This window comes from Paenibacillus sp. LHD-38, from assembly GCF_031157315.1.
GTDB lineage: Bacteria > Bacillota > Bacilli > Paenibacillales > Paenibacillaceae > Pristimantibacillus.
In genome coordinates, this window is sequence record NZ_JAVIFU010000001.1 from 403701 (window position 1) to 448694 (window position 44994).

The following is a 44994-nucleotide window of genomic DNA, read 5'->3' on the forward strand; positions in this document are numbered from 1 at the left end:
TAGTCATTGCCCTAGCTCCCTCCAAAACTTTAATAGCGCTTACATTGATTGTTGTAAGCCCATTTTATACGAAAATAACGAAGATTTATGGTAAAATACATCGATAAATAGTATTTAATCTAAATCTTGCAGCAACGGTATGGATTGCGTTTGAAAGGAGTGCCTGACATGAGACAAGCTGTATCCGATGAGCAAATCACGGCGATATGCAGGCTAATGCACAATAATTTTCAAGTGCCCGCCTATTATGTAAACAAGGATTTGGAGCTTCTTGCAAGCTCGCATGGCGGCATCGCTTTAGAGGGTCCTTTGCATAAAAACTTTCGCGAATCGATTGAGCAGCTGCATATCGAAGAGGCTTCTGCGGAGTATCCGCTTATTCAGAGCCGGAACGGGCTGGAGAACTTTGTCATCACGCAGGTACGGCGGGGATCAGATGAGCAAGCCGGTTATGTTATAGTCGGGCCCTCGACCTATACGGATATCTCTGATGAAAACATTACAGGGTTAATCAATGATTACGGGGTGCCTGCGCATTTGAAGGAATCCGCGCGGAAATATTACCTTTCACTGCCGGTAATAAGCGGCTTAAAGCTGCTGCATGCGAGCGTATTGTTATATTTTTTGCTATATGGCGAAGAACTAAGCACCTTTGATATTCTCCAGCGCGGAGCGGCATTATCGGAGGAAGAGCATCCAGGGTTTGCGCAGCATATTGACCGGAACCTATCGAGCCAAAGAGAAATAACAGCATTGCATCATGATGTGGGGCTGGAGAAGCAGCTTTTTCAACTGATCAAGGAGGGCAGAACGGAGCAGCTGGGGGAGTATGCGCGGTTCGAGCCGAGTAACCTTGGCATTTTGTCCAAAAGCAGCTATTTGCGAAGCCAGAAAAACATAGCGGTGGCGGGCATCACTTTGGCGACGCGGGCAGCGATTGAGGGAGGGCTTCATTCTGAAATCGCGTTTACGATGAGCGATTTGTATATTCAGCATATGGAGGAGCTTACCGATATCGAGAGTGTCGTCAAGAGCAGGACGGAAGCTATGCTCGCATTTGCGGAGCGTGTCAAGCATAGCCGTACCGGCAAATACTCTAGGGTGGTTGCGGAGTGCCAGCAAGTTATTTACAGCCATATCTATGAGGAGGTAACCGTAACTAAGCTTGCGGAGAGAATGCGCTTAAATGCCAATTATTTATCCCAGCTGTTTAAGCAGGAAGTCGGAATGCCCATTCACAGCTATATCATTCAGGAGAAGATAGAGGAGGCGAAAAAGCTGCTAAGTGCTTCGGAGCTCACGCTGTCCGAGATTTGGGCGCGGCTTAACTTTTACGACCAGAGCCATTTTACGAAAACCTTTAAGAAGCTGACAGGCGTAACGCCTAAGCAATTTCGATCATATCCGAGGGAGTGAGCGGTATTCATCTACTATTTGTATGCAGCAGGAACAAGTGGCGAAGCCTGACGGCGGAGACGATTTTTCAAGGCGTCGGCGGTCATGAGGTAAGATCGGCAGGTACGGAAGAAAATGCCCGGATTAAGGTTACGGCAGGGCATATTGGCTGGGCGGATCTGATTTTTGCCATGGAGAAGAAGCATATCCGAAGGCTGCAGGATAAGTTCGGCTATGAGCTTGCGGGCAAGCGGCTTATATGCCTGCACATTCCGGATGAATTCGAATACATGAACGAAGATTTGATCGGCATGCTGCAATCGAGCGTATCCTTGCATATCGATCAAGACGATTAACGTTCTGCTTGGTTTCCGGACTCCTGCTTCTGCGCAATGACCTGCAGCAGCTCGTACAAATAATGCGCTCCGCGCAGCTGGTTTCTGTTGATTCGATTGAGAAACAGCATCGATTCACGCGCAATTTTAATCGCATTTTCGACTCGGTTGTCGTCGACCTCCTCTAGCACCTGCTGAATGATCTCAAGCGACCATACAGCGGCCTTGAACGTGCGAATAATTAAAATTTGGCGCAAATTTGCGGGACTGAAACGCCGATAGCCATTTTCATTGTCGCGTACAATCGTAAGGAGTCCCATTTTCTCCCAATGACGGATGGCAGAGCTCGGTATTGTCGTTTCTTTGGATATTTCTCCGATGGTCATCCATTTTCGTTTCCCTAAAGTGTGGAGAAGGTCGATCTCATCCGTCTCGAGTGCGCGTATCGTTTTCTCGGCAATGGTTTTGTCACGGTGCAGCGAAGCTTGAGCCTCATTCGCGAGCCATAAAGCTTCATCTATGCAGCCGTCGATAGTCTTCAGCATCACTTCCTTTGTAACGGTCATGCCGAAGCCGTCATTCATGGCCCTAATGCATTCAAAATAAGCGACATGCTCCTCCGTATATTGACGGTAACCGTTGCTGCCGCGTTCAACCGGAGGAATAATCCCCCAATCCTCATAGTGCCTCAAAGCAGATGTGCTTATCTTTAGCTTCCTTGCGATATCAATGGGCCGGACATTCACAAAAACACCTCCTGCGGCTTTCTCAAAACATTAAACAACCATAATAATGTTTTATCAATAATGAACTATAATATCAAGCATAGATTTACTGAACCTTCTCACTTGCATCAATGTAGTATGCTGAAGTAGAAATTGGAATCGATAGCAAGGAGGACAAGGATGAAGGATACGATAGTCATTAAAGGCGCCCGCGAAAATAATTTAAAAAACGTTACGCTTTCCATTCCCAAATATAAGCTGGTGGTTTTGACGGGACCTTCCGGATCGGGGAAATCTACGCTCGCTATGGATACGCTGCAAAGGGAATGCCAGCGGCAATATATGGAGTCAATGGGAATGGTATCGGATTCGATAAGCAAGCCAAAGGTCGATTCCATTGCCGGACTGTCGCCATCGATCAGCATTGGTCAGCATGTCACGAATCGCAATCCCCGCTCGACAGTCGGAACGGTAACCGATATTTACACCTATTTGCGTTTTGTTTACTCCAGGCTGAGCACGCGGATTTGCTCCTCATGCGGCGAAAGCATCCCGCCAACGTTTAATGAAGGAGTCGATATCGCGGAGGCGGAGGAAGAAGAGGAACGGCAAACGATCACCTGTCCAAGCTGCCATACCGTGCTGGAGAAGCTGGGCATGTCTCATTTTTCATTTAACAAGCCGGAGGGCGCCTGCGAATGCTGCAGCGGGCTTGGGCATGTGGCAACGATCGATTTAGATGCGGTGTTCGATCAAGAGAAGAGCTTCCGCGGGGGCTGCGTGACTTTCATGTATGATGCTTATGTCGAGTACTTAATCAATAATGTGATGGCTGCCGCCAAGCATTACGGATTTCCGTTCGATCCGGATATGCCGCTAAAAGAGTATTCCGAGGTTCAACGCGACCTGCTCTATTACGGCGTGGAAAGCGAAGCGTTCGCGAAGCATTTTCCGGATACGAAGCTGCCCAAAACCGTCGGGGGCGGCAAGTTTGAAGGCGTCGTCACCGGGATGTGGAGAAGATACAAGGAAAAGGACGGCGAGCAGGCCGGGATGGAGAAAGAGGGGGACTTCTTTAAGCAGCAGGTCTGCTCGGCTTGCCATGGCTTGCGCTTGAAGAAGGAAAGCAGATCGGCTATCGTAGCAGGCGCCTCTATCTCGGAAGTATCCTCCTGGTCCTTGGAGGATGTGCTGGGCTGGACAGCGCGGCTGCAGGAAGCTTTGCCGCCCGAGGGACTTCCTATGCTGACGCCGGTCTTAACGGATATGCCGGTTCGATTGGAGCGCATTATCGATGTCGGGCTTGGCTATTTGTCGCTTGACCGGCAGACCGTCTCGCTCTCCGGCGGCGAAGCGCAGCGATTAAGGCTGGCTTCGCTGCTCGGCTCCGGATTAACGGGCGTGCTCTATATTTTGGACGAGCCGACGACGGGTCTTCATCCGCGCGATACATCCGGCTTAATTCGCGTGCTGATGCAGCTTCGCGATCTTGGTAACACCGTGCTTGTCATCGAGCATGATATCGATGTGATGCGGGCAGCGGATCATATTATCGATATTGGTCCGGGAGCGGGCTACTTGGGCGGTACAGTTGTGGGAGAAGGCAGCTTGGAGGAGCTGATGGCAAGCGAGCATTCTGTCACGGGCGCCTATTTGCGTAAAGAAAGCTTGCCTGCGCCAGTTCGGACCAGAAGAGCGGGCAGCGGCAAACAGTTGTTTATTAAACATGCGAATGCCCGCAACTTAAAGGGGTTTGATGTTTCGTTCCCGCTCGGGACCTTGATTTCGGTAACCGGCGTGTCCGGGTCGGGCAAATCGACGCTGCTTTTCGATTTGCTTGCTAAGGGAGGACAGGGGGAGCAGTCTATACACGGCTGTGACAGCGTGACGGGCTTCGAGCACATCGGCAGCCAAATTACGGTTGACCAATCGCCGCTCGGCCGGATGCAGCGCTCAAACATTGCTACGTATACGGAAGTATTTACGCAGCTGCGCAATTTATTTGCCGGGCTTCCTGAAGCGAAGCGTTTAAAGCTCACCTCGAAGCATTTCTCATTCAATACGCCAGGCGGGCGCTGCGAGACTTGCCAGGGGCTTGGCGTTTTGTCGGTGGACATGAATTTCCTGCCTGATCTTGAAATCCGCTGCACGGCCTGTATGGGGAGACGTTTCAAGGATGAGGTGCTGCAGGTTACCTTCGATGGATATTCCATTTCTGATTTGCTCAACATGACCGTTCAAGAGAGCTTGCTTGTGTTTAGGGACAAGGAGAAGATATCAAGCATGATCGAGCTGCTGTGCGAGGTTGGACTCGGTTACCTGCAGTGGGGGCAGTCGGTGAAAACATTATCCGGCGGAGAAGGCCAGCGAATCAAGCTCGCCAGAGAGCTGAACAAAAAATCAAACACGCATACGCTGTATTTACTGGATGAGCCGACGACGGGTTTGCATCCTTCAGACGTAGGACAACTGCTTGCGCTATTGAATAAATTAGTGGATGCCGGCAACACGGTTATTGTGGTTGAGCACAGCCTGGAGCTCATTCGCGAATCCGACTGGATCATCGATATTGGTCCGGAGGGCGGTGCGGCAGGCGGCAATCTGGTTGCCTCCGGAACGCCGGAGCAGGTAGCGGCAGTCACTGCCTCCTACACCGGTCAGTTTTTGAAGCAAGCTTTAGCAGGCGGATTTTAAGGTAATCAAGAAAAACAAGGAAGGAGCTGTCTCTGCGGGCCATTTGCCCATGGAAACAGCTCCTTCTATTTGGATTGCCAGCGGTGAATGATCGGCTTCGGCCACCGTAGCGCCAACGTTGGATTTTTATCCGCAATACACGATGTACACTGTACAAAGTACACTAGAAAACTACAAAAAAGCAGAGTTGAAGAAGCTGCGTTGCAGAAAATACAATAAGAATAGCCAGCTGCGCAGAAAATGAACACTTTTTGGTTATGCGTGAATAGCGTCTTGCTCGTAGGCATTTACCATAAGCCGTTTATTCGGAAGCGAGCTCCAAAATCCGCTCATTCACGCGATCGGCGTATAACCCGCCATGGTAACAGATGACGGTCTCGATATCGTACGCGGTTAGCTTGTTGATCGATTGTTTAGCTAAGGCGGGATCCATGCAATAATTCGGCGTTGGTCCAAGCAAACAGTCGTTTTCGACGATTAAGGCATCCGCGGCAATTAAGGTTTTGCTTGCTTTATGGTATAAGCTTAGATGTCCGGGCGTATGCCCAGGTGTTCCGATGACGACAATGCCTCCGCATAGCGGGAGCTCCTGAGCGTCAGCAATAAAATAATCAACGCGGCCTCTAGGCGGGTTTTATCCCAAATCAAGGTAGGATAGATCGTTTCCATCCTTCCCATCATGACTGCCGAAATTGGCAGCATGTTCACTCCGGTTGCAATGTTCATATTTCCCCTCCGCCGTTTTAGAAGTTATCGTGCACATGGAATAGAAAAGGATGGATCGACTTACTATTCTTTCTTATTTATTTCCGTACCATTCATTGTAATTTCTTATTTTCGGAAAATGAATCGTCAATTTCGTAAATCGCCCCTCATCGGATTGAATGGATAAGTCATGGCCGAGCTTGAGCGCCAATTGTTTGGCCAGATACAGCCCCATTCCCGTAGATTTCGACTGGGTTCTGCCGTTAGTGCCCGTAAACCCTTTCTCGAACACGCGGCCCACATCCTCCGAAGCGATTCCGATGCCGGTATCCGCAATGATCATTCGCTTCTCCTTGCCGTCTTCCTCAAAAGAAACGGTAAGCTGTCCGCCATCTTTCGTATATTTTAAGCCGTTGGCCGTAATTTGATCGATGATGAACGCCAGCCACTTGCTGTCGCTTTGAACGTCGCATCGCGCCTGCTCCATCTCAAAACGAATATGCTTGTTAATGAACAGCTTCGCGTATTTTTTGACGCTGTCCTTCATCAACTGGCCTAGCTGTACCTCGGTTATAAAATAATCCCGCGAAAACGAGTCGATTCGCGAATAATAAAGAGCCTGCTCGACACAGTCGTCGATTCTACCGAGCTCATCCTCGAATTTATCGACGATGAAGTCTACGTCCTTGCCGCCGCTGTTGCTTATAAGCAGCCGGCTTGCCGCGATTGGAAGCTTTACCTCATGAATCCAAGACATAATGAAATCCTGATGATCGCGTTTTTCATTTACGAGCTGCTGCATTTGCTGTGAATGCTCGCGCTGCAGCTTGGCGATGAGCTGCAAATACAGCGCTTGCTCCGCATTTTGTGGTGCCGGCAGTGCCGCAGCCATCGTATCTCCGCCTTGGTCGATGACGGCGGTCAGCTCGCGCAAAAACATTTTCCGATAAAAGTATCCGGTAACAATATACAGCGCCGCCATGACGAAGCATACGGCGTTAACATATACGACATTGCTCGCCGAAGCATTGGCCGAACCGCTTATATAAAGGATGATCGATACAAAAAACATAAGCGCGGCGTAAAGCATGGCAAAGTTACGTTTATCCTTTAAATAGTGGGAGAAGCTCATTGGACGATATACCCTTGCCCTTTCTTGGTCGTTATAAAGCTGTCCTTGCCCAGCTCTGCTAGCTTCTTGCGAAGGCGAGTGATGTTGACGGTTAACGTATTGTCGTCGACAAAGCTTTCATCCTCCCAAAGACTGCGCATCATTTTCTGACGGGTCACGATCGAGCCCTTATGCTTCATGAGCATATGCAAAATGATAAACTCGGTTTTTGTTAGCTCGGCTTTCAGCTCGCCGCATCTCACGTCGCCGTTCTTGAGGCTGAGAACGATGCCGTCATGCTCGACGCTGCTCGCGCTTACCTCTACATAGGAATAGGTACGCCTGAGCAGCGCATTAATTTTTGCCAGCAGCACATCCGTAAAGAAAGGCTTCTGAATAAAGTCATCGCCGCCCATATTCATGGCCATGATCATATCAAGCGGCGTATCGCGCGATGATAGAAAGAGAATGGGGACATTGGAAACCTCTCTTATTTTTTGGCACCAGTGGAATCCGTCGAAGGACGGCAAATTGATGTCCATGAGCACGAGATGAGGATTTTCATTCAAAAAAAGCAGCAGAATACGGTCGAAATCCTCCGCGATTACGACCTCGAAGCCCCATTTGGCCAAGGTTTCGCCAAGCAGCTGAGCAATCGTGCGATCATCCTCGACAAGCAATATTTTCATAGCTAAGTCCTCCGTTAGGCTGTTAACAGCTTCGTCTCTATACTACGAAAGGATGCATGCTCCGTAAACCTATTTCGTTCATCCTGACAAAATTGTAAGGTTGGCGGCAGCCTTGTAAGCCACAACGAATAATAGCTAAGGTAGAATAAAGGCAAGCGAAAGAGTCAAAACTTGATTGGCTGGAGGAGAACGAGATGAGAACGATTGTAGAAGCTAGGCAAATAAAGAAGATATACGGCTCTAAAGGAAGCGTTTCGACGGCACTGCATGAAATTGATCTGACGGTGCTTGAAGGAGAATTTGTCGGCATTATGGGCCCGTCCGGATCTGGGAAGTCTACGCTGCTGCACTTGATTGCGGCGATTGATGAACCGACTGCGGGTTCCATTCATATCGATGGGAGCAACCTGCACACGATGAACGAGGAGCAGGTATCGATGTTCCGCCGCGATAAGCTTGGTTTCTTATTTCAGGACTATAATTTGCTGGATACACTGACCGTGAAGGAGAATATCCTGCTCCCGCTTGCGCTCGCCAAGGTCCAAGTCTCAGAGCTTGAACGCCGCGTAGAGGAAATCTCGGACAAGTTCGGGATAAGGGAGCTGCTCGATAAATATCCTTATCAGCTCTCGGGCGGACAGAAGCAGCGCACGGCAGCGTCACGTGCCATTATCGCAAAGCCCAGCCTGCTTCTTGCCGATGAGCCGACCGGGGCGCTCGATTCCAAATCGGCAACCGATTTGCTTGAAAGCTTAAAGGCGCTGAACGAACAGGATCAGGCTACGCTGTTAATGGTGACGCATGACGCGTTCGCTGCGAGCTATTGCAGCCGTGTGCTGTTCATAAAGGATGGAACGATCTTCACCGAATTAGTGAAGGGGCAAACGCCGCGTAAAGCCTTTTTTCGGAAAATACTGGATGTGCTTTCAGTGCTTGGAGGTGGAGCGGGTGACGTTATTTAGTACCGCCGTCAAAAACATGAAGGGCAATTTCCGCAACTATTTGATCTACTTTGTATCCATGATGTTCAGCGTCGTTATTTATCATACCTTCGTTTCGCTTCAATACAGCGCCGACATTCAAGCCAGTATTGCGTTATCCAAAAATATAGATATGACTTTTAAAGCGGCCTCGGCCATCCTTATTTTGTTCGTCGCTATATTCATTTGGTACTCTAACTCGTTTTTTACGCGAAAAAGGAAGAAGGAGGTTGCTCTTTATGCCTTGCTCGGCGTACGCAAACGGTCGATTGGCAAGATGCTGTTTTACGAAAATTTAGTTATCAGCATCATCGTGCTCGCCGCCGGGATTTTCGTCGGAACGCTGCTCTCCAAAATGTTCGCGATGCTCCTGCTCAAGCTGCTCGGCTCAACCGCAGAGATCGGCTTTTCCATTTCGGGGAGCGCGATCTTGAATACGACGCTGGTGTTCGCCGTTATTATATTGATCACGTCGATACAAGGCTATCGGCTGATTTATCGCTTTAAGCTCATTGAGCTGTTTCAAGCGGAAAAACAAGCAGAGACCGTTCCAAAAGCGTCTCCTGTGTTAGCCATTCTTGCGGTCGTGCTGCTGGCTGCCGGGTATGGGTTTATCTCCTTGTCATTCAAGTCCGAATCCGAAATATTGCGTAATTATAGCGTAGCATTCGTTGGCATAACTTTAGGCACTTATTTGCTGTTCCGCTGCTTAACGGTATTTCTCCTGCGGCTTGCCCAAAAAAACAAAGCCCGTTATTATCGGGGCTTAAATGTTGTCGGGACCTCGCAGCTGTTATTTCGCATGCGCGGCAATGTGGGAACGCTGACGATTATTGCTTTGCTCAGCGCGTTCACGCTGTTGGCGACGAACATCGCATTTAGCCAATATTACACGAATACGAAGCATGCCGATCAATCCTCGCCGTTCAGCTATATGCATCTCTCGCAAGGGCAAACCTTTGATGAGCAGGTTAAACAAATCATTGGAGGGGATAAAGAGCATCCTGTTACGGCAGAGCTGGATATTCCGGTCATCAAATCGAGCGGACATACATCAAGCTCGGAGGTGCTGCCGGCACGTTATTCGGAAGAGGATGAACAGCCGGTCAAAATCATTTCCGTCAGCACCTATAAAGCAATAGCAAAAGCTTTAAATCGAAATATTACCGTTAATCCGATGATCGACGAGGCCGTTGCGGTCAAGACCATGTATACCGACTACAGCTTGTCCGATTATGAGAAGGAGAAATTGAAGCTGGAGACGGCTCGGCATAACGTGGAGCTTTCTTTTACCCAACTGCTGGAAGATCGGTTTTTAAACTGGACTTTTCCCGATTTCGTAATTGTAGTTAACGATGAACGGTATAATGATTTAGAAAAGCTGCATGATCCAATTCTCTACAAGGCCTATAAAGTGAAGGATGAGTCATCGGCCGCGGAGGCCTCTAATAAGCTGATGCGGCTTGCAGGGGCAGAGCAAGCGGGCTTATCTTCATACTACAATGTGTACAAAATGGGACTAGAGGACACTGGCATCGGTACGTTCGCAGCTGTGTTTTTGGGTTTAGTATTTTTGGCGGCCACAGGGAGCGTGCTGTATTTCAAGCAGTTGACGGAGGCACATTCGGATAAAGAAAGGTATGCGATTTTGCGTAAAATCGGTGTAACTAGAAAAGAAATCCGCGTGACGATTTTGAAACAGACGCTATTTATTTTCGGATTGCCGCTCATTCTTGGCATCACGCACAGCATCGTTGTCGTAAACGCGATGTCGAAGCTGTTTTCCAATATGGTAGACGTCAACTTTACGGTGCCCGTTCTCTTCTCAACGGGGCTATATATTATCATTTATTTGTTCTACTACTTCTTGACGGTCAATTCCTTTAATAAAATCGTGAACAGCTAGAAAGAACATCCGCCCGCTCAATAAGCGGGCAGCTCCTTTTAATTCTCATCAACCGTCCATTCCGTTTTTGGCAAAATAACGCGTACTTATTCTGTCACGCTGTACAAGCTGAGAGAATCCTCGTCCGCGAAGCTTCAAGCGCTGCTTGAGCACGCTTATTCCGTTAGCGGCAAATCACCGACGCCGATTCCGGTTCCGCCTTCGGCTGCGATAAAAGAGCAGAAGATATTGGTTGAAGCCGTCGTTGAGGTTACTGAAGCAAGAGATAACGGCGAGGGCAGCCGCTCGCTTTACGTGTTTCAGAAGGGGAAGGAACAGGATGCGGAGTGGTGCATTGCCGATGTGGATTAAGAAAATGAAATAGCGGTAACAAATGGCTGGATCCGTGATGAAGGGCTCTTGCGAGCCGTAAATCAGAGGGGAAAGCCTATTTGTTACCGCTATTGCTGTGCTAAGCGCCTACGAAATCTACCTCAATTTGAATGACCTCGGACCGGCTGCCGATTCTAACTGGCGGCCCCCATGTTCCAAATCCGGACGAGACAATGGCATGCAGGGCGCCTTTTTTTAAGTAGCCCCAATCCAGCTCGAACAATTTTCTTGTAATCAAGTGGTTAGGCATCATTTGACCGCGATGCGTGTGACCGGATACGGAAATATCAATACCGCTCTCGGCAGCTTTTGCAATGTCCGACGGCTGATGGTCCAGCAGAATAAGCGGCCTCGACTGGTCGAGAGGCGCAATTAAATCACGGATAGGCATTCTTCCGTTCCCGCCGAAGCCGGCGGAAGCTTTGTCCTTGCGCCCAATGACGTAGAAGCTGTCCGCGATAAGCGCGGTCTCGTCCATAAGGACGCGAATGCCGATCGCATCCATGGCTGCGATGAATTCGGGAACCTTCCCGCCAATATATTCATGATTGCCAGTGACCGCGTATACGCCTAAAGGCGCTTTAAGCCTGCCAAGGACTGCAGACATGTTTTTGCGAAGAAACGGCTCGATGTCATCGTCTAGAATATCGCCTGGCAATAAAATAAGATCCGGCTTGATCTGCTCTACCTTGCTGAGCAAGCGCTGTAGATGCTTATTACCGACAATTGTTCCCAAATGGAGATCGGATGCCATGGCAATGCGCAGCTTCTTCATTTGGCCCGCCGGCTTCGGTACCTGTACGCGATAGGTTCGGATAATGGGACTCCACGCATTCCAGGTTCCGCGGACGAGGAGTATGATCATGAGAAGAATGGCGATGCTGCCGACAGCGACGACGGATATGGATTTTCCGGCACCTGCCGCCTTTAAAAGCAGTGATAGAATGTTGGCAGCAGGCAAAATCAGTACTGCGTATTCAAGAACGGCAAACCAATAGGAGCCGACGAGCTTGAATACTTCTGCGACCGGCCGCAGCGGCGTTCGGTAAGCGGCACTGCCGATTATATACGCATATGCGGTAATGGCAGCCGCAAGCGTATACCAGCCTGCATTTTCCCAATTGAAAAGCGTAGAAAAGAACAGCCAGCCATTCCAGCCGATATAGAAGGAAATGCCGCTGTACACGAGCAACACACAAAAAAATATGGCAATAAAACGCATCTTCATCCTTCAACGCTCCCTGGCTCATAATTTAATTTCATATAAGCTGAATTTACTATAGCACACGGGGATTCCCGGCAGCAAAAAATGCGAGATTGAGAGGAACGGCTCCAGCTAGAGCAAAAGCGGAGGGACTTGCCGCTGCTCTTAGGCGTTGCGCAGGCTGCAAGCCTATGGTATCGTTTCGTCATAGTGATCGATGCATATAAACGGAATGGAGCGAATAATGAAATGAAATCGCTTGTACTGGCAGAGAAGCCAAGCGTGGCGAAGGAAATCGCCCGTGTGCTCGGCTGCGGACAAAAGCAAAAAGGCTACATGGAAGGCCCTAAATATATCGTTACCTGGGCGCTGGGTCATTTGGTGACGCTGGCTGAGCCGGAGGATTACGATCCGAAATATAAAACCTGGAATTTGGAAGATTTACCGCTGCTTCCTCCGAAAATGAACCTGAAGATCATGAAGGAAACTTCACAGCAGTACCGTGTGGTAGCACAGCTATGCAAACGGCAGGATATTAGCGAGCTTATTATCGCAACCGATGCGGGGCGGGAAGGCGAACTTGTCGCTAGATGGATCATGGAGTTGGTTCATTGGCGCAAGCCCTTCAAACGGCTTTGGATTTCATCCCAAACGGATAAAGCGATTAAGGATGGCTTTAGCAGCTTAAAGCCAGGCAAGGACTATAACAATTTGTATGCTTCAGCCGTTTGCCGCGCAGAGGCGGATTGGCTGATCGGGCTAAACGTGACGAGGGCTTTAACGACTAAATACAACGCACAGCTTGCTGCGGGGCGCGTTCAAACCCCTACGCTTGCCATGCTGATGGATCGCGAACAGGAAATTCAATCCTTTCAATCGCAGCCTTATTGGACTGTATCGGCTGAATTCGGATCATTCTCGGCGCTTTGGCGCGAGCAGGATACGCATGACGGAAGAGTGTGGAGCCGCGAAGAAGCTGAGGCGATATCCGCTCGTATCAAGCAAGGAAGCGCAAAGGTAAGCAAGCTTAAAACGGTAGAGAAATCCGAGCCGCATCCCCAGGCGTATGATTTGACCGAGCTGCAGAGAGACGCGAACAAACGGCTTGGCTTCTCGGCGAAGCAAACGTCTAACGTCCTCCAGAAGCTGTACGAGCAGCATAAGTTGGTGACTTATCCGCGTACTGATTCCCGTTACTTGTCAAGCGATATGGTACCTACTTTAAAAGGACGCCTTGAAAGTATCGCCGTAGGACCTTACGCGCAGCTGGCCCGTAAGCTGGTAAGAATGCAGCTTCCTATTACTAAGCGCATTGTCGACGATACGAAAGTTACGGACCATCATGCGATTATTCCGACGGAGCAATTCGTTAATATTTCAGCATTAACGAACGATGAGCGCAGGTTGTATGATCTGATCGTCAGACGGTTTATTTCTTTATTTTATGGCCCATATAAGTATGATGAGACGAGCGTCGTGCTTACAGCGGGCAAGGACTTTCTCTATGCGAAGGGCAAGATTGAGAAAGAAAAAGGGTGGAAGGAAATTTATCAGTCTGACGCGTATTCATCCAGCCAAGAGGAGGATGAAGATGACGATAACGGAGCGAGCGAAGCCGGGCAAGGCAAAGCTGACCGTCAGCCTGCGCAGCTGCTTCCGCCGCTAACGATCGGGCAATCGCTGCCTATTAAGCAGCCCAAAGTGCGTGAGCTGAGGACACTGCCGCCAGCACGTTATACAGAAGCAACGCTGCTCACCCGCATGGAAAAGCATAGCCTGGGTACGCCTGCTACAAGAGCGGATATTATTGAGAAGCTGCTTGGTACGGATACCATTACGCGCTCGCAAAACAAGCTGATGCCGACCGGCAAAGGAAAACAGCTGATCGAGCTGGTAGTTCATGAGCTGAGAAGTCCTGATTTGACAGCAAAATGGGAGCAAGAGCTGGAACGCATTGCAAAAGGCAAAGGCGATCCGGCGGCATTTATGAAAAATGTTCGTCAGCAAGCATCGAAATGGGTATCGGAAGTGATTGCGGAAACAAAGGAATATAAGCCGCATAATCTGACGCACTCGCGCTGTCCGGAATGTGAGAAGCCTTTGCTTGAAATCAACGGCAAGCGCGGCAAATCGCTCGTTTGCTCGGACCGTGAATGCGGGTATCGCCGCGCTGCGGAGCCTATGCTCTCGAACAAGCGCTGCCCGAATTGCCACAAGAAAATGGAAATCAAAGACGGCAAGGCAGGGGAATTTGCACAATGCAAGCCATGCAATGTTATTGAAATGCTAGGTGACAAACAGGGCGGAAAAGTAAACCGCAAGCTAAATCAGAAGCTAATCGAGCAGTTTAGCGACAATACATCATTGTCGAACAGCTTGGCTGATAAGCTCAAGGCAGCGCTAGAGAAGCAGACTGACAAGTAAAAAGATGAAAAGCGGCAAGCATCTCCTGTAAGATTTCAAAATGGGATATTCATTATAAAACTGATAAAAGCAGCCCGTTCCTCATTCGAGGACGGGCTGCTTTTGCTCTACTAGCTTTACTATTCGTTTCACATTCGCAACAAATGAGATGCGGTACGCTTGTATCCGCAATAGAAATAGTCTTCGATATGGCTGTTGCCATGCCGTGGAATACTCGTTTTGCAGGGTTTCTGCAGAGGGAACTATGTTCTTAATGTTGAAGAATGGAAAAATATAGTTTACAAACCGACCGACGGTCTGTATTATGGAGATAACAACAAACCGACCGACGGTCTGAAGGCTTCTTATGAGAAGAAGCTGAGGAACTGAAGGGAAGTGGGGGAGACGGCTTATGGTAGATCACGCGTCAAATTCGAGTTATAAACGATTGCTGGAGACGGCAGAGCAGCTTATCAAAGAGAAAGGATGCCGAAATACAACGCTGCAGCAAATCATGCTGAACACCGGTTTATCAAAGGGAGCGATTTATCATTACGTGAAGAGCAAGGAGGAGCTGTTTGGACTTATCCTGGCTGCGCAGCTGGAGCAAATAAATGATTCCTTCCATCTAGCGGTAGAGGAAGGACGCAATCTGACTGCTCCGTTACTCGCAATCGCGGAAGGCTTCGAGCAGCTCCAGCAGAAGGACAGCGCGGCTAATCAAATATTAACCTATTTGATTAGCCAGAAGGATAAGCCGGGCGTTGCCGGAGTGCTGCAGCAATTCCATGAACGCTCTACGGCGGCCTCCTGCAGCTGGATCGAGCTCGGTCAGCGTGAGGGAGTCATAAGCCGGGCAGTCGATGCGCGCAAGGCAGCAGAGCAATGCGTCATGCTATCTTACGGCATGTGTCTCCGCAATATGATGCTGGCCGAGGCCAGCGTTTCGCCGGCGCGTGCTTTCGAGAAAGAGGATTTTTATCAATTTATGCTGATAATATTGCAAGGAGGAGGCGGTTGAGGATGGAGCGCGTATTCGTTTTTTTGCATGTGCTTGGAGCGGTGTTGTTTCTTGGGAACATCATAACGACCGCATTTTGGAAAATTAGGCAGGACCGCAGCAATGACCCGCAGCAGCTGCATCATATGGCGCAGAGCATTATGCGGGCTGATTATATTTTTACGATACCAGGTATCATGCTCCTCGTTATATTCGGTGTTTTGACGGCTCATTCGTACGGTTATTCCTTCATGGAGCTAAACTGGCTTACCCTGTCCATTTTATTGTTCGCAATATCCGGCATTCTGTGGGGTGTCGTTCTGCTGCCAAGCCAGCTTCAAATGCAAACGCTGAGCAAGCAGGGGATTCAAACCGGAAAGCTGCCGGACGCTTATTTTCAACATTCAAAGCGATGGAATGTTTGGGGGACGGTAAATACGGTTATTCCAATCATCGTATTGTTCTTGATGGTCGTGAAGCCTGAGTGACTGTGATCGTTAAACGAAACAAGATTTTGGGAAATGGCTAGCACGATTTGCTAGACTTAGCAATAAAGGCTCTTAACCTATGACATTCATCCAAGAGACAGATAGTACTCTGTCATATGCTATGGATGAAGCAATAGGAAAGGGGATAGAATGAAATGGGTGTACATTCAGGCAGGCAGCTTGCCAGCAAATGGGTAAAGACAGCGACTTTACTTTCCCACTCGAGCATTGCGCCGCATATTCCTCCGACAAGGAGATTTACGGCGAATAATCTCAAAGCCATGCTCGATACGCATCAGATGGTTGTCGTGAAACCAGTGGTTGGCGCCGGCGGGCACGGAGTCATTAAGGTAGCTCACACTAGCGACGGATATTCTTATACTTATTATTCGCAGACGAAACGTTTTGCTAGTTTCGGAGCGTTAATAGGCGCGCTTAATAAAAAACGCAGAGGCCGGGCTTATCTGATCCAAAAAGGAATAAATCTGGCTACGGTAGACGGAAGGCCAATCGACTATCGGGTGAAATACGTCAAGACGGGGAATGGCTGGGTTTACCGGGCGATCGTGGGGCGCATTGCCAAAAAGGGACTGTTCGTAACGAATTTATGCCGTGGAGGCAAGCTGGTATCAGGAGCCCAGGGCATTAGCAGATCCCTGTCGCCAGCGCAGGTTTCAGAGAAGAAGCAGAAAATGCGTGAGCTTACCGTTCTGTCGACAAGCGTGCTTGAAGCCAAATATCCAGGCATCGGTCAGCTGGGCTTTGATTACGGCATCGATAAACAAGGCCATATTTGGATCTTCGAGGTCAATACGCGGCCGCAATAAAATTTCTTAAAATGGCTTAGAACGCATGAGGCGGCTTACCCCAATAGGGTGCCGCGGAGGTCAAACCGACTTCCGCGGCACCCTATTTTTTTGGTTCGAATCCCCTCCTATGCAATAGAGGGGCAATATATTCCATTAATAGACTTATAGATTCCGATTAAAGTTTTTTATCGAAAAAAGGAAAAATTGTCCTGTGGATAACTATATCCACATTATCCACCTTGATTTTGCTCATCGATAGATGTATATGCACACGCTGTACACAACGTATACACAACATCTTGTGTATAAGTAGTGCTGTTGTCCTTCTAATAGTGCCATGCTACTATAAAAAAGTAATAACCAAAGTATGGAAGAAAGGGTGTGTAGTGTTGGAGCTACTGTCTGATGAAATGTTAGTAGACACCTATTATGCAGCTATCCAATTTGAATTGGAGCCAGAATTCATTCGAATGTTAGCGATTGAAATGAAACGCAGGCGCCTTAATCCGGAAGCCGTCAAAATTACAGCTTAACCCTGTTGCTGCTCTTAGCCTTACAACATGATTACCATTCCATAACCGATACCTCGGTTGTTAGCTTGCAAGTCTGGCAATATACAAGATGCATGCAGGATAAAGTTTCTGGCACAGGAGCATGACTTAACAGCGGTTCGTCCTCGATTTGTGCGTAAGGTGCATATGGACCTGTCAAATCAGCTGAACGACCGCAATCGACAATTGCGCTATCACAAGAGGAGCAGCGTACATGCAGAGATTGAATCCCGTTACAAACCGGACAAAACATAAGGGTATCCTCCTTGGCACACCGTGCATATGAATGCGATAGGTGCATGATTGAACTCATCCAAGGTTAGGATACCCTTATGTTTATTTTTTAAAAAAAGCAATGAAACATAAACGCATTAAAGCTTCATATTGCTGCTATGCCCAGGGGATAGCTTAGCGCTTGGATCGACGTATACCTTCGCATTGTTTATAGCGGTCGGCGCCTCGCCGAAGCCTACGGCGATCAGCTTGAGCTTGCCGGGATAAGTCGTAATGTCGCCTGCGGCGAAGATGCCCGGTATATTCGTCTCCATCCGGGTATCCACAAGAATAGAGCCGCCTTGTATTTGAATCCCCCAATCCGCTATCGGTCCGAGTGAAGAGATGAAACCAAAATTAACGATAACGGCATCCACGTCATGCTGGGTTGTCTCTAACGTTTTGACGTCGGTTAACGTCACTTTTGAAATGCTGTCCTCGCCATGGAGCATGGTAATTTCTTTTGGCGTAAGCACGTTTACCTTGGATTTCATGAGATTCTCCACGCTATGCTCATGTGCGCGAAATTTATCTCGGCGATGAATGAGCGTCACGCTCTCAGCAATCGGCTCCAGCATAAGCGACCAATCCACAGCCGAGTCGCCTCCACCGCTTATCAGCACCTTTTGCCCTTTAAACCGCTGCAAATCACCTACGAAGTAATGAAGGTTTTTTTTCTCGAATTTTGCGGCATTAGCGATTTCAAGCCTGCGAGGCTCGAATGCGCCTACACCCGCTGTAATAATGACGGCTTTGGCATAATGAACGCCCTTGTCTGTTATAATCTCAAAGAGGCGTTCGTCACGCTTAATAACGTTAGTGACTTTCTCCTCCAAACAGATCTCTTGTTTAAAATGAGAAAGCTGTTCTATCAGACGGTCGACCAGTTCCTGGGCAGTAATTTTTGGAAATCCAGCAACGTCGTAAATATATTTTTCAGGATAAAGAGCTGCAAGCTGACCGCCTAGCTGTGGCATGCTCTCAATTAGCTTTACTGAAGCTTGGCGCATACCGCCGTAAAAAGCAGCGAACAGTCCCGCAGGTCCTCCTCCGATAATTAAGATATCGACTGGGTTTACTGCTGTTTCAGGGTTAGACAATGTAGCCACCTCCGCATTATAAGCTTTACGAATACCATTATAATCCTTCGCGGAAGAAGAAGGAAATATTTAATTTGTATAGAGTTCTAAACAATTTCGTATATTTTGCCCTTGAACTTTTACTGAAAACTATGTAAAATTTCTGATGTATGTTAAGCACGGGACTGCTTGCAACAAGCAGCGAAAGTTGTCGCGCAGCAGCTTCCGATTCATTGATAAAATGGCTTTAATTAGAACACACTGAACTTATAATTATAGATATTCGGTTTAGCATGTGTAATTTTTCACAATGTATAAATACAAAGATAAGAGGAATGGATGGGATTAATCGATGAGCAACATACCTAAAATCGTCATTCTTGGCGCAGGGTACGGCGGTATTTTGACCGCGCTTCGTCTGCAAAAAGAATTAAATTACAATGAAGCTGACGTAACATTAGTTAATAAACATGACTATCATTATATTACGACACATCTTCATATGCCGGCAGCAGGCACAGACAATCCGGAAAATGCGCGTGTCAGCATTTCAAAATTGATCGATGAATTTAAAATCGATTTCGTGAAATCAACCGTTGTACAAATTCGACCGCAAGACAAAAAAGTCATTCTCGAAGATGGTACTTTGTCTTACGACTATTTGGTAATCGGCCTTGGCGGCGAGCCGGAAACGTTCGGTATCCCGGGTCTAGGCGAGCATGCCATGAATATTCGCAGCATCAATTCCGTTCGTTTAATTCGCGAACATATCGAGTATCAATTTGCTCGTTTCAAGCGCGAACCGCATCGTACGGATTATTTGACGTTTGTCGTTGGCGGAGCGGGCTTTACAGGCATCGAGTTCGTCGGTGAGCTCTCCGACCGTATCCCTGAGCTTTGCAAACAGTTCGACGTAGATCCGGCGCTCGTGAAGATTTACAATATCGAAGCGGCTCCAACGGCTCTGCCTGGTTTTGACCCTGAGCTTGTAGAATACGGGATGGACGTATTAACTAAAAAAGGCGTAACGTTCCGTATCGGCACAGCGATCAAAGAATGCTCGCCAGAGGGCGTTATTGTCGGTGAAGGCGAAGAAATTAAATCCGCAACCGTTATTTGGACCGGCGGTATCCGGGGTAACCGACTTATCGAAGAAGCTGGCTTTGAGACGATGCGCGGACGTGTGAAGGTTGATGAATTCCTTCGTTCGCCCGGCAATGAAAACATCTATATCGTAGGCGACAACTCGCTGATGTTTAACCCGGAAGGCCGTCCTTACCCGCCTACTGCTCAAATTGCGATGCAGCAGGGCGTCGTTTGCGCGCATAACCTTGTTGCTTCGATTCGCAATCAGCCGCCTAAAGGCTTCACATTCAGCAACAAAGGTACGGTGGCTTCGCTTGGAAAAGGCGAGGCAATCGGTATTGCCTTCGGCAAAAAATATAAAGGGCGCGTAGCCGCTTGGTTGAAAAAAGCAATCGACCTGCGTTACCTATTCATAATCGGCGGTATTTCACTTGTGCTTCGTAAGGGGAAATTCCTATAATGCGGCATTGCAGCGTACAAGTTCGCGGTTTGCTTACAAGAGATGAGCTGGATCGTTACAACGCATTGATGGAGGTCGGTTCCTTCTTAGAATCGCAGACGCGCTACGACTTGGCCTATACGGTGCAAAAGGAAGTTGACCTGCTGATTCAGCCGGCAATCGAGCGGTTGAAGGATAAAGGCCGCGAACGCGACCGCGCAACCCAAGAATACCTGGAAGCAAAGCGTCTGGGCTTGGAAGAGGATGAGGACGAAGACGATAATTAAACTTAAAGGCTTTCGCTCTTGATGCAGCATTCATGCTGATCAACGGCGAAAGCTTTTTTTTCGGCCAAATGGCATAAAAAAAAGCATCTAGAAGATGCTCTAGACGCTTGAAAAGGTATCGCTATTTTTACAAAGACCTTATTCAACATCATAACAGGCGGGAAAGAAACAGTCTATTCTTTTGGCGAAATTTTATTTATAGTAAAGCAGCCGGCAGCAAAAAAAAGGAATTGGAGTGTTGCAGCTATGGATGATTGTTTAGTGGCAATTGAAGATTTACAGCAGCTTGCGAAGGAAACTTTTGGTGCCGGCTATATGGTCAAGCAGGTTACAAACAGGCATGGAGGCGCTCAAAAAACCGTCTATAAAGTGAAGTGCACGAATGGTTTTATATTCATGCTGTATATCTGGGAGCTGGCGATGAATTATTTTCAAGAGGAAATCGAAAGGCTGTCAGAGAACGAGCGTACCGATGGATGCGGGCTATTCGAAGGGAATCAAGCTTTTTTAAGCAAGCAGGGCATACGGACGCCTGGCATTTATTATATAAACAAGGAAAGAGCGCGATATCCCTTTGACTTTGCTTTTGTCGAATATATCGACGGTCCGGATGCAGCGAGCTTTTTGAATGCCGACGAGGAACCTAAGGAGAAAGTGTTCGGGCAGCTGGGGTCGATGCTTGCACGGATGCACAGCTTAGAGAGGGATTATCACGGAAAGATAAACGATGACTTTGTTCGTACCGGCAAATGCCATTTGCAGGAATTGGAACAAGCGGAGCAGCAGCTGGCCTATGCTTCGGAATATATAGCGGCATTCAAGGAAAATCAGATGAAGCTGCTGGAAAAAATGCAGGAGCTGGAATCCAAAATCGAGACCAGAGAGCGATACAGCTTTATTCACGGGGAGCTTGGCCCGGATCACGTCATGGTGAATGACAAGCTGGAGTCCTATTTAATTGATATTGAGGGAAGCCGCTATTACGATTCCGAATATGAGCACAGCTTTTTGACGTTTCGATTTGGAGCTGCTTACTCTTATTTGGGCAATGACCGGCTGGATCGGAACCGTATGTTGTTTTACAAAATGTATCATCATCTCTCCTGTACAGCCGGCGGCTTAAAGCTGCTGCATCGCGGGTTTCCGAACCGGCAGCTGGCAATGGAGATCACTCGGCATAATTATCGAAGCGCGCTTAATTTCATTGCTATAAACGTCGACGATCTCGAATAAGAAAAAGACAGTCCGAGCTGCCTTTATCCATAGGCTCGGACTGTCTTATTTATGCCGTTAGGCTATAAACCTATATAGCGAGCATTGCCGCGAACTTCTCGCCGTTTAAGAAATTACCGACATAGAAATCACCGAAGTCCGCGAAGCGAGCGCTCACTTCGTCAAATCGCATTTCGTAAATCAGCTTTTTGAATTGCAAAGCATCGTCTGCGAACAGCGTAACGCCCCATTCCCAATTGTCAAAGCCGACAGAACCGGTAATAATTTGTTTGACTTTGCCTGCATAGGAACGGCCGATCATGCCATGGCTGCGCATCATTGTCTTGCGCTCGTCCATGCTGAGCATATACCAGTTGTCTTGCCCGTCGCGGCGTTTGTTCATCGGATAGAAGCAGATGTGGTTTGCTTTCGGCAATGTCGGCTTTAGTCTCGCAATAATATCCGGATTTTGCATCGGATCCGATCCTGGCTGCGCCATATAGTTGCTAAGCTCCACGATGCTTACATATGAATGCACCGGATAGGTAAAGCTAGCGAAGGTCGTTTTGTTGAACTCGGTCTCGATTGCGTTTAGATCCTCTAGTGTTTCGCGCAAATGCATGAACATAAAGTCTGCCTTTTGACCAACAATCGAATACACGGCAGTGCTGCCTTGTTTATTTTCCTCTACTGAAGTCCATTGCTGCAAAAACGATTGCAGCTCGTCCAGCGCGCGGCTGCGTTCGCTTTCATCGGCTAAGCGCCAGGCTGTCCAATCGACGCTGCGGAAATCATGCAGCGCGTACCAGCCTTCTAATGTTTGTGCTGCTTCACTCATCGTATAAATGCTCCCTTCAAGCTCCATAATGATGCTGCCATCATTGTATCTTAATCTAGGCAGGCGGAGCAAATGGCGGTCTTGTGACATTTCTCCTAACGTAATTGACTTCCACTGGACCATTAATTAAACTAATAAACGAGAGTCTGAAAGGGGAAGTCTGGATGCTTCAGTTAATTATTGCAACAGTGCTGTTTTTAGTCATGATGTTCGGTATCGGCTTTATTCTGAATATGTTGTTAAAAACAACGTGGTTTCCGATATATTTATTTGTTATCGCTTTAATAGTACTGGGTATTTGGGCGCCATGGGATAAATCCGCAACCGCCACGATCGAGAACTTCGCTCATTATACGGTCATCGATTACATACCGGTTATCGGAGCGCTGATCGGCGCTTACGTAAGCGGCTGGGCGATTCAAGCGCTTCGCAAGGGCGGCTACAAAATGTTCTAATCTGAAAATCCCTCATTCGGGGGATTTTTCTATTTTTCGACTCGTCCTGAACATCGGTTTTTATGTTAAAATGATAGAATGAAAGTAAGGGATGGAGCTGATGCAGTGCGCATCAATAATATATTGCAATACACGGAACATCATCGGTATTACATATTTCGTGATTTTTCGCTAAGCAGCTTGGACTATAAAATGCTGTCGCTAATCTATCAGCCGATGATTGGCGCTTTTGCCGTCGCATTTTACCAGCAGCTTTATCACGGAATCGCAGAGGGGACTTCCGGTTATTCTTCTATAGAGCCGCAGCGCAAGCTGTTTCTGGGCTTAGGTCTGGAGATGAACGAGCGGGGACGCAAGCATTTGATTGAACAGGCTTCCAAGCTTGAAGCAGTAGGCTTGCTGCAAACCTCACGACTAGGCGTACCCGATAATGCAGATGTTATTTATGAATACGAGCTTTCGCAGCCGATGTCGCCGGCAGAGTTTTTCCGCAATATGCATTTGACGATGCTACTTCGGGATAAGGTTGGCAAATATGCGGTCATTTCGCTCCGTGAATCATTCGGGGCTAATGAGCCGGATGAGCTGGCAGGCGCACAATTAACGAAAGAAAACATATCGGTGCCTTTCTACGAGCTGTTTAAGCTGAATATGCAATCGGTAGACAACGAGCTTGAACAAGCATTGACGGAAGTTGCGCCTTCCAGGCAAGCTGCCGCGAGATCGGCGCAAGCAACGGCAGGGATTCCGTATGGTGAAATCATTTTGCGCTTTCCGCGGAATTCGGCGAATCGCCGCTTTGTGGAGCGTCTGCGAAATGATGAAGAGCAGCTCTCGCAGGTCAATTATGTAGCATACAAATACAACTTGGCGGTAGTAGATATATGCCGGCTGCTTGATGAGGACGGTATTTTCGGAGAAAACGGCGAGCTGAACATTGATGAGCTCCAACTGCGGGCCAACCAGTTCTACAGACAGGACAAAAAGCGGGAAGGCGAGCGGCAGCGCACGCTTTCGCGGACGCAAGTGGTATCAAATGAAGAGCCGGTTGATTCCGATGAGCTGACGGAGGAATACGAGGTACAGGAACAGCATTATTTGCAGGTTCCGAACCAGCTGCTTGGCCGGTGTGATGTTCAGCAGTACAATATGCTTATGCGGAATGAACCGCATACTCGCTTTCTGCAGCGCTTTTTTCCCGGTGCAGTGCCGGATTGGATAGAACGTGTATTTGAACGAATGGATCTTAATTATAAATTAGCAGGACCGGTTATAAATGTACTAATTCATTATGTTATTGGAGCAAATGATGCTCAAAGAGTAACGAAGACGTTTTTGGACGCGGTAGCCTCGAATATGCTCGTGAAACAAATTGACACGTTCGAGAAGGCCGTTATTTACGTGCGGGAGCAAGCTCAGGTGGAGCAGGACAAGGAACGACGCAAGGAAGCGGCAGCCAGCTATGCCGGAGGCGGCTATAACGGCTCCAAAGGCGGCGCACGCAGCGGAGGCAACAGTAGAGGAACATCGCGTAAGCCTTCAATTCCGATTGTCCAGGAAGGTCAAACAGCGTCTTCGGTATCGGCTGACGAGCTTGAGGAGCTGCGTAAGCTCGCACGTAAATTAGACGGCAAATCATAGAAGCGGGGTGAGCAGATGATGGAGTCAATGGGCGAATTGCTAAAGGCATGGCCCACAGGTCAGGCGCTTACGGAGCAAGCGGAGCACAAGCTGACTGAGCTGCTCGCAGAACCGCTTGTCGAGAAGCTGCGGGTGAAATATCCGGATTTGGATGAGCGGACGATCCGGCTTAATTTGAATCGGGTTTATCAATACGTGACAGAATATCGGAACTGCAGCAACTGTCCGGGGCTGGATAAATGCCCGAATGATTTCGAGGGCCATTATACCTTGCTTAGCTCGGATACGATTAATGGACTAACTCAGCTTTACGACCGCAAGGTTGCATGCAAGAAATTTAATGCGCGTCAAACGGAGGATCAAATTCGCAGCCGCGTCCGGAGCTTCTATATCGATGAGAAGGCGCTGCAGCGGGGTTATTCATCCGATGAGATTTTGACGAATGATATGGAGCGCGCAAAGGCCGTCGGACAGGTGCTTCGCTATATCGACCGTACGAAAGAACACGGGCTGCAGGAGGAAGGCTTGTATTTGGCAGGCCGTTTCGGAACAGGCAAGACATTTCTTATGTGTTACCTGCTGCATGAGCTGGCAAAGGCCGGTTATTCCGGCGTAATCGTCTATATGCCTGATTTTGTAGAAGATCTGAAGTCGCTGATGCATGAGCCCGGCAAGCTGAAGGAAACGGTCGAAATGATGAAAGAGACCGATTTGCTTATTTTTGACGATATGGGTGCCGAGAATTTGAACCCTTGGGTCCGCGATCATGTGCTTGGCGCGATCTTGAATTACCGGATGCAGCGCAAGCCAACGTTCTACACCTCGAATTACGAGCTGGAGGCGCTGGAGAAGCATTTCAGCTTCACGAGTAAGGATGGCGACGAGCTGCACAAGGGACAACGTCTGATGGACCGCATAAGGCCTTATGTTGAGGTCGTTATGGTAACCGGGGAGAATAAGCGCGGACGGAAATAATGGAGCAAAGCTTTGGTTAGCGTAATCCTGCAAAAGGATTACGCTAACCAAAGCTTTTTTATGTTTTAGGGGTAGAGCCACATGCCCATCAAGCTAAGCGTGCAAGAGATAATATAAAAGTGTGTTCTCTTTAATTTGCTAAGGTAACACTAAAAATGGGCATGTCTTAAATAGAATTTCAATCTGCCATCGTAACGAATACAGTTCATGAATATGTTCCGTTGGAACGTCTTCTAAAGAAAGATTTGTAATATATACGTTCATTCCACTTAATCGTTTGCTTCGGTCTTTATAGGTAATGCCCTTCTTCTTTTCTTTTTTTGCTTGTTCTTTCAATCTTTTCTCTGTTTGTACCTCAGTTAGTCGATGAATAATCACTCGGGCGGGTAGTTTTTGATAAAGCCCAATGTATGCTTCTGAAATTAAAAACTCTGGTTCATCATTCTTACGATATATACGAGAATTCAACTTCAAACGTGAGACATAGTAAGCACCTTCATCATTCATTTTCTGTAAGTCGTGTAAGTCGAAATACCCTAAATCCCTTATGTATAAGTCTTTCGGTTGAATGGTTAGTAGACTTGTGGAACCGAAGGTTTTATCATTTTCTCTCCCTTCTCCTACATAAACGTGGAGGAACTTCCCACTCAATAAGTCATATTCAAGTTGGATTTTAACACCTGCGGTATGGCTACTTCCGCCAGAACCTTGATAATGTGAAGCAAACTTATCTGGAAGTTGAAATGTTGTAGAATCTAGGATACGAATACGTTTAAAAGTCGTGGAGTATGGATGAAGTATTTCTTGTGTTGAATGAATTCTTTGAGTTAGAAGATTAGCTAGAACTTGTTGAAGAAACTGTACGGCTGAACCATTAAATCGTTGATTAAGCCCTTCGGGGCTCATGAGGACACCTGTAGATGCTTCGAGACGGCTACACAATTGTTGTAGAGAAGATGGAGATAAGTAGTTTTGAAGTTCTTGAGAAAAGAGATTCATTTCGTCTGAAACAGAAAAACTCATAGAAAACGCCATCCTTCCTGTATATTTCTACAAAAAGAATAGCGTTTTTTTCGTTATGATGATACAAATTCACCTTAGCTTGATGGCGATGTGGCGGTACCCCAAGTAACAATAATTCACCAAATACTGTAACTATCCTGCCCTTTACTTCAACAACAAACCGGCAGCGGATCTCTGATCTGCTGCCGGTTTGTTGTTTCATATTCTTCTGAACTAAGGATTAGGATGACTTTCCGGAGAGTGTGGAACTGCCGGTAGGCCAGGTGGAGAGCGCTTGCTCAGCAACAGCCTCTAGCATGTCGCGACTGAAGCCGGCCTTGGCTTGAACAGCCATACCGTGGAGCACCGCCAGCACGAATGCAGCTAGCGCAGCACAGTTAGTGGTCTCCGGCAGATCTCCCTCCTGCTTTGCCCGTTCGAAGCGATCACGCAGCGATGCCTCTCCGTCCGCACGCGCATCGATCAGGGCACGTCGAATAGGTTCGGCATCGTCCGAGCCAGCCAAGGCGCCGTGGACACCGAGACACCCCTTGCGATCCGGGTAACGAGTATTCAATTCGGCCGCGCTGCGGAGGATGTGCGCGGCCACCTCCCGCGAGGTCGGCAGCTTCAGCGCCGCCGGGATGAAATCCAGGTAGTGCTCGTAATAGAGCGTCAGAACTCGGCGGAACAACGCTTCCTTGTTGCCAAACGCCGAGTAGAGCGCGGGTCGTTCGACACCCGTGGCCTGCGTCAGGTCGGTGTACGACACGCCCTCGTAGCCTTTACGCCAAAACACGCAAAGCGCCGCGTCAAGTGCCTGATCCACATCGAATTCGCGGTTACGCCCCATCAGTCAGATCACCTCTCCCTTTTTTTATAACGGTCGATATAAAAAAGTTTTATGCCCAATTTTCATACTGTACGTTATCATAACACACGTTACAGAACGCAGCCAGTCTATCCGTCAAGGACCTGCGGCAGCGCACGATCGGTGAAATAGTCAGACGTCTGGATCTTGTGTCATATATCAGGCGCTAGACCCACCCCGAGCTGATGGCCAATCTTGCCAAAGCACGACGCATCATCTTAACTTGATGCAATCTGGCATCCCTGCAATTGACCGATTGACAGTGGCGCCATAATATAAAACACAAATTAACGTAATAATCGTTATGATATTGACAGTGCGCGCCAAATTGTATAATATAATTTAACGTAACGATCGTTATGTTATTTCGCCAATCCCCGGGGCGATAGCGTCCAGTGACGTACAAAGCGGTTCATTTCATACAGAAATCATTAGAGGAGGTTCTTTTCATGCAGAAATCATTAAAGGGTAAGGTCGTCCTCATTACGGGCGGCTCACGCGGCCTTGGCGCCGCTATGGCTGAAACGTTTGCCGATCACGGAGCAGATGTTGCGATCAGCTACGCGGCCTCGTCCGAAAAGGCGGAGGCTGTTGTGGAGAAGCTGAAGGCCAAGGGTATTCGTGCATTGGCAATCAAAAGCGACCAAGCGGACCTTTCTTCCGCCAAGCCCCTAATTAACTCGGTGATTGCCGAATTCGGCAAGCTCGACATCCTCGTGAACAACGCCGGCATCGCGATCCAGGGCCAAATGGTAGATGATCCCGGCTTCGACGAAGCAAATTACAATCGTCAGTGGCAAGTCAATGTCATGGGCTCGATCGCCAATACTCGCGCAGCGGCGCCCAAACTAGCGGACGGAGGTCGCATTATTTTTATCGGCTCTCGGCTCGGTGATTACGTGCCCTTTAGAGGAGTCGCCGACTACGCCGGAACGAAGGCGGCGCTCGCCGGATATGCGAGGGGCATCGCGCGCGACCTCGGCCCCCGCAATATCACTGTGAATGTCGTGCAGCCGGGCGTCATGCCCACGGACATGAACAAGGATGTGGCCGATCATCTTCCACCCCTTGAAACCATCCTGGACATGCATCCGATCCGTCGCTTTGCAACCCTTGAAGAGGTGGCAGAAGCCGTCTGCTTCCTCGCCGGACCACATGGGGGTTACATCACCGGTGAGACCCTCAATATAGCCGGCGGTATCGGAATCTAAGCCTGTCCGGAGCAGGTGCCAATGCATGGGCACCTGCCAAGCATTCTGACGTGCGCTAGTTGTGATCGCAGTCAACCGACAAAGGGTTTTATTGTGATCTTTGAACCTGCAAATCTGATGCAGAGAAGCGCTCAGCAGCGGTATGTCAAAGACCTGGCCGATAAAGAGCAAAGCTTCTAAATTAAAAAATACGCATTTAAAGGAGAAAATATATGACTAGAAAATTCAGTGCAAAGTCAACTGCCGATCAGGTGCTTTCCGGCATTGATCTCAAAGGAATGCGTCTTCTCATTACGGGTGTATCATCGGGCATTGGCCTCGAAACCACCCGCTCACTGGTCTCTCACGGCGCCAGCGTCGTCGGCACGGTCAGGGATCTAGCAAAAGCCGAGGCGTCCACTGCATCGGTCCTTGACACCGCGGCGCGAGGAGGCGGCAACCTAGAGTTGATCGAGCTCGATCTCGCATCCTTGCAAAGCGTTCGCGCATGCGCGGATAAGCTGTTTGCCGACGGTCAGCGGTTCGATGCCATCATCGCCAACGCTGGCATCATGGCAACCCCGTTTGGTCGGACGGCCGACGGCTTCGAAGTCCAGTTCGGGACGAATTATCTTGGTCATTTCGCTTTGATTAATCGGATCGAGCCGCTGCTCGTCGATAACGGGCGCTTGGTGGTGCTATCGTCCCAAGCTCATCGCGCCGCCGATGTTGACCTGGACGATCCGAATTTCGAGCAACAGGCATATGACCCATTTGTCGCCTATGGCCGATCGAAAACGGCCACTACTCTCTTCGCAGTGGAATTAGATAAGCGGTATCGCAATCGTGGCATTCGAGCTGCCTCGGTGATGCCCGGGAATAGTCTTACCGATCTCCCGCGCCATTTCTCGCAGGAAGACTTGCAGGGTCTTTTCGAGACCGTTGGCAAAGCTCGCGCCGAAGCAGGTCTTCCGCCAGCGGAGTTCAAAGAAATCGCGCAGGCAGCCGCAACGTCGGTCTGGGCCGCAGTCGTGGCTGACAAAGAAGAAATCGGCGGACGCTATCTCGAAGATTGTGCGGTCGCGCCGATTGATGACACGCCTAACCCGTTTGCCGACGGCGTAAGGTCGTATGCGCTCGACGCTAACAAAGCCGAGCGGCTTTGGGCGATAAGCGAGGAAATGGTAGGCGCGAAAGGTACGTTCTCATGACAGTAGTCGGCATCATTGGCGCGGGCGAGGTCGGCAGCCAGATCGCGCGTGCGGCGATCGCGAACGGGTATGAGGTCGTCATTGCCAATTCACGAGGACCCGAGACGTTGAAGGACCTCATTGACGAGCTCGGCCCGTCAGCGCGCGCCGCGACTGCGGCCGGCGCTGCCGAGGCTGGTGACTTCGTCGTCGTGGCCGTCCCCCTCAAGCTGGTTAACGACATGCCTGTGGAGCAGCTCGCGGGCAAGATCGTGCTCGACACGAACAACTACATGCCTTGGCGCGATGGACATTTCCCCGTGATCGACTCTGGTGAGAAGACAGTTCATGAGCTCCGGCAGAAGCACCTTCCTGCCTCGAAGGTGGCGAAGGCCTTCACCCACATCCAAGCGTCCCGCCTCTTCATTTCGAGCAGACCAGCTGGCGCCCCCGACCGTCATGCCTTGTCGGTCTCGAGCAACTTTCCTGAGGCCACGGAACTCGTGACGCGGCTGTACGACCAGTTCGGTTTCGATACTGTCGACAACAGTCCGCTGAGCGAGTCATGGCGCAGCGGTCCCGGCCAGCCAGCTTGGGCTGCGCACGCGCACCAGACTCGTGCTGAGCTGATCGCCAATCTCGCCAGGGCGCGACGGATCATCTTGACGTGAGTCCGTCCCTGAAGCCCCCCCCATCACGACCCGCAGGTAGTCAGCTCGTCCAGGTTGGCTGCTGAGATGCCCGGAAATAGTTTCACTGATCTCCCGCGCCATCTCTAGCAGGAAGACTTGCAGTGTCTTTTCGAGACTGTTGGCAAAGCTCGCGCCGAAGCGGGTCTTCCGCCAGCAGAGCTGAAAGAAATCCCGCAGGCAGCCGCAACGTCGGTCTGGGCCGTAGTAGTAGGGGTACCGCCACATAGCTATCAAGTTAAAATTTTGCAGCACCCCCAGAACGAAATTTTAGACCTTCTTGTAACAAAGAAGATCATTTTATCGTTTTGGGGGTGACCTGTTTTCTTGACTTTATTGGCATGGGGTAGAGCCAGCAGAACGCGTAAAAAATTTATCCGTTCACCAATTGCAGAATCCAGTCTTTGATATCAACGATTCGCAGTGTTTTTGGCCGTGTATTCGTTCCAGAAATAATTAATGGGACAAGGGAATCTTTTTCATGCAGCGAACCATGAGCCCCCCCTCCGATGTGGGTAGGGGAACTTTCACCGACGAGTTCATATCCGGGTTGGACCGTGATGACAACGTATCTTCCTTCATGAGAATGCATTGCCCCGTATAACCTCGCCAAAACGTCAGGATACATTCCATACTTGATCCGGTTGTTATTTATCGTAATATCCACTAGGTCCGGTTCGCCCGATAATGTCCAAGATTGCCCATATTCATCGGTGTAGTTTCCACCGGGACGATAAGAAAACATGTTACCGTTTTTCCCCGCTGAAACACGAACATTTTCATCGTCTTTCATTGCGATGATGTCGAGCTTGTCCTCATTTTGTAAAAGTTTCACGACGTCGGATAACTCCACGTTAGCATCAATCGCATAGATATAAGCCATCCGTTCATTAGTGGAAATCACAATTTGGTCTTCGGATCTTACAGGTTGATTTAATTTTGCTATGCGATAACGGTTCAAAAGCGGCTTTATCTCAACAGTTGCTGCCTGCCGATCATCATAAACAGCGCTTTGCGCACTGTCACCCATGACGATCCATATAGCATTTTTTACAGCCTGCTCCCACGAACCGTATGCGTTAAGCACGACTTGCAACGCTTGATCCGCTTTTTCAATTCCATCCAACTGAGACGTGCCCTTTCTATGCACCGAGTTATCATTCTCCGGAAAGTATGTGATGGTTACGTTTGGAAGTATTTTTTTATTAATCAGAAAAGCAGTGTCTTGTGCGGAAAACTCGTCGTTCATCCCGTATTTTTTCCACAAAAAAGTATTCCAGCTATTCTTCGGATTCAGTTGTGCAAGAGCTGCATAGGAAAACCATTTAGGTCCAGTTATTTTCAATTGTTCTGGAAAACGTTTGCTGTACGTTAAGAAGCGAGGCACTTTTAAAGCATGTTCCGTTTTTCCTCTAAAAACAATAGCATTGATTGACGCGGATTCTTTTCCTTTGTCAGCCAGCTCTTCATGAATCGTTTTCGTTTTTTTGTTCAATTGAACTTGGTTTAACTGATAAATAGCATCCATAAATACTTGCAGTTGATCTATCTTCAATGCTTCTTTGGCACCATTTCCGTAGAAAATCATGCGTTTCTCTTTACCGCTGTACCAAACAAGTCCGGGCACATGATGTCGGTCTGCATACGTCCCCGTTAATAATGTGCTATCGACCGTCACGGACATCGTAGGAAACGAACTCACAACCTGCGGGAAGTATTGCCCGTTTTTAAGAAGAAATTGCATTGCGGGTGCACGGCCTTCTTGAATCGCATCGTGCAAAGGCTTGTCCATTAAAGAATCAATCAAGATAAATATGACAGGTATGGCATTTTGATTTGTAGTGGTATGGGACTTGACGCTTTGTTGATTTAGCTGTTGACTGGAGTCTGCCCTGCAACCGATGATCAGCAAACTTAAACTTATCACTAGCAAAATGGCAATTTTATCATTTATTTTCATAGGTTTACTCCCTTCATTAAAACACAATCCTAATTATTCTTTCTTATATATAATTAATTATTCAAGATAGAGCATCGAGTAAAATTTCACTCTTTATTCATTTAAGATGAAAATAAACACACCCATTCAGGGTAATTTTATGTAAAAATCAGGTTTTACTTGCATGAATTTTTTGCAATCTTATAGGTTAAATTATCTTTCGTGACTAAATCTGAAAGATGGTGAATTCCCATTGATATTTCATTCTCGCCTAGGCTTTATCATTGGTTTGTCCGTCCAAAATGGTTTACTAAAAAATATATTCACGATCATGTAAATTCCCGTTTTACATTTGATGGTCAATCCGTACTAGATTTTGGCTCCGGTACTGGGGCGAATTGCTCCATGTTCCATCCGTTATATTATGTTGGGATTGACCCTGATGCCAAACGAATTGATTATGCAAAGCGATTATATCCTCACCATGCATTTCAGGTTTTGGAAAGCAAGAAATTCCCATTTGATAATGAATCGTTCGATTACATATTTATTATCGCTGTGTTGCATCATGTTTCTTCGGACGAAATATCAAGTTACATGAAGGAATTTCAAAGAGTTCTAAAGCCTAACGGAACCATTATCGTTATGGAACCATGTTTATGCAAAAAAAAACCGTTATGTAATAGGTTTATGAAATGGTACGACAAAGGGGAGTATATTCGTAATGAAGAAGAATATATTCGATTGTTTAGAAATCAAAATTATGATTGTAAGGTCATAAAACGATTCCGAAAATGTTTTTTATATCATGAGTTATTTTTTTCAGTAACACCAAAATTACTGTAAAGGGAGACCACATCCGCAATTCCGATCTCCACTAGACAAACCGTAAGGTGTCGAGCGAATCTACATCGATTTTGACACAGAGGCGCGCCGTTTTTACAATATGTTATTTGCAACAGGATGTACGTTAACTGATAATAATCAAGTGAGACAGCAGAATACCCGGGACAATGATCAGGGGCCGGAAATCTTTCGCGATCGCAACAATGCGGATAAACGGATTAATCGTCCGTTCGGAGATGTCGATAATGGCGGATTGAACGGTGAAATTTAATGAGATGGTGGCAAGAATATTTCCGAATGCGAGATAGATCCTGACTCGATACATGAAATCCCATCTTGGCTTGCCGAGATGGGATCTTATTTTGGATTTTAGAGACTTGATCAGATGTCTAATCTTTGATTAAATTCATCCCGCGTATGTCGGAGGGATTGGTGGGTATAATCATATGAAAACCGAGTTTCAGGGATATGAGCCTAATATTCAGTCCCAGGTTTACGGATTTAAATGAACGAAAAGTGTCTCGTTACAAGAAGGGTTACGAAGCTCTTCCCAAGAACGACCGCATCGATGCCTGGGTGATTGCAGACCATCTGCGATTTGGACAACTACCTCATGAGATGAAAGACATCATCCAATACGAAGCCTTGCAGCACATCACCCGTACGCGTTTGTTCTTGATTAACAACATTAAACGAGACAAGACCTATTTTCTAAATCAGGTCTTTTTGAAATTTAGCGGCATACGACAGAACAACCCGTTTTCGGATACGTTTGGCAACACTACACCTGCTTCCATAACTTCCCTTCTTTTTATTTCTGTAAGGAGTATATCAAGAAAATCAATCTCAAGGTTCAGATCCACTGCGCAATAATATATTTTCAACAATTCCTCGTCACTTAACGTGTGCATAGTTAATTCTGCTCCCCCATGTAAATTCACAGATTTTCTCAATTATACAAAAACAAATCAAAAAATAATGTCGAAGTTTAGTTTGTTTTTGATTGTTTGTGCCTTGATTTTTCTCTGAATATTTGGATTTTCTAAAAGTGATACAAATCGGGTGTCTGATCCGGAAGCGGTAAACTGGGAAGCTGCTCAGTTTGCGACATTAAGGAATCCTTCAGGATTCACCGGATATTCAAATTGCTGCGGGGTTTAAACGAGAAAGAGGTAGATTGGAATGGCCGGGAGAAAGCGTTGGGATTGTGCAGAGAGGATCTTTTTGCGATCTTGGCCGTGTTGTTTTACCTAAAGAACTTCGGGATATGCTGGACATTCAGTCGAGCGAACAGCTTGGATTTTTTGTGGATGAATCCCAAATGATGATGCGCAAGTATGTTTCATCAAGTGCTTTAGGGTGAATGAAGGAACCGGCCGGCCTTTATTCCATCACGGATGAAAGCGCGTCCAAATAAAGCGGAGATACGATTTACTTTGGAGTTATTCGTTAAATGAAGCGTAAATTAGCCCTTCTTATAAATCATTCTTATAAGACTTATCATTTTTTTTGAAATTAAGTATTGACAGTGTAAGGGGGGCACTGGTAAGATTCTCCCATAACCAACTAAACAGGTAGGAATAATGGTTTCCGACCGGACGAACCGGAGTAAACACCTATCAGGGAGAAACACATTTTTCGGATCATAACTTATACGTGTTTCTGCAGGCCTGTTAAATTAAAAAAGGGGTGTATGGAAAGATGAAGAAAATTACTCATGTTCGTTCAGTCGTTATTTTATTGGCATTGGTACTGGTTTTGGCTGCTTGCGGTCAAGGCGGCAGCAACGGAGAAAACAAAGCATCCAACAAACCTACTAACGAGTCTTCGGCAACGAATACTGCAGCAACGGAAGAACCGGCGAAAGAAGAGCCCAAACCTCCAGTTGAGCTGCTAAATGTATCGTATGACCCTACTCGCGAGCTTTATGTGGATTTTAACGAAGCATTCTCTAAGCATTGGAAAGCGGAAACCGGCCAAGAGGTAACGATTAAACAATCACACGGCGGTTCCGGTAAACAAGCCCGCGCCGTTATCGACGGATTGAAAGCGGATGTTGTAACGCTTGCGCTTGGTTACGATATCGATGCAGCCGTAGAGCCTGGCTTAATCAATGAGGATTGGCAATCTAAATTCGAACACAATAGCTCGCCATATACATCCACAATCGTATTCCTGGTTCGCAAAGGAAATCCGAAAGGCATCAAAGACTGGAATGATCTAATCAAGGAAAAAGTTGAAGTAATTACGCCAAACCCGAAAACATCGGGCGGCGCTCGGTGGAATTACCTTGCCGCATGGGGCTACGCTCTGAAGCAAAACGGCAATGACGAAGCAAAAGCACAAGAGTTCGTCGGTGAGCTGTTCAAGCATGTACCTGTACTGGATTCCGGAGCACGCGGATCAACGACGACTTTCGTAGAACGCGGAATCGGCGATGTGCTGCTCGCTTGGGAGAATGAAGCATTCCTATCCATTAATGAGCTTGGTCCGGATAAATTTGAAATCGTATATCCATCTTTGAGCATTTTGGCAGAGCCTCCCGTTGCTGTCGTAGATATAGTGGTTGATGACCGCGGAACTCGTGAAGTAGCCGAAGCATACTTGAAGTACCTTTACACCGAAGAAGGCCAAGAAATTGCTGCTAAAAACTACTACCGTCCGATTTCCGAAACTGTTGCTGCGAAGTATGCAAATCAATTTAAAGAGCTAGAGCTGCTGACTATCGATAAAGACTTTGGCGGCTGGAAAGAAGCGCAAACGAAGCACTTCGCCGACGGCGGCATTTTCGATAAAATCTACACGCCAGGCTCGTAATGCACGATTTAAACATGATTGGAGCTGACTTCACATGAAAGGTTCCAAGTCCCGCAACGTACTTCCGGGTTTTGGTTTATCGTTAGGATTCACCTTGTTTTACTTGAGCATAATCGTATTAATACCGCTGGCTGCCGTTTTTTTCAAAACGTCAGAGCTCAGCTGGTCGGAGTTTTGGAGCACGGTTACGAATGCTCGCGTAGTCGCTTCCTATCGCGTCAGCTTCCTTACCGCCTTTTTTGCCGGGCTTGTTAATGCCGTATTCGGATTATTAATTGCTTGGGTGCTTGTCCGTTACCGCTTCCCAGGAAAGAAGCTTATCGACAGCTTGGTGGATCTGCCCTTTGCGCTGCCGACAGCTGTTGCTGGTATCGCGTTAACGGCTATCTATGCACCTAACGGCTGGGTAGGCTCTCTCTTGGAACCGCTTGGCGTAAAGGTTGCTTATACGCCGATTGGAATTACGATCGCACTTATATTCATCGGTCTTCCCTTTGTCGTACGAACCGTGCAGCCGGTGCTGCAGGATATGGAGAAGGAGACGGAGGAAGCGGCCGTCATGCTTGGAGCTTATCGTCTGCGGACGTTTTGGAAGGTCATTTTGCCGGAGCTTATGCCAGCGCTTTTAACAGGGTTCGCGCTCGCATTTGCAAGAGGCATCGGCGAGTATGGCTCGGTTGTCTTTATTTCCGGGAACATGCCGCTAAAGACAGAAATTACGCCGCTGCTTATCATGACGAAGCTGGAGCAGTATGATTACGCTGGAGCTACCGCAATTGCACTTGTCATGCTTGTTGTATCCTTCCTCATGCTGTTAGTCATTAATCTACTGCAGTGGCGGATGAATCGCCGTACTGTGTCAGACTAAGAAGGGGGCATATACAAATGGCTGGAGCAATTACCGTTCATACCAATGAAGAAGCCTCGAAACGCCCGCAGCATATAACGGAATCGGGTCCCGTGCGGTGGCTGCTTATTGGAATCGCCATGCTGTTTCTCGGATTGATTGTATTGCTGCCGCTTGCATCGGTATTTGTCGAAGCGTTCAAGAAGGGCATTGGCGTATATATCGATTCCATAACGGAGCCGGATGCCTTGTCAGCGCTTAGACTTACACTCATTGTAGCGTTGATTGCCGTACCCATTAACACCATATTCGGGGTTGCGGCAGCTTGGGCAATAAGCAAATTCCGATTCCGCGGCAAAAATATATTGATCACTTTAATCGATTTGCCGTTTGCCGTATCTCCTGTCATTTCCGGCTTGATCTACGTCCTGCTGTTCGGCGCGCAAGGCTTTCTCGGACCGTGGCTGGATGAACGGGGCATTCAAATCATATTCGCGGTGCCTGGCATTGTGCTTGCTACCGTTTTCGTCACGGTACCTTTTGTAGCCCGCGAGCTTATTCCGCTTATGCAGGCGCAAGGGGTGCAAGAGGAGGAAGCGGCAGCCAGTCTTGGGGCTAAGGGATGGCAAATTTTTTGGAAGGTTACTCTCCCCAACATTAAGTGGGGACTGCTATACGGCGTTATTTTATGTAATGCCCGCGCCATGGGCGAGTTTGGGGCAGTGTCCGTCGTATCCGGTCATATTCGCGGAGAAACGAATACGCTGCCGCTGCATATCGAAATTTTGTATAACGAATATCAATTTTCCGCATCTTTTGCGGTCGCATCATTGCTCGTAATGCTTGCCGTCATTACGCTGATCGTGAAAAACATTGTGGAATGGAAGTCCGGTCAGCAAAAACTGGCTGTTAAATCCGACTAAGTCAATTTAAATGGAGGGGTTTCGAATGGCAAAACCGTTAGAAGTAGATCAACAATGGCTGGAGCGAATCGCGGATCAGGTTAGCGGACTAAGTTATGGACATGTGACAATTACCGTTCATGACGGCAGAATCGTACAAATCGACCGGACGGAAAGAACGCGTTATGACGGATCCTCTCAGAAGCAGCATGTTCCGTCCGAGTCCCAGCAGCAAACGAAGCAGCGAGAAAGCCAATCCTCAAGCGAGGCGCTCCGTATCGTTCAGTAGCGGATCGTTAAGAAGGCACTCCTTATCGATAACTAGGCAAGGAGCCGGCCCAATCGATCTATGATCTTTGGGACTGCTCCTTGTTTTTTTATGAAAATCAAGCTTTTATTGTAACTAAGCCTATTGTTTTCTACAATGGAAGAAAGAAAAAAGCAGCTTGCAGGGAGAATGAACATGCCGGATTGGAGCTATCAAACTATATTTCGTCCTCTGTTATTTAGGCTTCCTGGCCGTTTAAGCAGAGCGATTACGCTTCATGCCATCGGTGGCCTAAGCAAAATGCCAGGCGGTTCATTCGTGGTCCGGACGTTTGGCCATATGGAGCCGACTCCGCTTCTAAAGCGGGAATTAGCAGCAATTTCTTTGGATGCACCGATAGGACTCTCCGGGGGCGTAGACCCGGAAGGAATTGCTCATAGAGCATTTGCGCAATTCGGGATTGGCTTTATAGAGCATGGACCCGTTACGGTTCAGGGGATCCGCTGCGAAGAGCCAATAATTAAAGATACGGTAAGGGAATGGTTGCAATACCCGGGCTATTATGAGAATGACGGCGCTCAGCGATTCGCTCGGCGGATTGCCGATCCTGGACATCAATTGCCCCAGTTCGTGCGCATTGCGCCAATGCCGTTCGCATCGCGTGAGCAGTCGGCAATCGAGCTTGTAAGCATGATGGAACAGCTTTCCGCAGCAGGTGCTGACGGATTTTATATCGATGTGCTTTATGGTGCTAGAAGCTGGGAGGATGCTAGCGCAATATTGAGGAATTTCGCGAGCATGCTGCAAAGCCTGCACTATGTCCATGCGCCTTTGTTCCTGTATGCGCCTCCTAATTATCCGAATGAACAGCTGTTGGCGCTAATAGAAACAGCGCAGAACGGTTTTTGGAGCGGGGTCGTCGTTGGCGAATCCGTTTGCGTAGAGGCCGGAGCAAGCTTCGGATGCATAGTAAGCAAAGCGGCAAAGGCCGATAGCTTATCCAAAATCAAGCTTCTGCGCTTGGCATGCGGTCCTGATTGGGTGATCAAGGCAGGCGGAGGCGTTCATGAGCCGCAGGATGCACTGGATTTGCTTCAAGCGGGCGCCAACGCCATTATGCTTCATAGCGGCCTCGTGTTTGCGGGACCAGGACTGCCGAAGCGAATAAACGAAGCGATTATCTTCGAGCAGGTTAAGGATCAGCGGGTAGAAGAGACAGCTTCTTTCTGGAGGCATTGGGGCTGGATGTGCCTGCTCGGCATCGGCATGATGCTCGGGGGGTTATTATCCTGGATCATCGCAGCAACCACGGTGCTGCTGCCCTATGATTTATCCTTTATTGGAATGTCATTAGAGGAATTGCATCAAATCAATCACAATCTGCTCCATTTCATGTCCCATGACCGAATCACGTTATCAGGTACGATGATTACGATCGGGATTTTATATTTTCAGCTAGCCAGGCATGGATTAAGACACAGCCTGCACTGGGCTAGGACGGCGCTGCTCACTTCAGGGATTGTCGGATTTGCAAGCTTTTTTCTTTTTGTGGGCTACGGCTATTTCGACCCGCTGCACGCCTTGGCTGCCGCAATTCTATTTCCGATGTTCCTGCTTGCGATGCGCAGCAATCCTGACCGGGTTTTCCGCTTGCCTGTCAATGTCCGGAACGGCCGACTATGGCGCAGGGCAATGTGGGGACAGCTTTGCTTTGTGGCGCTAGGCTTCGCGCTTGCTATAGGTGGGCTTACGATTTCAGCAGTGGGGATTTCAGAAGTATTCGTTCGGACGGATCTTGTTTATTTGGATACGACGTCTATTGGGCTGAATGAATCGAATGCGAGATTGATTCCGTTAATTGCCCATGACAGAGCGGGATTTGGCGGAGCGCTGCTTTGCGCGGCGATTGCCATTCTGATAACGGCATTATGGGGAATTCAGCAGGGTTCGCGCTGGTTATGGTGGACGCTGCTTCTCGCCGGCGCGCCGGGCTTCTATGCGGGCTTAAGCGTGCATCTATCAATTGGCTATATTGATTTTTGGCATCTCTCGCCGGCACTATTTGCGCTGCTTCTTTATATACTCGGACTTATTTTGCTCTATCCTTATCTGATTCGTTTCCCAAAAGCGGATGCGGTTATGCGGCAAGCACAAAAGGAAAATGACTGAAAATAAAAAAAGGAGCAGTATTCTGCTCCTTTTTTTTACGAGATGATGAACTTTACGATTACGGCAATTGCGAAAATGACGGTCATAAAACCGAGCATTCCGCCAAAGCCGAATACGACATCCATCAAGTCATCGCGAGGCTCTTCGTTAAAATGCTCGCGCGGGTCTCTTACGTTTTCCATCGCTTACGTCCTCCTTGAAAAAGACCGATTGCTTCAATCACAACCTTGAGCGGTCGTCTTTATGTAGTATCGGTTTATTCAACTTATATTAGTATACCCAAACTGCCAAACAGTTGTAAAGCAAATAGAGGTGACAATTGTAAGACAAAATACGGTCTAATTATGCTAAAATGTGTACAGAATCATTAGGCAGTCGGAGGCGAGAGCATGGATCAACAACATACGGATCGGCTGCAGGCGGAGCAGGAGCTTGCGGAGGCCAAAGAGACGATACGGAACAAACTAGCTTTGCTCCCCGATCAATCGGGCTGTTACCTTATGAAAAACAGCGAAGGCGTCATTATCTATGTCGGTAAGGCGAAGGTGCTCAAAAACCGCGTGCGTTCTTATTTCAATGGCAGCCACAACGGGAAAACGCAGCGGCTGGTGTCTGAAATTCGCGATTTTGAATTCATCGTAACCTCTAGCAATATGGAAGCACTTATTTTGGAATGCAATCTAATTAAACAATATCATCCAAGATATAACGTCCTATTAAAGGATGACAAAACTTTTCCATACATCAAAATAACGAACGAGAAGCACCCAAAGCTTGAGGTCACAAGGCGCATCATCAAAGACAAAGGCAAGTATTTCGGTCCTTATCCGAATGCCTACGCAGCACAGCAGACGAAGAAGCTGCTTGACCGTCTCTATCCTTTGCGGAAGTGCAAGACGCTGCCGGATAAGGTCTGCTTGTATTATCATCTCGGGCAATGTATCGCGCCCTGTGAATTCGATGTGGAGCAAACGGAGTATGACCGCATGATCCAAGAAATTTCGCGGTTTCTAAACGGCGGTCAGGATGTAGTGAAAATAGAGCTGCAGCGCAAGATGGAAGAAGCGGCAGAGAAGCTGGAATTCGAGCGGGCCAAGGAGCTTAGGGATCAGCTGATTGCGATCGATGCCGTCATGGAGAAACAGAAAATTACGATGTCCGATGCGCTTGACCGCGATATCTTTGGCTTTGCGGTAGATAAGGGCTGGATGTGTGTCCAAATTCTTTATATGCGCCAAGGCAAGCTTATCGAACGGCATGGGACGACCTTCCCCTATTACGGGGAAGCCTACGATGATTTCATGACGTTTGTGACGCAGTACTACAGCGACAATCCTGCACTCCCCAAACAAATTTTACTGCCGCTGCCCCCAGAGTATGAGCAAGCCGAAGCAGCCGATGGGTCTGCGGCTGCAGACGAGATCTCCTCGCATGCGGATGATGTTATTGCTTCCCTGCACAGCTGGCTGAAGGTTAAGGTACTGATGCCGCAGCGGGGACGCAAGAGCGAGGTCGTGACGATGGCGACCGACAACGCGAAGGTCATGCTGGACGAGAAGTTCCGTCTCATCGAGCGGGACGAGGAGCGCAGCGTCAAAGCGTCGGAGTCGTTAGCCGGTTGGCTCGGTTTGGAGGAAGTTCGCAGAATCGAAGCTTTTGATAACTCGAACATTCAAGGTACGAACCCCGTCTCAGCGATGGTCGTCTTCACGGACGGCAAGCCAGACCGCAAGGAATACCGCAAATACAAGGTCAAGACCGTGAAGGGCCCGGATGATTACGAAACGATGCGAGAGGTTATAAGGCGCCGTTACGAGCGTGTGCTCAAGGAGGAAATTACGCCTCCGGATCTGATCGTTGTCGATGGCGGGAAGGGACAAATTTCGGCGGCGCTTGATGTGCTTGAGAATGAGCTTGGACTTTTCATTCCCGTATGCGGGCTCGTGAAGGATGCGAAGCATAAGACGGCTCAGCTGATGACCGGCGATCCGGCGGAGATTGTTCCGTTGCCGCGCGACAGCCAAGAATTTTATTTGCTGCAGCGCATTCAGGACGAGGTGCATCGCTTTGCGATTACGTTCCACCGGGAGCAGCGGGCCAAGTCGATGGTGGAGTCGAAGCTCGATTCGATCCCTGGCATTGGCGAGAAGCGCCGGAAACTTCTGCTTAAGCATTTTGGCTCCATCAAGAAAATAAAAGAGGCCTCAGTCGAAGACTTTCGGCCTCTGTCTATAGGGGATAAATTAGCTTCGCAAATTATAGCTGCTCTAGGGGAGGAGTCGTCGTAAATGACGGCTTCTTTTCTTTTTTGCGGCTAAAATATTTGAGAACAAACGCAATGATCACGGGAAGCACCGAGAAAAAGATAGCCGAGATGACATTCGGCGCTGTTCCGATCGTGAGCAAGGACATGCCAACGGCTACGCTGTTAAAGATCGCATGGGTGAACATCGCCGTAATGAAGCCGTATCTGACGAAAATAAAGCTGAACAGAAGGCCGATAATCATCAGCTCGATCAATCTTGTCGAGGACGGGTAGAACGGATACATTACATGCCCTAGCGCCCAAAATAGAGTAGGGAACAGCGCTGCGGCAAATGTATTTTTGAACCATCTGCGGAATAACCCGATGCCGAAGAAGCGGAAGACGGCTTCCTCGGAAATAGCGGCAGCCCAAGCAAGTACGGGCATGAGCCATAGAATGCCCATATTGTAAGGCGATTGGGTAGCATCAGACGTATCCCAAGTCCCGATCGTCAGCCTGAGCGCAATGAAAATAACCGATTGAACGGCAAACAAAATAACTGCGAATAAATAAGCAAGACCCATGCTCCGCCATACATAATCTCCATACCCCTTCTGACCGAATCGCGGCCATAAGGCACGGCCCTGTGCTTTCCATAGTCCGTCGCCGGCCACGATTGAGATATAAATGGATCCGGCCATTGGAATGGTCAACAGAACCGTGAATATGGCAGTAAACAGGACAGCTTGCCCGGCCAGCTCGTTTTCGCCTAACGAAGCTCGAATGCCGTCGAGTACATTCAAGTTCATAATGATGTAGGTGATAAAATAAACGACGGTCAAAATAATGCCGTATTTGAAAGAAGTGAATTTTCGGTACAGCACTGCGTAAATAATGGCTAGAACAAAAAGAACGAAGCTCATGAACATGTAACCGAAGCCGGTAAGGAAGCCTGCCCATTTATCCTGCTTCTTCACATATTTGATATAGTCAGCTGGTGCAACGAATGCTGGCTTGTATTTGGTGACCATGTTTTTTCCATCGATGTTCTGCGCGTAGATATCGATGTTAAGCGCAGCTTCTTCAATGACATAGCCGGCAGGCGCCTCGCCATGCCACTCGCCGTTTTCTTCTATTTTACTTTCTTTAAATGCAGCGCCTCCAAAGCTCTGAGTGGCTAGAAAAGCATTAACCACCTTGTTTTTATCAGCGTCTGCCAGCTCTTGACCGTCAATATGAAAGTTCCAGGCTACGATCTTTTCACTTTGCATATGTACATATACGAAGCCGTTTCCGCCGTCCGTAAATTTCAAATCGACTTGAAACGTATCCGTAGGAAAGCTCTGATCATATTTATCGCTATACGTTTCGACCAGCTTATGCTTGGATAAGTAGCCGTTCATCAGCTTATCGGTTTGATGCACGGCTTTAGCCGATTTCACCTGAAGGCCCGTTTGTTTCTCGGCGAAAGCAGAAGCGCGGTCCTCGGCGGCAGTCTTTTCAATAACCTTTGTGTCTATTTCTCCGGAAACGATGGATGCGATCATGGGCCCTACTTCAACAGCAGCGTAAATGAGGAAGCAGGCAATCGCAGCCCATAGAAAACGTTTCCATTCATTCGGCTTGATTGAATCAATCATGGGTTCACCTCAACTGTCCTTTTAATAAATAGCTTATTCCAATACCTTAACATATAAATCCCTGAATTATCCAATGAAAAAACACGTTTACTCTCAAAATAATGCGAAATAACGATGTCCGGCAAGCTTGATGCTTACTGCTTCGTCCGGTTGCCCATATTTGGTCTAAAATCGTCTTGTTTGTCCCAAACGTCAGCTTTATATCATGACTGCTTTGGGATTATAATCGTTAACGTCATACAAATCGCATAGCAAGCCGAATTTCCTAAGGAAATCGGGGGAACCATAAAGCTGTCAAAAGACATGATTGAGATTCAGGCGGATCGATTCATATTTGGCGGCATGGGGTGAATTTTAGCGGTGAAGCGTTGTCTTCCGCCGCCGAATAGGGCTGCCTGTCCAGGCCCGAATCCGTCAGCTAACCTCGTAGGCATCATGGAACAGAACTCATCGCACAGAGCACTTGAGTTTCAGTGCTTTTTTTTATGCTTAAATCAGTAGCGTTGCATAAACGCTAACATGGATATTTATCTGAATTATCTGAAAATAAATACTCGTAGACAAAGGCTAAAAACTCAAGGGGCCTTTAGCTCAGGTAGCTAGTGTCCATTTGGTATTTAAATCCATTTCAAGGGTTTGTTTCTAGCTTTGGAACGCGATTACGACGGGTGTCTGCTTTTTCTGTCGGCCTTTGGATGTCCGGCTCGGCTTTCGGTTCATTGCAGCT

General features: G+C 48.0%; 43 protein-coding genes, 2 pseudogenes and 1 riboswitch (1 of these 46 cut by a window edge). Of the genes and pseudogenes, 29 read left to right on the forward strand and 16 right to left on the reverse strand.

Annotation, left to right across the window (positions count from 1 at the left end; all coding sequences use genetic code 11):
* Positions 1-7, reverse strand: partial view of a beta-glucosidase family protein gene (locus tag RCO25_RS01765; protein ID WP_308994425.1) — the start only. 2291 nt of this gene lie to the left of the window's left edge; 7 of the gene's 2298 nt are visible here — the first part of the coding sequence; it begins with the start codon at positions 5-7; its stop codon lies beyond the left edge, outside the window.
* A 161-nt stretch (positions 8-168) separates the two neighbouring features.
* On the opposite strand from RCO25_RS01765, the gene RCO25_RS01770 reads away from it, so the two are divergent.
* The gene (locus tag RCO25_RS01770; RefSeq protein WP_308994426.1) at positions 169-1416 is read left to right on the forward strand and encodes a helix-turn-helix domain-containing protein; all 1248 of its coding nucleotides are present in this window, start codon (positions 169-171) and stop codon (positions 1414-1416) included.
* 5 nt (positions 1417-1421) lie between these two features.
* A complete protein-coding gene (locus RCO25_RS01775) occupies positions 1422-1751 on the forward strand; it encodes a low molecular weight protein tyrosine phosphatase family protein (protein WP_308994476.1) in 330 nt (109 codons plus the stop codon).
* Here the strand turns inward: RCO25_RS01775 and RCO25_RS01780 are convergent.
* On the reverse strand, positions 1748-2476 hold the full coding sequence (locus RCO25_RS01780; RefSeq protein WP_308994427.1) for a MerR family transcriptional regulator: 729 nt from the start codon (positions 2474-2476) through the stop codon (positions 1748-1750). The two genes, RCO25_RS01775 and RCO25_RS01780, sit on opposite strands and share 4 nt — an antisense overlap.
* A gap of 159 nt (positions 2477-2635) precedes the next feature.
* Here RCO25_RS01780 and uvrA point away from each other — a divergent pair, with 159 nt between their 5' ends.
* Positions 2636-5149 carry an excinuclease ABC subunit UvrA gene (uvrA, locus tag RCO25_RS01785; protein WP_308994428.1) on the forward strand — a complete coding sequence of 838 codons (2514 nt, stop codon included), beginning with the start codon at positions 2636-2638 and terminating at the stop codon, positions 5147-5149.
* A gap of 301 nt (positions 5150-5450) precedes the next feature.
* Here the strand turns inward: uvrA and RCO25_RS01790 are convergent, their stop codons facing one another.
* The 4 genes from RCO25_RS01790 to RCO25_RS01805 all read right to left on the reverse strand — a co-directional run bounded on the left by RCO25_RS01790 (position 5451) and on the right by RCO25_RS01805 (position 7654).
* Positions 5451-5753, reverse strand: coding sequence for an MBL fold metallo-hydrolase (locus RCO25_RS01790; protein WP_308994477.1), 303 nt, complete (start codon positions 5751-5753; stop codon positions 5451-5453).
* Entirely contained in the window at positions 5675-5875 is a 201-nt protein-coding gene (locus tag RCO25_RS01795) for a hypothetical protein (RefSeq protein ID WP_308994429.1), read from the reverse strand. Before RCO25_RS01795 ends, RCO25_RS01790 begins: the two co-directional genes overlap by 79 nt.
* A gap of 73 nt (positions 5876-5948) precedes the next feature.
* Positions 5949-6986 (reverse strand): sensor histidine kinase, encoded by a 1038-nt coding sequence (locus RCO25_RS01800; RefSeq protein ID WP_308994430.1) that lies wholly within the window; start codon positions 6984-6986, stop codon positions 5949-5951.
* A complete protein-coding gene (locus RCO25_RS01805) occupies positions 6983-7654 on the reverse strand; it encodes a response regulator transcription factor (protein ID WP_308994431.1) in 672 nt (223 codons plus the stop codon). Before RCO25_RS01805 ends, RCO25_RS01800 begins: the two co-directional genes overlap by 4 nt.
* 194 nt (positions 7655-7848) lie before the next feature.
* Between RCO25_RS01805 and RCO25_RS01810 the strand changes: the two genes are divergently transcribed.
* The 3 genes from RCO25_RS01810 (at position 7849) to RCO25_RS01820 (ending at position 10891) form a co-directional block, all read left to right on the forward strand.
* Positions 7849-8616 carry an ABC transporter ATP-binding protein gene (locus tag RCO25_RS01810; RefSeq protein ID WP_308994432.1) on the forward strand — a complete coding sequence of 256 codons (768 nt, stop codon included), beginning with the start codon at positions 7849-7851 and terminating at the stop codon, positions 8614-8616.
* Entirely contained in the window at positions 8603-10540 is a 1938-nt protein-coding gene (locus tag RCO25_RS01815; RefSeq protein ID WP_308994433.1) for an FtsX-like permease family protein, read from the forward strand. Before RCO25_RS01810 ends, RCO25_RS01815 begins: the two co-directional genes overlap by 14 nt.
* A gap of 228 nt (positions 10541-10768) precedes the next feature.
* The gene (locus RCO25_RS01820; protein ID WP_308994434.1) at positions 10769-10891 is read left to right on the forward strand and encodes a hypothetical protein; all 123 of its coding nucleotides are present in this window, start codon (positions 10769-10771) and stop codon (positions 10889-10891) included.
* Between the two features lie 100 nt (positions 10892-10991).
* Here the strand turns inward: RCO25_RS01820 and RCO25_RS01825 are convergent, their stop codons facing one another.
* Complete coding sequence (locus RCO25_RS01825; RefSeq protein ID WP_308994435.1) at positions 10992-12140, reverse strand: metallophosphoesterase; 1149 nt, start codon at positions 12138-12140, stop codon at positions 10992-10994.
* Between the two features lie 225 nt (positions 12141-12365).
* On the opposite strand from RCO25_RS01825, the gene RCO25_RS01830 reads away from it, so the two are divergent.
* From RCO25_RS01830 to sda, 5 genes are all read left to right on the forward strand, one after another.
* Positions 12366-14540 (forward strand): DNA topoisomerase III, encoded by a 2175-nt coding sequence (locus RCO25_RS01830; RefSeq protein WP_308994478.1) that lies wholly within the window; start codon positions 12366-12368, stop codon positions 14538-14540.
* 391 nt (positions 14541-14931) lie between these two features.
* Positions 14932-15540, forward strand: a complete 609-nt coding sequence (locus RCO25_RS01835) for a TetR/AcrR family transcriptional regulator (protein WP_308994436.1) — start codon at positions 14932-14934, stop codon at positions 15538-15540.
* Between the two features lie 2 nt (positions 15541-15542).
* Positions 15543-16007, forward strand: a complete 465-nt coding sequence (locus RCO25_RS01840; protein WP_308994437.1) for a DUF2269 family protein — start codon at positions 15543-15545, stop codon at positions 16005-16007.
* A 155-nt stretch (positions 16008-16162) separates the two neighbouring features.
* Positions 16163-16834 (forward strand): YheC/YheD family protein, encoded by a 672-nt coding sequence (locus RCO25_RS01845; RefSeq protein WP_308994438.1) that lies wholly within the window; start codon positions 16163-16165, stop codon positions 16832-16834.
* Between the two features lie 368 nt (positions 16835-17202).
* The gene (gene sda / locus RCO25_RS01850) at positions 17203-17349 is read left to right on the forward strand and encodes a sporulation histidine kinase inhibitor Sda (protein WP_308994439.1); all 147 of its coding nucleotides are present in this window, start codon (positions 17203-17205) and stop codon (positions 17347-17349) included.
* A gap of 389 nt (positions 17350-17738) precedes the next feature.
* Here sda and RCO25_RS01855 read toward each other — a convergent pair whose 3' ends face one another.
* Complete coding sequence (locus RCO25_RS01855) at positions 17739-18740, reverse strand: NAD(P)/FAD-dependent oxidoreductase (RefSeq protein ID WP_308994440.1); 1002 nt, start codon at positions 18738-18740, stop codon at positions 17739-17741.
* Positions 18741-19071: 331 nt separating this feature from the next.
* Between RCO25_RS01855 and RCO25_RS01860 the strand changes: the two genes are divergently transcribed.
* The 3 genes from RCO25_RS01860 (at position 19072) to RCO25_RS01870 (ending at position 21764) form a co-directional block, all read left to right on the forward strand.
* Positions 19072-20265 carry an NAD(P)/FAD-dependent oxidoreductase gene (locus RCO25_RS01860; protein ID WP_308994441.1) on the forward strand — a complete coding sequence of 398 codons (1194 nt, stop codon included), beginning with the start codon at positions 19072-19074 and terminating at the stop codon, positions 20263-20265.
* Positions 20265-20531 (forward strand): hypothetical protein, encoded by a 267-nt coding sequence (locus tag RCO25_RS01865; RefSeq protein WP_308994442.1) that lies wholly within the window; start codon positions 20265-20267, stop codon positions 20529-20531. The genes RCO25_RS01860 and RCO25_RS01865 overlap by 1 nt, the downstream gene beginning before the upstream one ends.
* A 246-nt stretch (positions 20532-20777) precedes the next feature.
* Positions 20778-21764, forward strand: coding sequence for an aminoglycoside phosphotransferase family protein (locus RCO25_RS01870; protein ID WP_308994443.1), 987 nt, complete (start codon positions 20778-20780; stop codon positions 21762-21764).
* Between the two features lie 70 nt (positions 21765-21834).
* On the opposite strand, the gene hemQ is transcribed toward RCO25_RS01870, so the two are convergent.
* Positions 21835-22581 (reverse strand): hydrogen peroxide-dependent heme synthase, encoded by a 747-nt coding sequence (gene hemQ, locus RCO25_RS01875; protein WP_308994479.1) that lies wholly within the window; start codon positions 22579-22581, stop codon positions 21835-21837.
* Between the two features lie 164 nt (positions 22582-22745).
* Here hemQ and RCO25_RS01880 point away from each other — a divergent pair, with 164 nt between their 5' ends.
* The 3 genes from RCO25_RS01880 to dnaI all read left to right on the forward strand — a co-directional run bounded on the left by RCO25_RS01880 (position 22746) and on the right by dnaI (position 25652).
* Positions 22746-23036: a YuiB family protein gene (locus tag RCO25_RS01880; RefSeq protein WP_308994444.1), complete on the forward strand. Its 291-nt coding sequence runs from the start codon at positions 22746-22748 to the stop codon at positions 23034-23036.
* Between the two features lie 105 nt (positions 23037-23141).
* The gene (locus tag RCO25_RS01885) at positions 23142-24677 is read left to right on the forward strand and encodes a replication initiation and membrane attachment family protein (RefSeq protein WP_308994445.1); all 1536 of its coding nucleotides are present in this window, start codon (positions 23142-23144) and stop codon (positions 24675-24677) included.
* Positions 24678-24695: 18 nt separating this feature from the next.
* Positions 24696-25652 (forward strand): primosomal protein DnaI, encoded by a 957-nt coding sequence (dnaI, locus tag RCO25_RS01890; RefSeq protein WP_308994480.1) that lies wholly within the window; start codon positions 24696-24698, stop codon positions 25650-25652.
* Positions 25653-25814: 162 nt separating this feature from the next.
* On the opposite strand, the pseudogene RCO25_RS01895 reads toward dnaI, so the two are convergent.
* Positions 25815-26675 (reverse strand): annotated as a pseudogene (locus tag RCO25_RS01895) (IS4 family transposase); the annotation flags it as partial.
* A gap of 220 nt (positions 26676-26895) precedes the next feature.
* The gene (locus RCO25_RS01900) at positions 26896-27507 is read right to left on the reverse strand and encodes a TetR/AcrR family transcriptional regulator (protein WP_308994446.1); all 612 of its coding nucleotides are present in this window, start codon (positions 27505-27507) and stop codon (positions 26896-26898) included.
* 467 nt (positions 27508-27974) lie between these two features.
* Between RCO25_RS01900 and RCO25_RS01905 the strand changes: the two genes are divergently transcribed.
* The 3 genes from RCO25_RS01905 to RCO25_RS01915 all read left to right on the forward strand — a co-directional run bounded on the left by RCO25_RS01905 (position 27975) and on the right by RCO25_RS01915 (position 30576).
* Positions 27975-28736 carry an SDR family NAD(P)-dependent oxidoreductase gene (locus RCO25_RS01905; protein WP_308994447.1) on the forward strand — a complete coding sequence of 254 codons (762 nt, stop codon included), beginning with the start codon at positions 27975-27977 and terminating at the stop codon, positions 28734-28736.
* 212 nt (positions 28737-28948) lie between these two features.
* Positions 28949-29926 carry an SDR family NAD(P)-dependent oxidoreductase gene (locus RCO25_RS01910; protein WP_308994448.1) on the forward strand — a complete coding sequence of 326 codons (978 nt, stop codon included), beginning with the start codon at positions 28949-28951 and terminating at the stop codon, positions 29924-29926.
* Positions 29923-30576, forward strand: coding sequence for an NADPH-dependent F420 reductase (locus RCO25_RS01915; protein ID WP_308994449.1), 654 nt, complete (start codon positions 29923-29925; stop codon positions 30574-30576). Before RCO25_RS01910 ends, RCO25_RS01915 begins: the two co-directional genes overlap by 4 nt.
* A 391-nt stretch (positions 30577-30967) precedes the next feature.
* Here RCO25_RS01915 and RCO25_RS01920 read toward each other — a convergent pair whose 3' ends face one another.
* Positions 30968-32554, reverse strand: coding sequence for an alkaline phosphatase family protein (locus RCO25_RS01920; protein WP_308994450.1), 1587 nt, complete (start codon positions 32552-32554; stop codon positions 30968-30970).
* A 300-nt stretch (positions 32555-32854) separates the two neighbouring features.
* Between RCO25_RS01920 and RCO25_RS01925 the strand changes: the two genes are divergently transcribed.
* A complete protein-coding gene (locus RCO25_RS01925; protein WP_308994481.1) occupies positions 32855-33379 on the forward strand; it encodes a class I SAM-dependent methyltransferase in 525 nt (174 codons plus the stop codon).
* 124 nt (positions 33380-33503) lie between these two features.
* Here the strand turns inward: RCO25_RS01925 and RCO25_RS01930 are convergent, their stop codons facing one another.
* Positions 33504-33704, reverse strand: coding sequence for a hypothetical protein (locus tag RCO25_RS01930; protein ID WP_308994451.1), 201 nt, complete (start codon positions 33702-33704; stop codon positions 33504-33506).
* Between the two features lie 143 nt (positions 33705-33847).
* On the opposite strand from RCO25_RS01930, the gene RCO25_RS34745 reads away from it, so the two are divergent.
* The gene (locus RCO25_RS34745) at positions 33848-34252 is read left to right on the forward strand and encodes an IS110 family transposase (RefSeq protein ID WP_374992038.1); all 405 of its coding nucleotides are present in this window, start codon (positions 33848-33850) and stop codon (positions 34250-34252) included.
* Here the strand turns inward: RCO25_RS34745 and RCO25_RS34750 are convergent.
* Positions 34231-34290 (reverse strand): annotated as a pseudogene (locus tag RCO25_RS34750) (hypothetical protein); the annotation flags it as partial. The gene RCO25_RS34745 and the pseudogene RCO25_RS34750 sit on opposite strands and share 22 nt — an antisense overlap.
* Before the next feature lie 266 nt (positions 34291-34556).
* Between RCO25_RS34750 and RCO25_RS01940 the strand changes: the two are divergent.
* The 6 genes from RCO25_RS01940 (at position 34557) to RCO25_RS01965 (ending at position 40382) form a co-directional block, all read left to right on the forward strand.
* Positions 34557-34742: an AbrB/MazE/SpoVT family DNA-binding domain-containing protein gene (locus tag RCO25_RS01940; RefSeq protein WP_308994453.1), complete on the forward strand. Its 186-nt coding sequence runs from the start codon at positions 34557-34559 to the stop codon at positions 34740-34742.
* Between the two features lie 338 nt (positions 34743-35080).
* Complete coding sequence (locus RCO25_RS01945) at positions 35081-36196, forward strand: sulfate ABC transporter substrate-binding protein (RefSeq protein ID WP_308994454.1); 1116 nt, start codon at positions 35081-35083, stop codon at positions 36194-36196.
* Positions 36197-36230: 34 nt separating this feature from the next.
* Entirely contained in the window at positions 36231-37064 is an 834-nt protein-coding gene (gene cysT / locus RCO25_RS01950; RefSeq protein WP_308994455.1) for a sulfate ABC transporter permease subunit CysT, read from the forward strand.
* 17 nt (positions 37065-37081) lie between these two features.
* On the forward strand, positions 37082-37966 hold the full coding sequence (gene cysW / locus RCO25_RS01955; RefSeq protein WP_308994456.1) for a sulfate ABC transporter permease subunit CysW: 885 nt from the start codon (positions 37082-37084) through the stop codon (positions 37964-37966).
* A gap of 25 nt (positions 37967-37991) precedes the next feature.
* Complete coding sequence (locus RCO25_RS01960) at positions 37992-38234, forward strand: YezD family protein (protein WP_308994457.1); 243 nt, start codon at positions 37992-37994, stop codon at positions 38232-38234.
* Between the two features lie 174 nt (positions 38235-38408).
* A complete protein-coding gene (locus tag RCO25_RS01965) occupies positions 38409-40382 on the forward strand; it encodes a dihydroorotate dehydrogenase (RefSeq protein WP_308994458.1) in 1974 nt (657 codons plus the stop codon).
* Between the two features lie 35 nt (positions 40383-40417).
* Here the strand turns inward: RCO25_RS01965 and RCO25_RS01970 are convergent, their stop codons facing one another.
* Positions 40418-40564 (reverse strand): YqzM family protein, encoded by a 147-nt coding sequence (locus RCO25_RS01970; RefSeq protein ID WP_308994459.1) that lies wholly within the window; start codon positions 40562-40564, stop codon positions 40418-40420.
* A 207-nt stretch (positions 40565-40771) separates the two neighbouring features.
* Between RCO25_RS01970 and uvrC the strand changes: the two genes are divergently transcribed.
* On the forward strand, positions 40772-42670 hold the full coding sequence (gene uvrC / locus RCO25_RS01975) for an excinuclease ABC subunit UvrC (RefSeq protein ID WP_308994460.1): 1899 nt from the start codon (positions 40772-40774) through the stop codon (positions 42668-42670).
* On the opposite strand, the gene RCO25_RS01980 is transcribed toward uvrC, so the two are convergent.
* Positions 42639-44267: a CPBP family intramembrane glutamic endopeptidase gene (locus RCO25_RS01980; protein WP_308994461.1), complete on the reverse strand. Its 1629-nt coding sequence runs from the start codon at positions 44265-44267 to the stop codon at positions 42639-42641. The two genes, uvrC and RCO25_RS01980, sit on opposite strands and share 32 nt — an antisense overlap.
* Before the next feature lie 244 nt (positions 44268-44511).
* Positions 44512-44715: riboswitch (cyclic di-AMP (ydaO/yuaA leader) on the forward strand.
* Positions 44716-44994: the final 279 nt, after the last annotated feature.

What these genes read in the sequence shown, in the direction of transcription:
- RCO25_RS01825 (WP_308994435.1), bottom strand. Translation starts at nt 12,140, where the DNA reads ATGAAGATGCGTTTTATTGCCATATTTTTTTGTGTGTTGCTCGTGTAC.
- RCO25_RS01945 (WP_308994454.1), top strand. Translation starts at nt 35,081, where the DNA reads ATGAAGAAAATTACTCATGTTCGTTCAGTCGTTATTTTATTGGCATTG.
- cysT (WP_308994455.1), top strand. Translation starts at nt 36,231, where the DNA reads ATGAAAGGTTCCAAGTCCCGCAACGTACTTCCGGGTTTTGGTTTATCG.
- RCO25_RS01865 (WP_308994442.1), top strand. Translation starts at nt 20,265, where the DNA reads ATGCGGCATTGCAGCGTACAAGTTCGCGGTTTGCTTACAAGAGATGAG.
- RCO25_RS01930 (WP_308994451.1), bottom strand. Translation starts at nt 33,704, where the DNA reads ATGTATCGAGTCAGGATCTATCTCGCATTCGGAAATATTCTTGCCACC.
- RCO25_RS34745 (WP_374992038.1), top strand. Translation starts at nt 33,848, where the DNA reads ATGAGCCTAATATTCAGTCCCAGGTTTACGGATTTAAATGAACGAAAA.
- RCO25_RS01860 (WP_308994441.1), top strand. Translation starts at nt 19,072, where the DNA reads ATGAGCAACATACCTAAAATCGTCATTCTTGGCGCAGGGTACGGCGGT.
- RCO25_RS01880 (WP_308994444.1), top strand. Translation starts at nt 22,746, where the DNA reads ATGCTTCAGTTAATTATTGCAACAGTGCTGTTTTTAGTCATGATGTTC.
- RCO25_RS01795 (WP_308994429.1), bottom strand. Translation starts at nt 5,875, where the DNA reads ATGAACATTGCAACCGGAGTGAACATGCTGCCAATTTCGGCAGTCATG.
- RCO25_RS01845 (WP_308994438.1), top strand. Translation starts at nt 16,163, where the DNA reads ATGGGTGTACATTCAGGCAGGCAGCTTGCCAGCAAATGGGTAAAGACA.
- cysW (WP_308994456.1), top strand. Translation starts at nt 37,082, where the DNA reads ATGGCTGGAGCAATTACCGTTCATACCAATGAAGAAGCCTCGAAACGC.
- RCO25_RS01915 (WP_308994449.1), top strand. Translation starts at nt 29,923, where the DNA reads ATGACAGTAGTCGGCATCATTGGCGCGGGCGAGGTCGGCAGCCAGATC.
- RCO25_RS01810 (WP_308994432.1), top strand. Translation starts at nt 7,849, where the DNA reads ATGAGAACGATTGTAGAAGCTAGGCAAATAAAGAAGATATACGGCTCT.
- RCO25_RS01835 (WP_308994436.1), top strand. Translation starts at nt 14,932, where the DNA reads ATGGTAGATCACGCGTCAAATTCGAGTTATAAACGATTGCTGGAGACG.
- RCO25_RS01960 (WP_308994457.1), top strand. Translation starts at nt 37,992, where the DNA reads ATGGCAAAACCGTTAGAAGTAGATCAACAATGGCTGGAGCGAATCGCG.
- RCO25_RS01980 (WP_308994461.1), bottom strand. Translation starts at nt 44,267, where the DNA reads ATGATTGATTCAATCAAGCCGAATGAATGGAAACGTTTTCTATGGGCT.
- RCO25_RS01840 (WP_308994437.1), top strand. Translation starts at nt 15,543, where the DNA reads ATGGAGCGCGTATTCGTTTTTTTGCATGTGCTTGGAGCGGTGTTGTTT.
- RCO25_RS01910 (WP_308994448.1), top strand. Translation starts at nt 28,949, where the DNA reads ATGACTAGAAAATTCAGTGCAAAGTCAACTGCCGATCAGGTGCTTTCC.
- RCO25_RS01770 (WP_308994426.1), top strand. Translation starts at nt 169, where the DNA reads ATGAGACAAGCTGTATCCGATGAGCAAATCACGGCGATATGCAGGCTA.
- RCO25_RS01905 (WP_308994447.1), top strand. Translation starts at nt 27,975, where the DNA reads ATGCAGAAATCATTAAAGGGTAAGGTCGTCCTCATTACGGGCGGCTCA.
- uvrA (WP_308994428.1), top strand. Translation starts at nt 2,636, where the DNA reads ATGAAGGATACGATAGTCATTAAAGGCGCCCGCGAAAATAATTTAAAA.
- hemQ (WP_308994479.1), bottom strand. Translation starts at nt 22,581, where the DNA reads ATGAGTGAAGCAGCACAAACATTAGAAGGCTGGTACGCGCTGCATGAT.
- RCO25_RS01800 (WP_308994430.1), bottom strand. Translation starts at nt 6,986, where the DNA reads ATGAGCTTCTCCCACTATTTAAAGGATAAACGTAACTTTGCCATGCTT.
- RCO25_RS01900 (WP_308994446.1), bottom strand. Translation starts at nt 27,507, where the DNA reads ATGGGGCGTAACCGCGAATTCGATGTGGATCAGGCACTTGACGCGGCG.
- RCO25_RS01830 (WP_308994478.1), top strand. Translation starts at nt 12,366, where the DNA reads ATGAAATCGCTTGTACTGGCAGAGAAGCCAAGCGTGGCGAAGGAAATC.
- uvrC (WP_308994460.1), top strand. Translation starts at nt 40,772, where the DNA reads ATGGATCAACAACATACGGATCGGCTGCAGGCGGAGCAGGAGCTTGCG.
- RCO25_RS01970 (WP_308994459.1), bottom strand. Translation starts at nt 40,564, where the DNA reads ATGGAAAACGTAAGAGACCCGCGCGAGCATTTTAACGAAGAGCCTCGC.
- RCO25_RS01965 (WP_308994458.1), top strand. Translation starts at nt 38,409, where the DNA reads ATGCCGGATTGGAGCTATCAAACTATATTTCGTCCTCTGTTATTTAGG.
- RCO25_RS01805 (WP_308994431.1), bottom strand. Translation starts at nt 7,654, where the DNA reads ATGAAAATATTGCTTGTCGAGGATGATCGCACGATTGCTCAGCTGCTT.
- RCO25_RS01920 (WP_308994450.1), bottom strand. Translation starts at nt 32,554, where the DNA reads ATGAAAATAAATGATAAAATTGCCATTTTGCTAGTGATAAGTTTAAGT.
- dnaI (WP_308994480.1), top strand. Translation starts at nt 24,696, where the DNA reads ATGGAGTCAATGGGCGAATTGCTAAAGGCATGGCCCACAGGTCAGGCG.
- RCO25_RS01870 (WP_308994443.1), top strand. Translation starts at nt 20,778, where the DNA reads ATGGATGATTGTTTAGTGGCAATTGAAGATTTACAGCAGCTTGCGAAG.